Raw genomic sequence first — 57,671 nt, forward strand, 5'->3', positions numbered from 1 at the left:
GCCCGGTGGTGGGCTACGTCGTGCTGGCGATCGCGTTCGCGCTGGAGTCGGTGTCGTGGACGCAGGCCGTGCGGCAGGTGCGGCGCGGCGCCCGCGAGGAGGACCGGTCCGTGCCGGAGTTCCTGCGCGTGTCGGACGACCCGACGGTCAAGACGGTGTTCATGGAGGACTCCGCCGCGCTGGTCGGGCTGCTGCTGGCGTTCGGCGGCCTCGGGCTGCACCACCTGACCGGGTCGTCGGTGTGGGACGGGGTCGCGTCCATCCTCATCGGCGCCCTGCTCGCGGTCGCCGCGTACACGCTCGCGTCGACCAACCGGGGGCTGCTGATCGGGCGGCAGGCCGACCCGCAGCTGGTGCGCGCGGTGTGGGCGGAGCTGCGCGACGTGCCCGAGGTGGAGCAGGTGGTCGACCTGCTGACCATGGCGGTGGGCACGGACCGGGTCCTGCTGTGCGCGCGGCTCGACTTCGACGACTCGCTGGGCGCGGCCGAGCTGGAGCGGGCGTGCGTGCGGATCGACGCGGCGCTGCGCGAGGCCCACCCCGAACTGGACGAGGTGTTCCTGGAACCGGTGCCGCGCACCGACCCGGAGCTGCGGGCCAGGGTGCTGGCCAGGTACGGCGACCTGCGGCTCTAGCGCTTGGTGTCGGTGCGGTGGAAGTTCAGGTGGGCGCGCGACGGCGTGGGCCCGCGCTGGCCCTGGTAGCGGGAACCGGCCTGCCGGGAGCCGTAGGGGAACTCGGCGGAGCTGCTGAGCCGGAACAGGCACAGCTGGCCGATCTTCATGCCCGGGTGCAGGGTGATCGGCAGGTTGGCCACGTTGGACAGCTCCAGCGTGATGTGGCCGGAGAAGCCGGGGTCGATGAAGCCCGCGGTGGAGTGGGTGAGCAGCCCCAGGCGGCCGAGCGAGGACTTGCCCTCCAACCGGCCGGCCAGGTCGTCGGGCAGGGTGACCAGCTCGAAGGTGGAGCCGAGCACGAACTCGCCGGGGTGCAGCACGAACGGCTCGTCGTCGACGGTCTCCACGAGCGTGGTGAGGTCGTCCTGCTGCACGGCGGGGTCGATGTGGGTGTACCGGGTGTTGTTGAACACGCGGAAGAAGCGGTCCAGGCGGACGTCGATGCTGGACGGCTGCACCAGGGCGTCGTCGAAGGGCTCCAGGACCAGGCGGCCGGAGTCGACTTCCTTGCGCAGATCGCGGTCGCTCAACAACACGGGCCCAGCCTATGCGGGGTGGGGCGGTGGGCGGGTACGCGGGGTGGGCGGGCGTTGCCCGGCGGTGGACGGGTCTGTGTATGATCGGTGCTGCACGGCAGGCGGGTGTAGTTCATTGGTAGAACGACAGCTTCCCAAGCTGTAGAGGCGGGTTCGATTCCCGTCACCCGCTCATCGAGACGAAGGCCCGGGTCCGGCGACCCGGGCCTTCGTCGTGTTCGAGTGTCGTCGGTGCCCGACGCCGGGCAACCACCTCCCGCATCGGACGTCCCCAGCACGACACCACACCGGGGGACCGAATGAACAAGATCGCCAAGGCGGCCCTGACCGTCTTCCTCGTCCTGGCCGGCTTCGCGGGCCTGATCGCCGCCGGCCTGACCCTGCTCGTCTGCCTGAACAGCACCTGCGGCACCATCGAAGCCGACCCGACGTTCGTGGTCGTCGGCGTGGAGGACACCCGCTACCACATCAACGTGGTCAAAGGCCGCCCGGCCGACCTGAGGGCGGACAACTGGCACCAGTCGTACCTCGACAAGAAGGAGTTCGACACCGAGGTGCGGGAGGGCGACCACGTGATCTGCCACCTGACCGAGGACGACGACGTCGTGGTCACCGCCTGCCGCAAGACGGTCGCGCCCACCACCTAGCACCGCGCCTGCCGGACACCGCTTCGTAAGACGACCCGCTCGAACACCCCGCGGTCCGCGCCCAGCCCGCTGAAGTGCACGGCCGCGCGCGTCAGCTCCCGCTCCGCGTACTCCGTCCCAGTCCAGCAGCACCGGGCTGGTGGCGGTCACCAGCCACACGGCCCCGGCACCCAGTCCAGCCACGTCACCCACTTGTCCACCGGGTGCGGCCGCACCTCGGGCGTCCCGCCGGCGGGAAGGGCGCGCACGGCCGCCGGCCAGGCTGGCTCAACCGGTTAAGCACCCGGATTGCGCCAGACCCGCTCGTAACGCTCCTGGTCCTTCTTCTTCCGCTCGTCCCGCACCGCGGCCGCCGCCCCGCGCCGGTACCCGTACTTGGTCATCCGGTGGTCGGTGCTCTCGATCGCGTACGACAGGCCGAAGTACACGCCGACCACCAGCCCCAGCGAGCCGCACGCCAGCGCCAGCGGCAGGGGCGCGCCCAGACCGAGCACGAGCGCCAGCGCGATCACCACCGTCAGCGGCAGGACCTGCAGGAACATCCGCACGCCGAACCACAGCAGCCACGTCGGCCTGGTCGCCTGGTGGAACACCCACTCGCGGTACCGCTGCGGCAGCCGGCCACCGAGCAGGTACCAGGCGCGCAACGCGAACGGGGGCTTCACGAGCGCCCCGCCGCCGCGATGACGCGGGTCAGCACCGCGTGCAGCCCTTGGAGCTCTTCCAGTGACATGCCCAGCCTCTCCACGATCGCGGGCGGGATGGCCAGCGCCCGCTCGCGCAGCGCCCGCCCCTCGTCGGTCAGTGCCACGGCCAGTTGCCGCTCGTCGGAGGCGGCGCGCGACCGCGTCACGTACCCGCTCGCCTCCAGTCGCTTGAGCAGCGGCGACAGGGTCGCGGGGTCCAGGGCGAGCTTGCGGCTCAACTCCTTGACCGACAGCGGCGTGCCGCCCCACAGCGCGAGCATCACCAGGTACTGCGGGTGGGTGAGCCCCATGGGCTCCAGCAGCGGCCGGTAGAGCGCGATGACGTCCCGGGCGGCGACGGCCAGTGCGAAGCAGACCTGGCGCTCCAGGTCGAGCGGGTCCTCAACACTTTGTGCACTAATCATTAGTACACACACTACTCCGCCGGCCTGCGCCCCAGCGCCGGCAAGTGAGCCGAAGCACCCGGGGCGGACTCCTCCCGCTCCACCTCGCGCAACGCCCACATCAGGTACTCGAAGTGCGCGAGATCGGCGTAGATCGCCTCCAGGTCGGCGTTGGGCAGCATCCACGCGGTGCTGTCCAGCGCGAACGTCCCCACCGCCTCGAACCCCGCCTCGGCCGCCTCCCCGGCGACCTCGTCGGGCCGGTGGAAGTAGGCCGTGGTGAACCACGGCGCGTCGGCGGGTGCTCGCCGGTGGCCAGGGACTGCCCGATCACCGCGCCGGCCACCGCGGACACCCCGGGCAGCGCCGCCCACGTCCAGCACCCGGCCCGCAGCCGGTCCGCCCGATCGCGCGGACGCGGCGCCGGTCGCCGCGCCCGCGCGAGAGCTTCAGGCGCGCGCCGGCACCCGCTCCTCCTCCTCGTCGGAACGCAGCGAGTCCACCAGCGCCGACCGGTCCGCCGACGGCTCCGGCTTGAGCAGCAGGCCGATCACCAGGTACAGCACCAGCGACACCAGCAGCGGCCAGGACACGATCACCGCCTGGGTGACGAACGCGACCTTGTTCTGCTGCAGCACGTAGAGCACCGCCCAGGTGAGCAGGCCGCCGACGGTCGAGCTGATCGCGGCGGTGGGGCCGACCCGGCGGAACCACGGCAGCAGGCCCAGCATCAGCGGGATCGCGATCGGGCCCATCGTGGCCGCCACCAGGGCGATCACCACCTTGAGCACGAAGCCCTTGGTGTCGGCGGTCAGCGCGATCGTCATGCTCAGCCCGATGAACGCGAACGTGGTGATCCGCGCCAGCCGCAGCTGCGCGGCCTCGCCGAGCCGGTTCACGCCCTTCCACAGCCTGGGCAGCATGTCCCGGGTGATCACCGCGGAGATCACGTTGGCGTCCGACGACACCATCGCCATGGTGTGCGAGAAGAATCCCGCCAGCACCAGGCCCACCATGCCGGCGGGCAGCATGGCCTTGCCCATCTCGACGTACGCCTGCTCGGCGTTGCCCTCCATGCCCGGCACGATCAGCGGCGCGGCCCACATCGGGAAGAACAGCACCAGCGGCCAGAGCAGCCACAGCGCGCTGGACAGCAGCGCGGACCGCTTGGCCGCGGCACCCGACGGCGCGGCCATGTAGCGCTGCGCCAGGTTCCACATGCCGCCGTTGTACTCCAGCGTCTTGATCAGGAACAGCGCCATGAAGAAGATCAGCGTGTACTGGCCGGACAGCGGGTCGGAGTGCGACTCGGGCAGCTGGTCCCAGATCGTCCACATGAAGTCGATGCCGCCGAAGTGCGCGGCGACCGCGATGAACATGACGATGCCCGCGAGGCCCTGGATGACGAACTGGCCGAAGTCGGTCAGCGCGTCGGCCCACAGGCCGCCGAGCACCGAGTAGACCATGGTCACCACACCGGTGAGCGCGATGCCGATCCACACCGGCACGCCCGCGAAGCCCTGGAGCAGCAGCGCCACCGCGACCCACTTGGCGGCGATGTCCACGACCTTCAGCGCGGCGCCCGACCAGGCCATGATCTGCTGCGTCGGCACGTTGTAGCGGCGCGCCAGGTACTCCAGCGGCGACTTCACGCCGTGCCGCGAGCGCAGCCGGTTCCACGCGCCCGCCCACAGGAACGCGCCGATCCCGACGCCCACGCCGATGGTCAGCGCCCACCAGATGTAGACGGTCAGGCCCAACCGGTACGCCTCGGCGGCGAACGCGACGAACATGACGGCGCTGTAGCCGGACATGTGGTGCGAGATTCCGGACAGCCACCACGGCATCCGGCCGCCCGCGGTGAAGAAGTCGGCGATGTTCCTGACCCGGCCCCGCGACCAGTAGCCGATCGCCACCATCACGAAGAAGTACCCACCGACGACGACCCAGTCGAGGGTGTCCATGCGGCCTCCACTAGTGCTCGGCCCAGGGGGGCTGCGCGGAACTACGGGCGGCGGTGCGCGGCGTCCCACATGGGTGTGTGACGTAGGTCTTACGGACGTGTTGCGCCGTGCGGAAGGTCACAGGCGGCCATTGAGTCACACTTGTGATTCTTGTTCATATATGTGACCGCCGAGAACCGGTCCCCCAACCGCCCGGGAAGTTTTTTCGGAAACCCACGTCATGGCCGGTCGGCAGCGGGGTCGCAACGTCATGCGAACCGGTGCCAACCCGCGCCCCCCGACGCTCGGCGGGGATCGACACGTCCAGGTGCCCGGCGTGGCACTCGTCGACCCGGTGCCACTGGTCCGGGAGGGGCTGGCGGCGGTGGTGCGGCGGACGGCGGGGCTGCGGTGGCTGGGTTCGACCGGGAACCCGAACGCGGCGCCCCGGCTGCACGAGCACCTGCGGCCGGACGTGCTGCTGATCGACTCGGTGCTGGACCCGCAGGGCCAACTGGCCACCCTGCTGACCGGCGGCGACCCCGCGCTGGTCGTGGTCTCGCTGGTGCGCGAGCCGCACCGGACGGCGAAGTACGTGCGCACGGCGCTGGCCGCGGGCGTGCGCGGGCTCGTGCCGCGGGCGGGGGAGTCCGGCGAGGTGGTGCAGGCGATCGTGCGGTCGTACGCGGACCGGGTGTACCTGGACCCGACCCTGGCGCCGCTGGCGGCCGGGTTCACGCCCGCCGCGGAGGCCGGTTCGCGGCGCTCGCTGTCGCGGCGCGAGTACGAGGTGCTGCGGCTGATCGCCAACGGGCTGGAGAACCAGGCGGTGGCCAGCGAGCTGTACGTGTCGGTGGAGACGGTGCGCACGCACGTGAAGAACATCCTGCGCAAGCTGCGGGCCCGGGACCGCACGCACGCCGTCTCGCTGGCCTACCAGGCCGGGCTGCTCACCGGCGGGCCGCAGGCGCTGGGCTGAGGACCCGTCTCGTTCACCACAACGCGCGCATCGGCCTTGCCGAGGTTACTGACAGGTAATACCCTGTTGTTACCGGTCAGTAGGGGACCGCCCCGACCAGCATGGAGTGAGCGACGAGATGGGTCACTACAAGAGCAACGTCCGGGACCTCGAGTTCAACCTGTTCGAGGTCTTCAACGTGCAGGACCACCTCGGCACGGGGCCGTTCGAGCAGTCCGACGAGGACACCGCGCGCGGCGTGCTTGCCGAGCTCAACAACCTGGCGGTCGGCCCGCTGGCGGAGTCCTTCGCCGACGCCGACCGCAACCCGCCCGTCTTCGACCCGAAGACCCACTCGGCCACGCTGCCGGACTCGTTCAAGAAGTCCTACAAGGCGGTCTGGGACGGCGAGTGGTACCGCCTGTCGCTGCCCAACGAGCTGGGCGGCTTCGGCGTCCCGCCGTCGGTGCAGTGGGCCGCGGCCGAGCTGATCCTCGGCTCGAACCCCGCCATCTTCATGTACCTGGCCGGCCCGAACTTCGCCTCCGTGGTGCACCGCAACGGCACCGAGCAGCAGAAGCGCTGGGCCGAGCTGATGATCGAGCGCGGCTGGGGCGCCACCATGGTGCTCACCGAGCCGGACGCCGGTTCCGACGTGGGCGCGGGCCGCACCAAGGCCGTGCTCCAGGAGGACGGCTCCTGGCACCTCGACGGCGTGAAGAGGTTCATCACCTCCGCCGACCAGGACATGACCGAGAACATCATGCACCTGGTGCTGGCCCGCCCCGAGGGCCCCGGCATCGAGCCGCGGCCGGGCACCAAGGGCCTGTCGCTGTTCCTGGTCCCGAAGTGGCACTTCGACCCCGAGACCGGCGAGCCGACCGGCGAGCGCAACGGCGCCTTCGTCACCAACGTCGAGCACAAGATGGGCCTGAAGGTCTCCACCACCTGCGAGCTGACCTTCGGCCAGCACGGCGTCCCGGCCAAGGGCTGGCTGCTGGGCGAGGTGCACGACGGCATCGCGCAGATGTTCCAGGTCATCGAGTACGCCCGCATGATGGTCGGCACCAAGGCCATCGGCACCCTGTCCACCGGCTACCTCAACGCCCTGGCCTACGCCAAGGAGCGCGTGCAGAGCGCCGACCTGACCCGCATGACCGACAAGACCGCGCCGCGCGTCACCATCACCCACCACCCGGACGTGCGCCGCAGCCTGATGCTGCAGAAGGCATACGCCGAGGGCCTGCGCGCGGTGTACCTGTACACCGCGACGTTCCAGGACAGGATCGCCCTGGGCGGCCCGGAGAAGGAACTCGCGGAGAAGGTCAACGACCTCCTGCTGCCGATCGTCAAGGGCGTCGGCTCCGAGCGGGCCTACGAGCAGCTGGCCCAGTCGCTCCAGACCCTCGGCGGCTCCGGCTTCCTGCAGGAGTACCCGATCGAGCAGTACATCCGGGACTCCAAGATCGACTCGCTGTACGAGGGCACCACCGCCATCCAGTCGCTGGACTTCTTCTTCCGCAAGATCATCCGCGACAAGGGCCAGGCCCTCGGCTTCCTCAACGGCGAGATCCAGAAGTTCCTGGACAACGAGGGCGGCAACGGCCGCCTCAAGGAGGAGCGCGCCCTGCTCAAGCAGGCCCTGGAGGACCTGCAGGGCATGCTCGGCGCGATGGTCGGCTTCCTGACCACCTCGCAGGAGGACGTGCGCAACCTCTACAAGGTCGGCCAGAACACCGTCCGCCTGCTCATGACCGCCGGCGACGTGCTCGTGGGCTGGCTGCTGCTGCGCCAGGCCGAGGTGGCGCTGGCCAAGCTGGCCGGCACCCCGTCGGCCAAGGACAAGGCTTTCTACGAGGGCAAGGTCGCGGTGGCGTCGTTCTTCGCCAAGAGCGTGCTGCCGGAGCTGACCGCCCGCCGCAAGATCGCCGAGGCCACCGACAACTCGCTGATGGACGTGGACGAAGCCTCCTTCTGAGCCGGAATTGTCAGACCCTCAGGGCAGAATAAAAGCAGGGGTCCCCTTGGCGGGGACCCCTGCTTTTGCATTCGGGCACACCACCCGCAGTCGGTCGAGCACTGCCCAAACTCCGCCCACCGGCACGGTAACCCCACGGCCGGCGCCGACGCGGTCGGCAGTCCAGCCAGACGCCCCCGGCAACCGAGCAGCCGGCAGGCCCACGCAGCCGGCGCCGAATGCAGAACTCGGGGATCGCGAACGTTCGACACGACGGGCCTGAACGTTCGACTCGCGCGCCTTGAACGCATGACACACCGGTCCCGAACGCATGACACGCCGTGTCGGACTGGAGGACACGCGGTGTCCGAGTGGAGGACACGCCGGTGCTGAACGTAGAACTCGGGGGCCCGGAACGTTCGACACGACGGACCTGAAGGTTCGACTCGCGCGATTTGAACGCATGACACGCCCGACCTGAGCGCATGACACGCCAGTGCCCAACGCATGACACGTCGGGAGGACGCTGGGGTCGGTGGGGCCGGCGGGCCCCGATTTGACATGGGTTCGAGTGCCATAGGCTGGTCGGAGCCGGCAGGCTCGGCGGGACGCTTTTCCCCGCCGTGCCTGCCGGCTGCGGCCTGCCTCCGGTGCTCGTAAGGGCCCCATGTCAAATCGAGGCCCTACGCAACCCGCCGGGTAAGCAAGAACGAAGAGCGGGTCAGCCCTTGTGGGCCTTGGCGGCGGCGAAGCAGTAGACGCCGAAGCCCAGGAAGCCCAAAGCGATGAGGGCCAGCACGAACACGCCGTAGGGTTGCGCGGCCAGCGTGTGCAACGCTTTGTCCAGGCCACCCGACTGCGACGGATCCGCGTTGATGGCGGCCAGGCCGACCAGGACCCCGATCAGCGCGTAGGCCAACCCCTTGCCGATCCAGCCGATGCGCCCCAGGCGCTCGACCCACTTCCGGCTGCCCGCGGGCAACCGCGACATGTCCAGGTCCTTCTCGAAAGACCGCTTCACGCCCTTGCGCACGACCACCGCACCCAACCCGATGATCACCAGCGCCACCACACCCACCAGGACCTGCCCGAACGGCACGGACAGCAACCGCGCGGTCCACTCCTGCGACTGCTGGGTCGAGCTGCTCTGCGACGAGCCGGTGGCGTAGTTGACCGCCGCCACCCCGATGGCCACCGCCGTGATCGCCCGCCCCACCGACCCCACCCGGTGGTAGATCCGCTTCCGCTTCTCGGTGTCCCACGTGTAACCGGAGATCGCCATGGTCACCTGCCACAGCGCGAACGCGAACAGGCCGATCGCCAGCACCCACAGCAGCACCGGCCCGAACGAGCTCTTGGCGACCTCGGCCACCGCACCCTTCTGGTCGGTCCGCTCACCGCTGTCACCCAGCACGACCTGCGCCGTCAACGCCGCCAAGATGACGTGGACGACCCCGTAGCACACCATCCCGGCACGCCCGAGGAACTGCACGGCGGGATGTCTTCGCACCTCACGCACGTTGGTAGCCACGACCGGGTGATACCCAATCGTGGCTACCGCGAACCGCTACCCCGAACCGCCACCGAAGCCGACCCACCCGGGCCCAACCCGGGCTCGACCCGAACCCGAACCCGAACCCGAACCCGAACCCGAACCCGACCCGAACCCGACCGTCAACCCTCGCAGATGATCTTGTGCGAGGGGTCGTACCGAACCGTGCGGGACTCGCTGCGGCTCTGGCCGGTGCGGCGGTCGGTGATGGTCCGCGTGTCGGTCACCGAGAACCCCTGAGCGCCGTTGCTGGGCGAGCACGGCTTGGTCGTCACCTTGCGCTCCTGCGGCTCGGTGAAGTTGAACCGCTCGCTGGTCGACCCGGTCACGTCGTAGTTCTTGGTCCCCCACAGCACGATCTTGATCGACGACGGCGTCCAGATCGTCTGGATCGCCACGCCGGTCTCGTCGGGGTTGGTGAACTTGATGTCGATCAGGCTGTTGCCCGCCGAGTCCATGAACACCGTGGCCTCGCGCCCGGCCGGGTACCGCGAGATCCAGTAGCTGTGCTCCTTGTGCCCCGCGTCCTTCATGCCCGCGTAGTAGGAGGCGTTGTAGAGCGTGGTGGCGAACTGCGAGATGCCGCCGCCGACCGCGCGGCCGGGGACGCCGTTCTCGATGATGCCCGCCTCGACGTAGCCCTGCGCCGTGCCGCGCGGCCCGGTGTAGCCGTTGAGGCTGAAGGTCTCGCCCGGCTTCACGATCGCGCCGTTGACCTTCTCGGCCACCACCTGGATGTTCCGGCCCGAGTCGGCCGCGAAGCCACCGGTCTGGAACTCGCCGATGACCTCCTTGATGCCCATCTTGTTCGCCTGCTCGGTGGTCACCTTCGCGGGCGTGTGCTTGTACTCGGCCTTGAGCGTGCGGTCGTTGTCGCGCTTGAGCACGTCCAGCAGCGGGGGCAGGGACTTCTCCCAGTCGACGCCGAGGCCGTCCACCGACTCCTTGACCACGGGCCGGCCGCCCTCGAACACGATCTGGGCGTCCTTGCCCTCCTTCTCGGTCTCCTTCAGCTGCGGACCGGCGTGCTCGATCACCTTGTTGTTGTCGACCTTGGCGGTCAGCCCGCCGTCCTCGGCGGGCTCGAACACCAGCACGGTGGCCAGCTGCTCGGGCGTGAGCGTGGCGTCCTTGCCCTCGCCCTTGATGATCACCGGCGCGGACGTGGCGGGCTTGGCGACCTCGTTCAGGGTCCGCTCCACGCCCTCCTTGGTCGTCTTGACCGGCGTGGTGGCCACCGGCAGCTCGACCGTGCCGCCGTCCGCCCAGTCGGCGAGCAGCGCGTCCGTGGCGCCCGGCGCGTCGAGCTTCTGGCCCTGCTTCGGCTCGACGGCCACCGGCGTGGCGCCCTCGAAGCGGATGGAGCCCTCGGCCGGTTCGCGGTCGGTCGTGCCGCGCAGGCCCTCGACCGCGGCGGCCAGCTTCGCCTCGTCGGCGCGGGTGGCGATGCCGACCTCCTGGGAGGTGAAGAACGAGGTGACGCGCGTGATCGGCGACAGCGGCTGGCTGCCGGCGCGGTCCAGGGTCGCGGCCCAGTCCAGCTCCAGGCCGGCGGCCTTCGGGTCCAGCTCGGCCTCGACGTCGCCGGCGCGCGTCTTGACCGGCGCGGCCAGGCGGGGCTCGATCTCGGTGCGCAGCTTCTCCTCGGCCTCGGCGTGGCTCAGGCCGCCGACGTCGACGCCCGCGACCGTCACGCCGCGCGGCACGTTGCCGCCGGAGAGGAAGACGTCCAGGCCGTAGAGGACGACCAGCAGGCCGAGCACGGAGGCGGCGACCAGGCCGATCTTGCGGCGGCGCTTGCGCTTGGCGTCGGCCTCGTCCGCCTCGGCGGCCTCGTCGACCATCACCGGGCCCAGGACGGTGGCCTCGGGCTCCGGCGCCGACACCGGGGTGCTGAACACCGTGGTCGCCTCGGAACCGGCGGGCTGCCGGGCGAAGCCGCCGGGCGGGGTCGGCGCGGGCCGGGGCCACCCGCCGGGCGGGGTCGGCGCGGGACCGCTCGCCGCGGGCACGGTCTCGGTGGGGATGGCCCGGGTGGCGTCCGCCGGAATGGCCCGGGTGGCGTCGGCCGGGATGGCCCGGGTCGCGTCCGCCGGGATCGCCCGGGTCGCGTCCGCCGGGACCACGCGGGTCTGCTCACCGGACAGGGCACGCGTCACGTCCCCGGCACCGCCGACGGGCCGCATCGTCTGCGTGGCCTCGGAGGCGGTGTCACGCGCCCCGTTCGCCGGCGGCGTCACGTTGCGCACGGTCGCCGAGGCGTCGGACTCCGCGTCCGGCTCGTCCTGGGGCCAGGCGGCCTCCTGCACCGACTGCACCGGCTGTGCGGACTGCACCGACTGCCCCGGCTGCGCGGACTGCGCCGACGCCACGTGCGTCGTGCGCTCCGAAGCGGTGCCCGACGGGCGGACCGGCTCCATCGCCCTGGTCCGCTCAGCGTCGTACTCCGGTCGCTGGTTCTCCGGCACCGCTCCCCCTCTTGCCTCTCCGCAAGGTCCTGGGACTGAATACCCGACCGCCGTCACGTGGTGATCACGGTCGGGGGGGTTCACAGGTAAAGCCCGGTCCCGTGCTCGGTCCGCTCGGTGGCGGTGGCGTGGACGTCGCGCTCCCGCATCACCAGGAGGGTCTGCCCCTGCACCTCGACCTCGAACTGGTCCTCCGGGTTGAACAGCACCCGGTCGCCGACCTTGACGTGCCGCACGTTCGTCCCGACCCCCAGCACGTCGCCCCAGGCCAGGCGCTTGGCCATCTGGGCGGTCGCCGGGATCACGATGCCGCCGCTGCTGCGGCGTTCGCCGTCCTCCGGCGAGATCCGCACCATCACGCGGTCGTGCAGCATCTGGATCTCGAGCTTGACATCGGCCACCCGCAGAGTCTAGATGCCCTCGTCGAGACCACCCATCATCAGGGGTAGGCGGTCCGATCCGTCCTTTTCGAGCCGGATCGGCACGCCCCAGTCCTGCCGGGCGAGCTTGCACACCGGGTGCTCGACCGCGGGGTCGTCGGTGCAGCTCGCGGCCTGCGCGACGACGTGCAGCACGCCCTCGGTGAAGCCCTCGGCGAAGCGCAGCGCGCGCACCAGGTCGGTGCCGACGCCCGCGCCCTCGGCCAGCAGCTCCGGCGGGGAGCTGGTGACCTCCAGCCGGGTGGACGGGCCGTACCGGTCGTCCAGCTTCTGGCCGGTGGGCGGGGTGAACACCACGGCCAGCTCGACCCCGCCGGCACCCAGCACCGACGGCGGGCGGCGGACCTCGTGCGCGTCGCCGCTGACCAGGCGGGCGCCGGGGGCGACCGGGCGCTCCAGGCGGTGGGCGGCGGAGGCCACCACGACCAGCTCGCCGTCGACCAGGACCGCGTCGGAGGGCTCGGCGACGTCCGTGGCCAGGGTGGACACCTCGCCGGTGGCGGGGTCGTAGCGGCGGATGGCGCCGTTGTAGGTGTCGGAGACGACGACCGAGCCGTCCGGCAGGGCGGTCACGCCCAGCGGGTGCTGGAGCAGCGCCTGGTCGGCGGCGCCGTCGCGGTGGCCGAAGGCGAACAGGCCCTTGCCCACGACGGTGTGCACGGTGCGGTCGGCGTCCAGCCTGCGCAGCGCCGAGGTCTCCGAGTCGACCAGCCAGAGCCGGTCGCCGTCGGCGGCCAGGCCCGAGGTCTGCGCGAAGAACGCCTCCGCCGCGGGACCGTCGTGCAGGCCCTCGACGGTGGTGCCCGCCAGGCGCTCGAAGCGGTTCTCCAGCGGCTTGAACAACCCGAGCGTGTGATTCCCGGCCAGCGCCACGGCGACGCCGCCGGCGGGCTCCCACCAGGCCACGTCCCACGGGCTGGTCAGCAGGACCTCGTCGGCCGGGCCGTCGGTCGCGCCGTCGCGCCACTGCTCGCCCGTGCCGGCGACCGTGGTGACCTCGCCGGTGTCGAGGTTCAGGCCGCGCAGCAGGTGGTTGACCGTGTCGGCGACGACCGCGTGGTAGCCGACGCGGGCGGCGACGTCGGCCGGGAGCAGCGCGATGCCGGCGGGCTCGGAGAAGGTCGGCTCCAGCCCGTCGCGGCGGCCGCGCTCGCCGGTGCCGATGCGGCGCAGCACGGTCTCGCCGTCGGCGGCCAGCTCGACCAGGCCGTGGTGGGCGGAGTCGCTGACCAGCAGCGTGCCGGCGGGGGTCAGCACGGCCTTGGCCGGGAACCGCAGCTCGGTCGCGGCGGGCGGCGGTGCCACGTACGGGCCGTCGCCGCGGTGCAGGGTGCCCTTGGCCTCGTGCTCGGCGACGACCTCGGAGACGACCTGGCGCAGCGCGTCGAGGTGGCCCTCGCCCGCGGCGACGTGGACGACGTAGCCCTCGGGGTCGACCAGGACCAGGGTGGGCCACGCCTTGACCGCGTAGTTCTGCCAGGTGGTCAGGTCGGGGTCGTTGAGCACGGGGTGCTCGACCTCGTACCGCTCGACGGCCGCGGCGACGGCGGCGCGCTCGGCCTCGTGGGCGAACTTGGGCGAGTGCACGCCGATGGTGACCAGGACGTCGGCGAACTCGGCCTCCAGGGGGCGCAGCTCGTCCAGGACGTGGAGGCAGTTGATGCAGCAGAAGGTCCAGAAGTCGAGCAGGACGATCTTGCCGCGCAGGTCGGCGAGCCTGATCCCCTGCCCGCCGGTGTTGAGCCAGTCGCGCCCGACGAGTTCGGGGGCGCGGACACGGGCGCGGCGGCGTTGAGCGGTCGTCACGACCGGAGTCAACACGACGTCCACGTTCCGCTGTTCCACCGTCCACCATGTGGGCGGCGCTTCATGCGCCCAACAGCTTCTGCCGGCGGTCTTCGACGCGAAGGTAGGAGGTCTTCAGGTACGCGCGGAGAGGTCTTCCCGGGTGGTTCAGCAGCGAGGTGAGGTCGGAGGTGTCGCCTTGCTCCCACCGCGTGAACACAGCTTCGCAGCCGGCCACGTGGGCGCAGAAGTCGAGCAGGACGATCTTGCCGCGCAGGTCGGCGAGCCTGATCCCCTGCCCGCCGGTGTTGAGCCAGTCGCGCCCGACGAGTTCGGGGGCGCGGACACGGGCGCGGCGGCGTTGAGCGGTCGTCACGCCGGGAGTCGACACCGTGGGACGGGCGACCTGTTCCGGGTTCCGGCACGTGGACCTCCCGTCGGTGTCCGGGCGCTCGACGGCGGCGGGCGGGTCGGACGCGCCGCGGGCGGGAGCGGTCGGCGTCGCTGCTCGGCGGGCGCGGACCGACTCGGCTCACTTCAGCCCCCGGTGGACCTCGGCGCCTGCTCACCGGACCGTTCGCGGCCCCAGCACCTCGGCGCCCAGGGCCTCCACGCGGTGGCGCAGGGCGCGGTCCGCGGTGACCACGGCGCAGCGGCGGCCGGGGGACTCGGCGCGGACCACCTCGACGATCTCGTCGTCCCCCGAGCCCGGGGCGGCGACGACGCGGACCTCCGGGGTCGACGTCACGCCGCGCGCCCTGCCCTCGACCACGAGGATGACCTCCAGCGGGCCGGGCAGGGTGGGGAGTCCGCGTTCAGCTACACCCGAAAGGCTGTCCCTCAATCGGGTGGTGGCGGCGGCGCGGTCGTGCCACCAGCCGTCGGGGACCGAACCCACGACGTTGGCCGCGTCGACGACCAGGAGCGGGGACGTCACCGGGTCATGCTCTCAGCAAACTCGCGGGAAACTGTCGTACCCCGGTGGCACGATGGTCTTGTCCATGGGGGACAAGCGGAAACACAGGGGGATGAAGTGATGATCAGGCGCGCCCGCAGAACGGACGACACCTGGAACGGCTCGGCCACGGCCAAGTAGCCGGACACGGGAAACCCCGCGGTGCTGCCAGGTCGGGGGTCCGACAGCACCGCGGGGTCACCAGGAACATCGAGACACGCTCGGTGTCCGTTACACCCTCTAATGAGTGTGACACAGATCACATTTTTAAGCGACAAAGCCCTGCCGCGCGGGAGGTGCGGCAGGGCTTCGTCTTCCCCTGCGCCGGCGGGCGGGACGACGGGGCGTGCACCCGGTGTCGATCGGGTGGCCGCTCCGCGCACCGGCGGAAGAGTGCTCAGCGGAGGCTGGAGACCTGGGCCTGGGCGATGGCCATCAGCTCGTGGCGCATCGCGGGCGTGGGCGCCATGTCGATCGCGCGGGCGACGGCCTTGCGGTTGCGAGCCTCGACACGACGAGCGCGGAGCTTCGCAGTGAAGTTCATCAGGGGGTCATCCCTCTCAGAGATCTCTCGGTGGTGTGCTTCAAGTATGCACCCTCCACGCCCTCGGCGCACCCGAATTTCCGGTGAGGTACCGCACACGCCGACGAATCGTCGGTCATAACCGGACTCGCCCCGACGATTCGCTTGAGCGACACCCGGTCGACCGGATGAGGGCTGAGCAACTCCCCGGCGTGCGCGCCAGACCACCCGATGCGGCCGCGGCGACCACGGAACCGCAGGTCACCCCTCCTTCCCAACAGGAACCGGGCGACCACGGCCCGCGCCCCGGACGCCGTCCAGCGGTGTGGGGCCGCGTCGGCGGTAGCGTGGCGGCGTGGCCGAAGTGGTGACCAGGGGCGTCGGCAGGGCCGAGCGGACCGCCGACCGCGCAGAGGTGCAGGTGGGGTTCGAGACGACGGGCTCGACGCGCAACGAGGCGGTGGACGCGCTGGGCACGCGGGTCGCCGACGTGGAGGCCGCGCTGCGGGCGCCGGGCGTCGAGGTCCGCTCGCGGCAGCTCACCGTGCACGACAACTGGGACGGCAGGCGCCGGTCCGGCAGCCGGGCCGCGCAGAACTACGTGGTGCGCGTCGACGACGTCGACCGCCTCGACGAGCTGCTGGCCGCGCTGGTCGCGGCCGAGCCGAGCTGGTTGAGCGGGCCGAACTGGCAGCTCAAGGACGACTCGGACGCGGTCCGCGAGGCGCAGCGCGGGGCGGTGGCGGACGCGCGCCGCCGCGCCGAGGGGTACGTCGAGGCCCTCGGCGCGCGGCTGGGCCCGCTGCACCGGCTCACCGACGGCGACGCCGAGGTGTGGGCGGCCGACAACGCGCGCACCATGGCCGCGTACGGCGGCGGCGCGCCCGGCGCGGCACCGGAGATGGGGCGGCTGAACCTGGACGCGCAGCGGATCACCGTGACGGTCCGCTGCACCGCCGCCTGGTCGCTGCTGGACTGACCGCGGGCAGGGGCGCGACCGGCGGGGACACCCACCGGCGGACACCCGGCCGACCGACGGGTGCCCGGCCACCACGCGATCACCGCGGGCCGGCCGCCGAACAGCGCCGGCCGCCCCGCCTACCCGTCGATGCGCGGCTGCACCAGCTCCACCACCACGGACCGGTTGCGCGCGGCCGCGGCGGGGATCAGGTCGCCCATCGCGTCGAGGTCCACGGCCAGCGGCGCGCCGAAGCCCGCCCCGACCACGTCGGTGAACGCCGCCCGGCTCACCCCCAGCCCCACCAGCTCGGCCACCACCCGCTCACCGCGCCGCCTGGTCAGCTCCAGCGCCGCCTCGGACGAGGCCGCGCTGGCGGTGCGGGCGGTGACCCGCGCGGTGGTGCGGCCGTCGAACTTGTCGGCGACCTCGCGCAGCACCTCGCGCGCGCTGGGTGCCAGCTCCGCGCTGCCCGCCTGGAACAGCACCGAGCTGGGCAGGTGCACCAGCGCGTCCTGGTGCAGCACCTCCCCGATGTCCACGGTCGGCACCTCGGTCCGCGAGAGCGGCGCGCCGGCGGGCACCCGTTCCGGGTCGTTCGTGCAGCTCTTCGCCCCGAACCGCGCGCAGATCCCCAGCCACAGCCTCACCAGCGCGTCCTGCGCGGCCGGCGGCAGCGGCCGCTGGGCGCCGGCGACCTGGCCGAGGCCCGCGAACACCACGTCCTTGCCCGTCAGGTCCGGCAGCGCGTCGTCCGGCACGGACGCCACCACCTCGGGCACGTCGAGGTCCAGGCCGAGCCGGGTGAGGTCGAGCGGGTCGGTGGTCTGCAACCCGCTGCTGTGCAGCACCAGCAGCGCCGGCCCCTCGGCCGAGGCCATGTCGGACAGCACGGACAGCGGGTCCAGCCGGTCGCTCGTGCCGCCGATCCGCGCGAGCTGGCCGTTGACCCGGGACACCAGGTCGGCCGCCGCGTCGCCGTCGGCGGGGTAGACCTCGTCGGAGTAGGCGGTGCCCGCCTCCGCGCCCTCCAGGTAGACGACGACGCGGGTGTCGCCGTTCTCGAAGGCGGTGGCCAGGCGGTCCGCCGCGGTCCCGGTCAGCTCGACCCGCGGCTCGTTGGCCGACGCGGTCACGCCGATGCGCACGGTGGTGGTGTCACGGGACTCGCTCCCGCAGGCAGCACAGGACGCTGCCAGGACCACGACTGCGGCGAAGAGTCGTGAGTGGTTCATGCATGTGCAACGGCATTGAACACGTTTGTGTTACATATCTCACCCGTTCGGCCCAGAACGACCACTCAGCGTTCCACGATCGCCGTCACGCCCTGGCCGCCGGCCGCGCAGATGGAGATGAGCCCGCGCCCGCTGCCGCGCTCGGCCAGGAGCTTGGCCAGCGTGGCCACGATCCGCGCCCCGGTGGCCGCGAACGGGTGCCCGGCGGCCAGCGACGAGCCGTTGACGTTGAGCCTGCCCCGGTCGATCGGGCCCAGGGGTTCGTCCAGCCCCAGCCTCGCCTTGCAGAAGTCCGCGTCCTCCCACGCCTTGAGCGTGGCCAGCACCTGGGACGCGAACGCCTCGTGGACCTCGTAGAAGTCGAAGTCCTGGAGGGCCAGGCCGGCGCGCGCGAGCATCCGCGGCACGGCGTAGGCGGGCGCCATGAGCAGGCCCTCGCCGCCGTGCACGTAGTCGACCGCCGCGGTCTCGGTGAAGGTCAGGTACGCCAGCACCGGCAGCCGCCGCGCCGCGGCCCACTCCTCGGAGGCCAGCAGCACCACCGACGCGCCGTCGGTGAGCGGCGTGGAGTTGCCCGCGGTCATGGTGGCGCCCTCGCCGCGCCCGAACACCGGCTTGAGCCGCGCCAGCTTCTCCGCGCTGGAGTCCGGCCGCAGGTTCTGGTCGCGCGTCAGGCCCAGGAAGGGGGTGACCAGGTCGTCGAAGAAGCCGCGGTCGTAGGCGGCGGCGAGGTTGCGGTGGCTGGCGGCGGCCAGCTCGTCCTGGTCCTCCCGGGTGATGCCCCACTCGCGCGCGGTGATGGCGGCGTGCTCGCCCATGGACAGCCCGGTGCGCGGCTCGCCGTTGCGCGGGACGTCGGGCACGAGGTGCTTGGGGCGCAGCAGCTTGAGCGCCGCCCGCAGCTTCGCGCCGTTGGTGCGCGCCCGGTTGAACTCCAGCAGCACGGCGCGCAGGTCCTCGTTCACGCCGATCGGCGCGTCGCTGGTGGTGTCCACGCCGCCCGCCACGCCGACCTCGATCTGGCCGAGCGCGATCTTGTTGGCCACCGAGATCACCGCCTGCAACCCGGTGCCGCAAGCCTGCTGCACGTCGTAGGCGGGGGTCTCGGCGGACAGCCGGCTGCCGAGCACGGACTCCCGGACCAGGTTGAAGTCGCGGCTGTGCTTGAGCACCGCGCCCGCGACCACCTCGCCCAGCCGCTCGCCCTGGAGGCCGAACCTGCTGACCAGGCCGTCGAGCGCGGCGGTGAGCATGTCCTGGTTGGAGGCCGCGGCGTACGGGCCGTTGGAGCGGGCGAAGGGGATGCGGTTGCCGCCGAGGATCGCAACGCGCGCCATGTCGTCCTCCGGGGGTTGGGGGCCGGGTCGGGACCGAATTCTACCTACTGACCAGTAGACTTACTAGCGAGTAAGGAGTGTGATGTCCGCATGGATCGCTACCAGTCGTTCGCCAACACCGGGGTCGGGCGGTTCGTCGTGGGCAGGCTCGGCCTGCCCGACCCGCGCCCGCTGCGCCGCCACTCCCCGGGCAGCCCCCCGCTCGACGGTCCCGTGCTGCTCGGCGGTGGCGGGCGGCTCGTCGACCCCGTCCGGACCGTGCTGAAGTCCGCCGGGCTGGACGTCGTGGCGGAGGCCGGGCCGCCGGGGACCGACCGGTACGGGGCGCTGGTGTTCGACGCGTCCGGCATCGACTCGGTCGAGCGGCTGCGCGAGCTGTTCGAGTTCTTCCAGCCGGTCATCCGCTCGCTCGGGCCGTGCGGGCGCGTGGTCGTGCTCGGCACCACCCCCGGGCACGCCGGGTCGCGCGTCGCCCAGCGCGCGCTGGAGGGGTTCACCCGTTCGGTCGGCAAGGAGCTCAGGCGCGGCGCCACCGCCCAGCTCGTGTACGTGGCGCCCGGCGCCGAGGACGCGCTGGAGTCGACGCTGCGGTTCCTGCTCTCGGGCCGGTCGGCGTACGTGTCCGGGCAGGTCATCCGGGTCGACCCGGCCGAGGTGGAGGTGCCCGGGGACTGGGAGCGGCCGCTGGCGGGCAAGGTCGCGCTGGTCACCGGCGCGGCGCGCGGCATCGGCGCGGCGATCGCCGAGGTGCTGGCGCGCGACGGGGCGCACGTGGTGTGCCTGGACGTGCCCGCGCAGGGCGACGAGCTGTCCGCCGTGGCCAACCGGGTCGGCGGGTCGGCGCTCCAGCTGGACGTCACCGCGGCGGACGCGCCCCGCCGGATCGTCGAGCACCTGGTGCAGCGGCACGGCGGCGTGGACGTGGTGGTGCACAACGCGGGCATCACCCGCGACCGGACCCTCGGCAAGATGGACGCGGGCCGCTGGGACGCGGTGGTCGAGGTCAACCTCGCCTCCCAGGAGCGGGTGAACCGGGAGCTGCTGGCCGCGGACGCCCTGCGGCCCAACGGCCGGGTCGTCGGCGTGTCCTCGATCGCCGGCATCGCGGGCAACGTCGGCCAGACCAACTACGCCACCACCAAGGCGGGCGTGATCGGCATGGTCGACTCCCTGTCCGCCGAGGTCGCCGGCCGGGCCACGGTCAACGCGGTCGCGCCCGGGTTCATCGAGACGAAGATGACCGCCGCGGTCCCGCTGCTCATCCGGCAGGCCGGGCGGTTCATGAACAGCATGTCGCAGGGCGGGCTGCCGGTCGACGTGGCCGAGGCGATCGCGTGGTTCGCGCACCCGGCGTCGGCCGGCGTCAACGGCAACGTCGTCCGGGTGTGCGGGCAGAGCCTGCTGGGGGCGTGATGGCGAACCTGACCCTGCTCTACGCCAAGGCGGCCCTGACCTCGTTCACCCGGCGCGGCGGCGCGCTGCCCGCCGCGTCGCTGGACGCCGAGGTGTCGGTGGACCCGGAGCACCTCGCCCGCTACAACCGCGTGTGCGGGTTCGGCGTGCGCGACGAGCTGCCGCTGACCTACCCGCACGTGCTCGGCTTCCCGCTGCAGGTGCGGCTGATGACCGGGCCCGGGTTCCCGTTCCCGCTGCCCGGGCTGGTGCACGTGGCCAACCGGATCTCGCGGTCCCGGCCGCTGCGGCTGGGCGAGCCGCTGTCGCTGCACGTGGAGCTGGCCGACCTGCGGCCGCACGAGCGCGGGCAGCAGTTCGACGTGGTGACCACGGTGGCCGTGGACGGTGAGGAGGTGTGGGTCGACGTGTCGACTTATCTCCGGCGGGGTGGGGGTTCCGGGTCGGGCTCGCCGGCGGGCGCAGCGGCGGTGCCGGAAGGCGAGCGGGCGGCGGGAGGGTCGGCGCCGGGTGGGCGGGCGTCGGCGCCGGAGCCCGCGGCGGTGTGGCGGGTGCCGGCCGACATCGGGCGGCGGTACGCGGACGCGTCCGGCGACCGCAACCCCATCCACCTGCACGCGTTCACCGCGAAGGCGTTCGGCTTCCCCCGCGCCATCGCGCACGGGATGTGGTCGAAGGCCCGGTGCCTGGCGGCGTTCGAGGGGCGGCTGCCCGACGCGGTCGACGTCGACGTGCGGTTCCGGGCGCCGGTCCCGCTGCCCTCCCGGGTCGAGTTCTCGACCTCGCCCACCGCCGACGGCCGGCGGTTCGCGCTGTGGTCGCGCAAGCCGCACCTGGAGGGCGTGATCAGCGGTTGACGCCGGTCGGGGCGCCCCGGCCCTAGCTCACCGGGGCGCCGTCCGCCACGCTCTCCGGCCGCCGCGACGGCGGGTGCCACACGTCGCCGGCCACGAGGTCGCCGAAGCCCATCCACACCAGGTTCATGAGCCGGGCGGCGACCACGCCCGCCGGTTCCTCGGGGTTGTCGAGCCACCAGTCGGCCAGCGACTCGCCCGCGCCGACCAGCGCCGCGGCCAGCGACTCGGCCTCCTTGTCACCCGCCCGCGGCACGTTGCCGAAGTCGGCGGAGTGCACCAGCAGCGCGGCCACCAGGCTGATCGCCCGGCCGCGCATGTCGGCCAGCTCCTCGGCGAACGGCCCGCCCTGCGAGGACGCCTGCCGGTGCAGGACCTGCCAGCTGGCGCGGTTCTCGCCGACGAAGCCGAAGAAGGCGCGCAGCCCGCTCCACAGCTGGACGTCCGGCGGCGCCTCGGCCTCGACACCGCCCGCGATGGCCTCCATCATGCGGGTGGCCTCGCGGCGGATGCACGTGGCGAACAGCTCTTCCTTGGAGCCCAGGTACGCGTACAGCATGGGCTTGGAGATGCCCGCGACGTCGGAGATCTCGTCCATGGACGCGGCGTGGAACCCCAGGCGCGAGAAGACGTCCACGGCGGCGTCCATGATCTGCCGTTCGCGCACCGCGCGCGGCAGCCTCTTCGCCCGGCCGGTGCGTACCGGTTGCTCAGCGTGCATCACACCCCCTTGAAGACCGGACAAGGTTACTCCGAAGCCCTTGCCCCCTTACCTACTCGCCAGTAGGATTACCGCTCAGTAGGTAGCGGAGGAGCCACTCATGACCATCGACCTCTCCACCGAGGCGATCGCGAAGCTCAGCCCTCAGGAGCTGATCTCAACGCTCAAGCGGGTCGACCCGGCCGACCCGGCGCTCAAGGACGTCGACATCGACGTCATCGCGCGCGGCATCGACCCGAAGAAGCTCGCCGAGGACGAGTTCGCCGACCTGCTGGCCGCGCTCGGCGCGCTGGCCGACGGCGGGGCCGACCTCGACCTGGCGAAGATGGACCCCCAGAACTTCGCCCGCATCATCTCGCGCGCGTCCAAGGGCCAGGTGGAGGCGGTCACCTCGCGCCCCGGCCTGCGCGAGCGCGTGCTCGACGAGGTCTTCCGGCGCATGGAGGCGCACTTCCGCGGCGATCGCGCGGGCGCCACGCGCGCGGTGGTCCACTTCCACCTCACCGGCAAGTCCCCCGAGGACCTGTACGAGGTGGTCATCGAGGACGCCACGTGCCGCATCGGCAAGTCGCCCACCCGTGACCCCAGGGCCTCGGTGACGTTGGGACCGGTGGAGTTCCTGAAGCTGGCGACCGGCAACGCGTCGGCGCCGGTGCTGTTCATGACCGGCAAGCTGAAGGTCAAGGGCGACCTGGGCTTCGCGGCCGGGTTCATGAGCCTGTTCAACATCCCGAAGGCGTGAGGGGACCATGGGTGGTTTTTCGCTGGAGCTGAACGAGGACCAGGTCGACCTGCGCGACTGGGTCCACGGCTTCGCCAAGGACGTGATCCGGCCGGCGGCCGCCGAGTGGGACGAGCGCGAGGAGACGCCGTGGCCGGTGATCCAGGAGGCGGCGAAGATCGGCCTGTACGGGTTCGAGGCGCTGGCCACGTGGTTCGCCGACCCCATCGGGCTGTCGCTGCCGATCGCCACGGAGGAGCTGTTCTGGGGTGACGCGGGGATCGCGCTGGCCCTGATGGGCACCGGCCTGGCCGCGGCGGGCATCTTCGCCTCCGGCGAGCCCGAGCAGCTGGCCGAGTGGGTGCCCGAGTGCTTCGGCACGGAGGACGACCCGAAGCTGGCCGCGTTCTGCGCGTCGGAGCCGCAGGCCGGTTCCGACGTGGCCGGGTACCGGACGCGCGCGGTGTACGACGAGGCCACCGACGAGTGGGTGATCAACGGCCAGAAGGCGTGGGCCACCAACGGCGGCATCGCCAACGTGCACGTGGTGACCGCGGTGGTGGACCCGGCGCTGGGCGCGCGGGGCCAGGCCGGTTTCGTGGTGCCGCCGGGAACCCCCGGCCTGTCGTCCCCGGGCAAGATCAAGAAGCACGGGATGCGCGCGTCGCACACGGCGGACGTGTTCCTCGACGACGTCCGCGTCCCGGGCCGCTGCCTGCTCGGCGGCAAGGAGCGGCTGGACGCGCGGCTGGCGCGGGCGCGCGAGGGCCAGAGGGCCGGCGGGCAGGCGGCGATGGCGACGTTCGAGACCACCCGGCCGACCGTCGGCGCGATGGCGGTCGGCGTCGCGCGGGCGGCCTACGAGTACGCGCTGGAGTACGCCAAGGACCGCGAGGCGTTCGGCCGGAAGATCATCGAGAACCAGTCGATCGCGTTCGACCTGGCGAACATGAAGATGGAGATCGACGCCGCCCGGCTGCTCGTGTGGCGGGCCGCGTGGATGGGCCGCAACAACGTCCCCTTCACGGCGGGCGAGGGGTCGATGTCCAAGCTGAAGGCCGGCGAGGTGTCGGTGTGGGCGACCGAGCGGGCGATCCACATCCTGGGCGGGGCCGGGTACACGCGGGAGCACCCGGTGGAGCGCATGCACCGGGACGCGAAGATCTTCACCATCTTCGAGGGGACGTCGGAGATCCAGCGGTTGGTCGTGGCCAGGGCCATTTCCGGCATGTACATCAAGTGAGCTGATCTCCCCGGGCCGTCGTCGGGCGGGCCGGGAGGCAGGTGGGGTCTCCAGGACGCGGGAGGCCCCACCTTTGCCGAGTGAACCGGGGATGACTCCGCTGGGCCACGACCTACTACCGTGACCGCGCAGCAGTTCGACGTCGATCGAACGTACCCAGGATTCGGGCTGGCCAAGCAGGTCGATCAAGTGCAAACATGTCGGCCATGTGCCGCACAGCTCCACCCGGTGCAGCGGTTGCTGCACACGACAGAGCCGTGGAGACTGGACTGGCGAACATTGCCCATCCTTTACCGGATAGGCCAGATGTCTCATCGATATGCATCTACAGGAGCGGTGAAGCAGTTTTTCAGGCGAACCAAGGAAAGACCAGCGGCTTCCCACCCGTCGAACGCCGACCGGAAAGTCGCAGTCCAAATCCACCTCGGACGTCGACATGAACGCGACAGATCAAGGTTTATCCACCACCGAAGTGGAAGCAATAAGGCGGAATATCAGAAATCTGACTCCGGAGGAGTTTACCAACCACCACATCGTTGATCGGGTTCCGTACATATTTTCGGACCGGAAGCAGTACGTCGAATGGAAGAGCCTCCTTGCTGCAGACCTGGATGTCGACCCATACACGATAGTGATCGTCGGCAGTTCGTGCCTCGGCTACAGCATCTCCCCAACCAAGCTCTTCAACCCTTTTCACCAGAGATCGGACATCGATGTCGCGGTCATCAGCTCCGCACACTTCGAACAAGCGTGGACCTGGCTCCGACGCCCAGGGGTGCGCGACATGTTCGAGAGCAAACGGTGGCAACACTCGTTCGACGACCACCGTAGTCGCCTCGTATTCGACGGCGCAATAGCTACGGACAAGATCCTGAACCGACTGCCGTACGGTCCCCAATGGGCTCGCGCACTACATCGAGCGGCGAACAGGGAGCCGACGACGAGAAGGACCATCAAGGCACGTATATACAAAGACTTCGAAGCGCTGCGCACCTACCAGATCAGCAACGTTCGAACGATCAAACAGAAGTTGCTGTCAGAAGATTAACAGCACCAGCACATGGAGCACCAGATGGCCGCAAGCGGTGACGCTTCGAACAACCAGCGATTCCTCGACTCGGGACCGCAGACATTGGCATGGTTCAACAACCGCCTGCGCGCTGGCGAACTCGACATGAAACCCCCCTTCCAGCGCAACCCGGTCTGGCAGGAGAGACAGAAGACCTATCTGATCGACAGCATAATCCGCGGATATCCGGTTCCGGAACTCTACCTGCAGACGATCGTGAACAACCTCGGCGAAGAGAAGCACGTGGTTGTGGACGGCCAACAGAGAATCCGTGCGTGCTTGGAGTTCGTCGCCGGAGAATTTGCCCTGGACGACCAGACCGACTACGAGGGACACCGGTTCGACGAGCTGCCCGAAGCCGTTCAGCAGAGGATATTCAAGTACAAGTTCGTCGTGCGCACATTGCCGGTACTCGAAGACAACGAGATTCGGGAGATCTTCGGTAGACTCAATCGAAACAATGTCGTACTAAATAAGCAGGAACTCAGATTCGCCACATACTGGGGCGAATTCATCGGCACAATGAAGGAACTCAGTCAACACCCGTTTTGGGTCTCCTCGGGACTTTTCACCGCTAATGATATCAGGCGCATGCTCGACACCGAGTACATCAGCGAGCTCGCCGTTGCCACGGTGTTCGGACCACAGAACAAGAAAACGAACTTGGACAGTTTCTACGCGGACTTCGAGGCCGAGTTCCCCGACAAAGAGCATGTGATCAGGATCTTCACCCTTGTGCTCGACGAACTCCTGCAACTGCTCGACTGGCCGACAAAGCTGCGCTGGTCCAGGAAGGTTGACTTCTACAGCCTGTTCCTGGTCCTCGTCGGCCGCGTGGGCGAACTCCCCTTTGACCGCAGCGAGCGCGAGGTCATACGGCAACGTCTCACTACCTTCTCCCAGAGCGTTACCCGAATCCTGAAGTTCACCGAGGGTCTCGATGCCGATGACGAACCCAAGGCAGCCCGCGCCTACTCACGAGGAGTCCGCAACTCAAGCGACTTGAACAGTCGCCGCATGCGGATTTCTTCACTCGACGCCTATCTTCGGGGTGATGATTTCGACCTACCGGTCTCGCCGAAGCTCGACAACGATCCGCTTCGGTCGTTGCCTTCACTGCAGGACTTGCTCGCACAGTACCCTGAAGACGAAGAGCCCGATAACGAAGAATAGTTTCCGGCCGTCGGGACTACAGGAACCGAACTCCGATGCGTGAATGGTTCACTCCGAGACCGGTGACGAGGACCTCGGCTCGGCCAAGGCCGAGGTCCTCGTCATGGGCGTGACACCACTGGATGCCAATAAGGCGCGACGGGTGTTCACGGATTCGGCGGAGACATCCGTGCCGCCTCGTGCGGGAACGGCCTACCTCATCGCCTCGACGAGCCAGGCCCGCTCCGCGGTCGTGTCCGGCACCGCGGGCCAGCCGTTGATCTTCGCGATCAGCGCCCAGTAGCGCTCGGCCCTCGGGTCGCCGAACTCCTCCAGCCGCCGGGCCAGTTGCGGGCCCACCGGGACGTCCAGGGCGGTCGACCACGTCTCCGCGATCCGCCGCACGATCGCCGCGGCCTCCTCCGACCCCGGGTCGACGCCCGAGTCCAGGGCCTCGCGCGCCAGGGCGATCGCCTGCCCGAACGCCTCCCGCTGCTCCGGCGCCGGACCCGACATGTCGGCGCCCTCGGCGCGCAGCTCCTGGTGCCGCTCGGACATCCGCCTGATCGAGGCCCGGAAGTCCGGGTCCTGGACCAGGTTCGCCAGCTCGATCCACGCCTCCAGCTGCTCGGACGTCGGGTCGTCGGGCAGCTCGACGCGGACCGACCGCATCCCCTGCTCGAAGCCCGGCTCCAGCTCCAGCCCTCCGAAGACCTCGTCGAAGAAGTCGTCCAGGATCGCCTGCCGCTCCTGCTCGGACAGCCTGGCCAGTTCGTGCACCATCTCCACCTCCCCGTTCCGCGCCACCACGCGCAGCACGGCCCGGCGCAGCCGGAGCGTGCGCATCTGCGCGTCGATGGCCTCCGCGTGCGTCCGGGCCACCTCGGCCACGGACACCTCGCGCGCCAGCACCCGCTGCGCCGTGGGCAGGTCCACGCCCAGGTCGCGCAGGGTGCGCACGAGCTTGAGCCGCGCCAGCCCGTCGACGTCGTAGGTGCGGAAGCCGCCCGCGGTCCGCCCCGCCACCGGGACGAGGCCGGAGTCGGAGTAGAAGCGGACCGTCCTGGTGGACAGGCCGGTCATCCGCGCCAGGTCGCCGATCGAGTAGTGCGCCACGGGGACCACCTTGGAATCTCCAGTCGCTGGAACTTCAACCCGATTAACCGCATGATCCGGCACGATCGCGGTTCGTGCGCGAAGCCCTCGACGTCCTCCGCCCCTACTGGCCCGCGCTCCTCGCGCTGCTGGCGCTGATCGCGGTGCGGCGGGCACTGCGCGCCGCGTACCTGCGGTGGACGGGCGGCAGGCCGCCGACGAGGCGCGCGACCCGCGAGGAGAGGCTGCTGACCGGCGCGCGCGGGCGGATGGCGTGGTCGGTGGCCCGGTGGCTGGCCGCGGCCGTGGTGCTGGCGGGCGCCACCGGGTTCGGGCTGTTCGTGCTGCTCGGCACGCCGCGGCTGCCGTCGAGCGACAGCTTCACCACCGCCGAGCTGCTGGAGCTGCTCAAGATCGGCCTGGCCGTGGTGGGCGGGCTGGGCGCGGTCGTGGCGCTGGCCGTCGCCTACCGCAGGCAGCAGGTGTCGGAGGCGGCGCACCACATCGCGACCCGGCAGGAGGAGCGCGAGCGGACGAAGTTCCACAACGAGCGCTACGGGGCCGCCGCCGAGCAGCTGGGGCACGAGCGGTTCGCGGTGCGCCTGGCCGGGGTGCACGCCATGATCAGCCTCGCGGACGACTGGCCCGCGCAGCGGCAGATCTGCGTGGACGTGCTGTGCGCCTACCTGCGCACCCCCGTGCCCGAGGACGACCCCAACGAGGCCGAGGTGCGCCAGGTCGTCCTCACCGCCCTGCTGGAGCACGAGTGGCCGAACGGCGGCGCCCCGACGGTGGACCTGCGCAACGCGCGGCTGGTCGACCTGGACATGGCCAACCGCGTCTTCAAGGGCACCTTCATCTTCGACAACGCCCGGTTCGGCGGTGCGCGGACCAGTTTCGAGGGCGCCGAGTTCCTGGGCCGGACGAGCTTCCGGGGCGCCGAGTTCACCGCCCACCGGACCGTCTTCAGCGCCGCGTCGGCGGTGCGGGCCGACCTGGACTTCACCGGGGCGACCTTCGCCGGCGGCTCGGTCGACTTCACCCACGCCCGGCTCTCCGAAGCCTCGGTGCACTTCGAGCGGGTCCGGGTGGACGGCACCGCGTTCGACTTCCGGGGGACGGAGCTGTCGGGAAGCACCCTGTCGTTCCGGCGGGCGCACCTGCGCGACACCGCGCTGTCCCTCGCCCACGTGATCCTGGGCAGGCGGCTCGGCCGGGTGGGCGTCTTGCGGCTGAGCGAGGTCGACGCGGAGCGCACGGCGATCGACTTCGAGTCGTGCCGGCTGGTCAACGCGGTCGTGGAGGTGCGGGAGGCGCGATTCGCCGACTGCCGCCTGGAGCACTTCCCGACCGGCGAGCAGGTGGTCGTCCTGCGCGACGAGGGGGCCGAGCCCGCGGAGTTCGCGGCGGAGCTGCGGGCGGTGCTCGGTGCCGGGGACCGCGAGGCCCCCGGCACCGGGCGCGCCTAGTACGTCATCGCCACGCCGGGGTCGGCCAGCAGCGCGCCGACGTCGGCGAGGAACCGCGAGCCCTGCTGGCCGTCGACCACGCGGTGGTCGAAGCTCAGCGCCAACTGGCACACCTTGCGCGGCACGACCTGGCCGCCCACCACCCACGGCATGTCGCGGATCGCGCCCAGGGCGAGGATGGCCACCTCGCCCGGGTTGATGATCGGCGTGCCGGTGTCGACGCCGAAGACGCCGACGTTGGTGATGGTGATCGTGCCGCCCACCATGTCGGCGGGCGGGGTCTTGCCGTCGCGGGCGGTCGTGGCCAGCTCGTCCAGGGCCACGGCCAGCTCGCGCAGCGACATCCGGTCGGCGTCGCGGACCTTGGGCACCACCAGGCCGCGCGGGGTGGCGGCGGCGATGCCCAGGTGGACGTAGTCCTTGTAGACGATCTCCTGCGCCGCCTCGTCCCACGTCGCGTTGACGTCGGGGGTGCGGCGGGCGGCCAGGAGGACGGCCTTCGCGGCGAACGCCAGCGGCGTGAGCTTGACGTCGCGGAACTCCGGCGCGTTCTTCAGGCGCGCGCGCAGCTCCATCATCGGCGTCACGTCGACGGTCAGGAACTCCGTGACGTGCGGCGCGGTGAACGCGCTGTCCACCATCGCCTGGGCCGTCGCCCTGCGGACGCCCTTGATCGGCACCCGGCGCTCCCGCGCGCCCGCCGGGACCGCGGCCGGGGCGGCCGGGGCGGGCGTGACGGCCTGCTCCACGTCCTCCCGGGTGATCACGCCGCCCGGGCCCGAGCCCGCCAGCGCGTACAGGTCCACGCCCAGGTCCTTGGCCAGCTTGCGCACCGGGGGCTTGGCCAGCGGCACGTAACCGCCGCGCGGTGCGGCCACCGGAGCGGGCGCCGGGGTGGGTGCGGGTGCCGGGGGCGGGACGACCGGGGCCTGCGCCACCGGGGCGACCGGGGCCTGGCCGGCGGCCTTGCGCGGGCGGCGCTTGGCAGCGCCCGACTTGGGTCCGTAGCCGACCAGCGTGGCGATCCGGCCGTCGGCGGTCTCCTCGCCGATCTTGCCGTTCGACTCGGCGGAGGCGGGCGCGGGCGCGGCCGCCGGGGCGGCCGCGCCGGACGGGTCCAGGTCGATGGTGATGATCGGCGAGCCGACCTCGACCGTCTGGCCGACCTCGGCCAGCAGCTCGGTCACCACGCCGTCCCACGGGCACGGCAGCTCGACGGCCGCCTTGGCGGTCTCGATCTCGCAGATGACCTGGTTGACCTTGACCGCGTCACCCGGCCTGACGTGCCAGGTGAGGATCTCGGCCTCGGTCAGCCCCTCGGCCGTGTCGGGCAGGGGGAACTGCTTGAACTGCGGCACAGCTGTTCCCCCTACCAGGCCAGTGAGCGGTCGACGGCGTGGAGCACCCGGTCGAGGTCCGGGAGGAACTCCTCCTCCAGCTTCGACGGCGGGTAGGGGGTGTCGAACCCGGTCACCCGCAGCACGGGCGCCTGCAGCGAGTAGAAGCACTCCTGCTGCACCTTGGCCGCGATCTCCGAGGAGATGGACGACTCGCCGGGCGCCTCGGTCACCACGACCAGCCGGCCGGTGCGGCGCACCGACTCGTACACCGGCGCCAGGTCCAGCGGGGACAGCGAGCGCAGGTCGACGACCTCCAGCGACCTGCCCTCCTCCTCGGCCGCCGCGGCGGCGTCGAGGGAGGTGCGCACCATCGGGCCGTAGGTCACCAGGGTGACGTCGGTGCCGGTGCGCAGCACCCGGGAGCCGAACAGCGGTCCGGGCGCGGCGGTCGTGTCGACCTGGCCCTTCTCGTAGTAGCGGCGCTTGGGCTCGAAGAACAGCACCGGGTCGTCGCAGTCGATGGCCTGCTGGATCATCCAGTAGGCGTCGGCCGGGTTCGAGCACGCCACGACCTTGAGGCCGGCGGTGTGCGCGAAGTACGACTCGGGCGACTCGGAGTGGTGCTCGACCGCGCCGATGCCGCCGCCGAACGGGATGCGGATCACCATGGGCAGCTTGATGCGGCCCTGGGTGCGGTAGTGCAGCTTGGCGACCTGGCTGACGATCTGGTCGAAGCCGGGGAAGACGAAGCCGTCGAACTGGATCTCGCACACCGGCCGGTAGCCGCGGATGGCGAGGCCCACGGCGGTGCCGATGATGCCGGACTCGGCCAGCGGGGTGTCCAGCACGCGCTGCTCGCCGAAGTCCTTCTGCAGGCCGTCGGTGATGCGGAAGACGCCGCCGAGCTTGCCGACGTCCTCGCCCATGACGACGACCTTCGGGTCGGCCTCCATCGCCGCGCGCAGGCCGTTGTTCAGGGCCTTGGCGATGGTCAGCGTCTGCACCGCGGCGGGTGCGCCGGCCGCGGTGCGGTCCATGGTCGGAGCGGCCATCAGTGGTCACCTCCCGCGAACCCGGCGTGGTAGGCCAGGAACTCGTCGCGCTGCGCCTCCAGGACGGGGTTGCCCTCGGCGTAGACCTCGCTGAAGATGCGCCCGGCCGGTGGGTCGGGCAGGTTGACGCAGTAGTCGCGCAGCTCGACGGCCACGCGCTCGGCCTCCTCCTCGATCGAGTCGAAGAAGCCCTGGTCCGCCCACTGCTGCTTGACCAGGTGCACCTTGACCCGCTCGATCGGGTCCTTGAGCTTCCACAGCTCCAGCTCGTCGGACAGCCGGTAGCGCGACGGGTCGTCGGAGGTGGTGTGGGCGTCCATGCGGTAGGTGAACGCCTCGATCAGCACGGGGCCGTTGCCCTGGCGGCACTCCTCCAGCGCCCAGCGGGTGACCGCGAGGGTGGCCAGCACGTCGTTGCCGTCGACCCGGATGCCGGGGAAGCCGTAGCCGCGGGCCCGCTGGTAGAGCGGGAGGCGGGACTGGCGCTCGGTCGGCTCGGAGATGGCCCACTGGTTGTTCTGGCAGAAGAACACCAGCGGCGCGTCGTAGACCGCGGCCCACACGAAGCCCTCGTGCACGTCGCCCTGGCTGGTGGCGCCGTCGCCGAAGTAGCAGATGGTGGCCTCGCCGTCGGCGTCGCCGACCGCGCCGTCGAACTTCTGGCCCATGGCGTAGCCGGCGGCGTTGAGGACCTGGTTGCCGATCACGATCGTGTAGGGGTGGAACCGGTGCTCGACCGGGTCCCACGTGCCGTGGTCGGTGCCCCGGAAGATGCCGAGCAGGTCGGTCGGCTTGATGCCCCGGCACCAGGCCACGCCGTGCTCGCGGTAGCTGGGGAACGCCATGTCGGTGGGGCGCAGGGCGCGGCCGGAGCCGATCTGCGCGGCCTCCTGGCCCAGCAGCGGGACCCAGATGCCCAGCTGGCCCTTGCGCTGCAGCGCGTTGGCCTCGCGGTCGACGCGGCGCACCAGCACCATGTCGCGGTACAGGCCGCGCAGCTCCTCGGCGGTGACGTCGATGTCGAAGTCGGGGTGCTGAACGCGCTCGCCCTCGGGGGTGAGCAGCTGCACCAGGTCGGCGCCGCCCTCGTCTGTCGCTCGCAAGCCGGCGATCACCTGTTCCGCGGTCGGTGCCGCACCGGTGGCCGGCGGGGCCCCCGGCCCGGGGTGCGTCCATTCTTCGGGGGACGACATGCGCCTTGTCTCCTCGTCTACGAGGCCGCCCGGTCGCTTGTGGCGAGCCTGCGCGGCGGCACCGCCGGTTGTCGTCGGCCCCTGGGTGCAGGGGACTGGGCAGCCGTCGGCACTGACGGTTCTCTCATCCACATCCTGACATGGCGTCACCCGGGATGGTGAGCCCCGTCCCACTTCGTTACCCGCCGCGCAGGCTCCTGACGTGCGGTGATCGTTGGAAGACCAATCTTCGGCCCTCCTAGGAGAGCGTCCGGGGAGCGGACGGCACTGTCCTGGTTACCGTTCGTTAACTACACTGGGTTCTCCGGCCGACACGCGTCGTGGGGCCCAACCACCCACGTCGCGACCACCCGGACCGGTGGACTACCGACCATCGGGGCCACTGCCCGTTTCCACCAACCGAAACGGCGGGCGGACGTGACAGGATCGGGCGGTGGACCGTTCAGTGCTGACCCGTACCGTTCGCGGACTCTGGGACGACGACATCCTCCCGAGCCTGTCCGACCTCGTCGCGGTGCCCGCGATCTCCCCCGTCTTCGACCCCGCGTGGGCCGAAAACGGCCACCTGGCCGCCGCGGTCGAGCACGTGCGCGCCTGGTTGGCCGACCGCGACCTGCCCGGCGCGACCGTCGAGGTGGTGCGGCTGGCCGGGCGCACCCCCGTGCTGCTGGTCGACGTGCCCGGCACGGCCGACCTCGACGACACCGTGCTGCTCTACGGGCACCTGGACAAGCAGCCCCCGGTGGGCGGCTGGGGCGAGGGCCTGGGGCCGTGGACGCCGGTGGTGCGCGAGGGCCGCCTCTACGGGCGCGGCGCCGCCGACGACGGCTACGCCGGGTACGCCGCCGTCGCCGCGATCGAGGGCGTGCGGCGGGCCGGTGGCGCGCACGCGCGGTGCGTGGTGCTGCTGGAGACCGGCGAGGAGTCCGGCAGCCCGGACCTGCCCGCCTACCTGGAGCACCTGCGGCCCCGGCTGGGCGAGGTGTCGCTGGTGGTGTGCCTGGACTCGGGCGGCAACGACTACGACCGCATGTGGCTGACCACGTCGCTGCGCGGGTTGCTGCAGCTCACCGTGACCGTGCGGGTGCTGGAGAACGGCCTGCACTCGGGCATGGCCAGCGGCATCGTGCCGTCGTCGTTCCGGGTGGCCCGGCAGCTGCTGGACCGGCTGGAGGACCCCGCCACCGGCGAGGTGCTGGTGCGCGAGATGCACGTGGAGGTCCCGGAGCACCGGGTGGCCGAGGTGCGCGACGCCGTGGCCGCGGCGCCCGGGTCGCTGGTCGGGCCGGTGCCGTGGGCCGGCGGGACGCGCCCGGTGACCGACGACGAGGTGGAGCTCGCGCTGAACGCCGGGTGGCGGCCGACGCTGTCGGTGACCGGCGCGGCCGGCCTGCCCCGGCCCGAGGAGGCGGGCAACGTGCTGCGCCCGTTCACCACGCTGGTGCTGAGCTTCCGCCTGCCGCCCACGGCCGACTCCGCCGCCGCGCTGGCCGCGGTCGAGCGGGCGCTGACCACCGACGTGCCGTACGGGGCGACGGTGGAGCTGTCGCGCGTGGAGCACGCGGGCGGCTGGGACGCGCCGGCCCTGGCGCCGTGGCTGCGGGAGACGCTGGACCTGGTGGGCAAGGAGGTGTTCGGCGCGCCCTGGCGGACCGTGTCGCTGGGCGGGTCGATCCCGTTCATGGGGCTGCTGCACGCGGCCTACCCGCGGGCGCAGTTCCTGGTCACCGGCGCGGTGGGGCCGGACTCGAACTGCCACGTGCCCGACGAGTGGCTGCACCTGGCGCACGCGGCGCGGGTCACCGAGGCCGTGTCGGTGGTGCTGGACGCGCACGCGCGGCGTTAGGGGGTTGGGGTCCCCGCGGCGGGTTCGCCGCGGGGACCGTCCCACCTCCGGGTGAGGTCGGCGAGGAGGACGAGGCCGGCCGCGGGGTTGGTGCCGCAGTAGCGGCGGGCCCTGGTCGGCTCGGCGCACGCCGGGGTCGGCACTCCGCACGCCCCCCACGATTTCGACCAGTGGCAACGCCGGGCCCACCCCCGGCGACGGGGAGAGCAGTCGACCCGCGCGACCAGCGGTGATCGGGCCTCGGCGGGCAGCCCGAAGGCACCGGACACCTGCCGGGCCGGCGAACCGAACATGATCACCGGGAAGAGCGCCGGCACCGACACGATCGTGGGATGTGTCGTCGACCACGGGCGCGACCCGGCCAACTCGCCGCGGAACGCCTGCGCGGCGGGCGGCGGGCGGCGGGCGGCGGGCGGCGGGCGGCGGAGAAGATCGTCGCCTCGGCTTCGTACGCGACGTTGACCGGGTCCTGCCGGGAGACGTCGCCGGTGCCCGCCGGACCTCCGGGTGCCGGAGCGCGCCGTTCAGGGCACGCCGCAGCACGGCGGAACGGCTCGTCCCGCCCCGGCGCGCGGGTTGTCAGGTTGCCGACACGGAGAGTGACGACGACACCTCCCGCGACACCTTCCCCAACTGCGACCTAACCCGCGGGTAACCGGTTTACTGAACCGATGCCGCACACTGGCCCAGTGAACGAGCACAGCCGGCAGGCCGAGAGGGCGCGACTGGCGGGGTCCGACTCGCCGACCGCGCCCTGGCGCTTCTGGGGCCCCTACCTGGCAGGACGCCAGTGGGGGACGGTCCGGGAGGACTACTCGGCGGGTGGCGACGCGTGGACGTCCTTCCCGTTCGACCACGCCCGCTCCCGCGCCTACCGCTGGGGCGAGGACGGCATCGCGGGCATCTGCGACGTGCACGGCTTCCTCAACCTGGCGGTCGCGCTGTGGAACGGCCGGGACCCGATCCTCAAGGAGCGGTACTTCGGCCTGACCAACAACGAGGGCAACCACGGCGAGGACGTCAAGGAGCACTGGTGGGTGACCGACGGGACGCCCACCCACTCGTGGATGCGGGTGGTCTACCGCTACCCGCAGCGCGAGTTCCCCTACGCCGAGCTGCGCGAGAGCGCCCGGCTGGCCGGCCGCAACGAGCGCGAGCCCGAGCTGGCCGACACCGGCGCGCTGGACGAGAACCGGTTCTTCGACGTCACCGTCACCTACGCCAAGGCGAGCCCGACCGACGTCTGCGTCGAGCTGACCGCCACCAACCACGGTCCCGACCCGGCGCCGCTGCACCTGCTGCCCCAGCTGTGGTTCCGCAACACCTGGGCGTGGGGCCGCGACGACCGCAGGCCGTCCCTGGTGGCGCGCACCACCGACGGCTGGCGCCGGGTCACCGCCGAGCACGCCGCGCTGGGCCGCTACACCCTGCACGTCGAGGGCACCCCGACGCTGCTGGTCACCGACAACGAGACCAACGAGGTGGAGCTGTTCGGCAAGCAGGCCAACCCCACCCGCCACACCAAGGACGGCATCGACCGGTACGTCGTGCGGCGCGACAGCCGGGCGTGCCAGGTCATCGGCCCGGACGACGAGGGCGAGCCCGGCACCAAGGTGGCCGCCTGGTACTCGTTCGACCCGGTGGAGCCCGGCGAGTCGGTGTCGGTGCGGCTGCGGCTGGTGGAGGGCGACGGGCACCTCGACGCCTTCGGCCCGAGCTTCCGCGACACCGTGGACCAGCGCAGGCTGGAGGCCGACGAGTTCCACCACACCGACCTGGACCCCAAGCGGGCCGCGGTGGTGCGCCGCGCCGTGGCGGGCCTGCTGTGGACCAAGCAGCACTACCGCTTCCGCGCCGCGGAGTGGCTCGACGGCGACCCGGCGCAGCCGGCCGCGCCCACCTCGCGCCGCAGCCCGCACGCCCGCAACGCGCACTGGCGCCACTTCGACGCGGCCGACGTGATCTCCATGCCGGACGAGTGGGAGTACCCCTGGTTCGCCGCGTGGGACCTCGCGTTCCACACCGTGCCGCTGGCCCGGGTCGACCCGGCGTTCGCCAAGGAGCAGCTGCTCCTGCTGTGCCGCGAGTGGCTGATGCACCCCAACGGCCAGCTGCCCGCCTACGAGTGGGAGTTCGGCGACGTCAACCCGCCCGTGCACGCGTGGGCCGCGCTGCAGGTCTACCGGAGCGAGGAGCACAAGGACCGCGGGTTCCTGGCCCGGATCTTCCACAAGCTGCTGCTCAACTTCTCCTGGTGGGTCAACCGCAAGGACGCCGACGGCAGCTACCTGTTCGAGGGCGGCTTCCTCGGCATGGACAACATCGGCCCGGTGAACCGGTCGGAGCCGATGCTGGGCCAGTGGCGGCTGGAGCAGTCCGACGCCACCTCCTGGATGGCCGCCTACAGCCTGCACCTGATGCAGATCGCGCTGGAGCTGGCGCGGCACGACGAGTCGTACGAGGACGTGGCCACGAAGTTCGTGGAGCACTTCCTGAGCATCGCCGAGGCGTCCACCCAGTTCGGCACCGGCGGCCGCGGCATCTGGGACGAGACCGACGGCTTCTGCTACGACGTGGTGTCGCGGCGGCTGCCCGACGGGACCGTGGAGTCCAAGCCGGTGCGGGTGCGGTCGATGGTGGGGCTGATCCCGGTGCTGGCGTGCGCGGTGCTGGAGCCGTGGGTGTTCGAGGAGCTGCCGGGGTTCGTGCGCCGGCTGGAGCACTGCCTGGCGCGCCGGCCGGAGCTGCGGCGGTTCCTGACCCGCCAGGACGGCCGGGCGCTGCTCAGCCTGCTCGACGAGCGCAAGCTGCGGCTGGTGCTGACCCGGATGTTCGACGAGGGCGAGTTCCTGTCGCCGCACGGCATCCGCAGCCTGTCCGCGGCGCACCGCGAGGGCCTGGAGGTGCAGGTCGCCGACCAGGAGCACCGGATCGGGTACGAACCGGGCGAGTCGCGCACGCCGATGTTCGGCGGCAACTCCAACTGGCGCGGCCCGGTGTGGTTCCCGACCAACGCGCTGCTGGTGGAGGCCCTGCGCACGATCGAGGAGTTCCACGGCGGTCGGTTCCACGTGGAACTTCCCACCCGCTCGACCCGCTCCGTCACCGCCGGGCAGGCGGCGGACGAGCTGGTCAGACGGCTGGTGTCGCTGTTCCTGCCCGACCACGACGGCCGCCGCCCGGCCGACGGCAAGCGGGTGGAGTCCACCGACTCGCCGCTGTGGCGGGACCACGTCACCTTCAGCGAGTACTTCGACGGCGACACCGGCGAGGGGCTGGGCGCGACCCACCAGACGGGGTGGACCGCGCTGGTCGCGTCGCTGCTGACGGATCGTCGCCACACCGGCGCTCTGGGTAAATGAATTGTGTGACGTAACCCAAACGGCCGAATGATTTACGGCTCTGCGTCACGTGTGACAGAGGAATGCCGGAAACCGAAGGTCTGTAACACGGGCGTGCTGTCCTGGGTGTCACCCAAGTGGCAGTATGCCGAACACTCGACCGACACAGTTACGAGGAGTGACGCCGTGGCCCGTCGTACCAGGCACGCTGCGCTCGCCCTGTTCCCCGTGCTCGCCCTGGCGGCCACGATGACGGCGTGCGCGACCAAGGTCAACACCGGCTCGACCGACACCGGGTCGGGCATCACCCTGGTCCAGAGCGGGAAGCTGGTCACCTGCACCCACCTGTCCTACAAGCCCTTCCAGTACTCGGAGGGCGACAAGACCGTCGGCTTCGACGTCGACCTGGTCGACCTGGTGGCCAAGGAGCTGGGCGTCACGCAGGAGATCTTCGACACGCCGTTCGAGACGATCACCTCCGGCGAGGCGTTCAACACCAACAAGTGCGACCTCGCCGCCGCCGGCATGACCATCAACGACAAGCGCAAGGAGGCGATCGACTTCTCCGACCCGTACTTCGACGCCTCGCAGGCGCTGCTGGTCAAGGGCGACTCGGGCATCAAGGGCCTGGAGGACCTCAACGGCAAGAAGATCGGCGTGCAGCTGGAGACCACCGGCGAGCAGTACGCCAACGAGAACGCCGCCAAGTTCGGCTACACGGTCGTGCAGTTCGAGGACCTGCCGCTGATGGAGACCGCCGTGCGCACCGGCGCGGTCGACGCGGCCATCAACGACAACGGCGTGCTCTACGACTACGTCAAGGAGTTCCCCGACACCGCCGTGACGAAGGAGTTCGACACCGGCGAGCAGTACGGCATCGGTCTGAAGAAGGGCAACTCCGCGCTCCAGACCAAGGTCAACGACGTGCTGAAGAAGGCCAAGGACAACGGCGAGTACGACAAGATCTACGAGAAGTGGTTCGGCAAGAAGCCGGAGTCGAAGTAACGGCTCGAACGGCGGGGTCGGTGCTCACGAAGCACCGGCCCCGCGCCTTGTCCACCCCACCCACGAGGTAAAAACCCCATGGCACTCTCCAAGCGGCAGCGCGCCAAGGCGTTCCGCGGCGCGCAATACGCGCTGCTGGTCGTCATCCTGCTCGCGCTGGCCTTCCTCGCCGACTGGGGCGAGATCCGGCGCGCCTTCTTCAACCTCGACATCGCCGCCTCGATGTTCCCCGGCGTCATCACCACCGCGCTGTGGAACACCATCTCCTACACCGCCCTGGGTTTCGTCTTCGGCCTGGCCCTCGGCCTGGTGCTGGCGCTGATGAAGCTGTCGTCCGTCGCGCCGTACCGGTGGATCGCCACCGTCTACATCGAGTTCTTCCGCGGCGTGCCCGCCCTGCTGGTGTTCATCGCGCTGAGCTTCGGCGTGCCGCTGGCGTTCGGGCTCCAGTTCGACATCTACTCCACGGTGATGCTGGCGCTGGGCATCGTCGGCGCCGCGTACATGGCCGAGACGATCCGCGCGGGCATCCAGGCCGTGCCGAAGGGCCAGCTGGAGGCCGCCCGGTCGCTGGGCATGTCGCAGGGCCGCACCCTGCGCACGGTGGTCATCCCCCAGGCGTTCCGGATCATCCTGCCGCCGCTGACCAACGAGCTGATCCTGCTCACCAAGGACTCCTCGCTGATCTACATCATCGGCCTGGCCCGCGACCAGTACGAGCTGACCAAGTTCGGCCGCGAGACGCTGAGCCGGTCGCCGTCGCTGACCCCGATCCTGGTGGTCGGCCTGTGCTACCTGCTGATCACGCTGCCGCTGGGCTACCTGTCCCGCTACCTGGAGCGCCGCACCGGCGGCAAGAAGGTCCGCACGCCGGACTCGACGGAGGTGTGAGCGTGAGCGACGTGGTGGTGGAGATCACCGGCCTGAAGAAGTCGTTCGGCTCGCTGGAGGTGCTCAAGGGCATCGACGTGCGGGTCGAGCGCGGCGACGTGGTGTGCGTCATCGGGCCGTCCGGCTCGGGCAAGTCCACGCTGCTGCGCTGCGTGAACCTGCTGGAGGAGCCCACCGCGGGCAGGATCGTCGTCGACGGCACCGAGCTGACCGACCCGGACGTCGACATCGACGCCGCCCGCACCCGCATCGGCATGGTGTTCCAGGGCTTCAACCTGTTCTCGCACCTCAACGTGCTGAACAACCTCACTGTGGCGCAGCGCAAGGTGCTCAAGCGCGACGCCGCGCAGGCCGAGGAGATCGCCCGGCGCAACCTGGCGCGCGTCGGCCTGTCCGAGAAGATCGACGCCATGCCCGCGCAGCTCTCCGGCGGGCAGCAGCAGCGGGTCGCGATCGCGCGGGCGCTGTCGATGGACCCGGACGTGATGCTGTTCGACGAGCCGACCTCGGCGCTGGACCCCGAGCTGGTCGGCGACGTGCTCGGCGTGATGCGGCAGCTCGCCGACGAGGGCATGACCATGCTCGTGGTGACCCACGAGATGCAGTTCGCCCGCGAGGTGGCCGACCGGGTGCTGTTCATGGACGGCGGGCACGTCGTCGAGGAAGGGCCCGCCGAACAGGTCATCGGCGCACCGCGGCACGAGCGGACCAGGTCGTTCCTGTCCCGCGTGCTCGACCCGACCCACCAGGGGCCGGCCGCGCCCTGACCCCGGCCTTGCGCGGGTCGCCCGGTTCGCGCATTGTCGATCACATGGGCGAGGAGGGACCGCGGCGGTTCGACGTGTTCGACCCCGACCCGCCGCGCTCCCACCGCCTGGCCGCGGCCGAGGTGCTGCGCGGCGTTGGCGAGCAGGAGGCCGCGTGGCGCCTGCCGCGCAGGCGGGCGGGCATGCCACCGGTGGTGCGCGTCGCGGACCGGTTCCTGACCGGGCAGCTGGACCTGCGGGCGGTGGAGTTCCCGTACCTGCTGGAGTTCGTGCGCTGCCGGTTCGAGGAACCACCGGACCTGCGGCAGGGCAAGCTCGCCGGGATCGAGTTCGCCGGGTGCCGGCTCCCCGGGCTGCTCGGCCGCAACCTCTCCAGCGCCAACGAGGTCTCCCTGGAGGGCAGCACCGTCGAGGGCCTGGTCGACCTCGTCGATGCGGACGTCGCCGGGTCGCTGACGCTGCGCGACGCCGCCCTGCGCGCACCCGGCGCGATCGCGTTCTACGCGGACCGGCTGACGTTGGCCGGCGGGCTGATCGCGCAGCGCGTGCGGGTCGAGGGCGAGCTGCGGATGGCCGGCGCGCGGATCGGCGGGTACTGCAACCTCGGCGGCGGGCTGCTGGACAACCCGTCCGCGTACGCGGTCAACGGCACCGGCCTGCACGTCGGCGGGAACGTGCTGATGAACGGGTGCGCGCTGCGCGGCACCGTGCTGTTCGCCGGCGCCCGGTTCTCCTCGGCGCTGACGCTGCGCGGCGCCACCGCCGCCGACGGGCGCGAAGACGACGACGCGCTCGACCCGCACTCCGACCCCAACGCCACCCTGGTGTTCGACCGCCTCACCGTGGACGGCGACGTGCAGCTCGACCGGGGGTTCAGCAGCGCGGGCGCGGTGCGGATGGTCAACGCCGCGCTCGGCGGCACGCTCTCGCTGTCCGGCGGGGTGTTCGACGCGGGCGGACCGGTCGTGGAGGAACCCACCGGCTACGGGCGGGCGCTCCAGACCGAGACGGCCGAGCCCACCGGGTTCGGCCGGGCCCTGCACCTGGACGGCGCGCAGGTCGGCGGGGACGTCATCGCCCGGCAGGCGCGGGTGCGCGGCCAGGTGCGGATGGTCGACCTGCAGGCCAGGGGCAGCCTCATCCTGGACGGGTCCGTGCTCGACAACCCCCGGGCCGACGCCGTGCTGGGCAACCGGTCCCGGATCGGCAGCAACCTCACCGCCCGCGAGGTCGAGGTGACCGGCGGCCTGGAGCTGCGCGGCGTGCACGTCGGCGCCAACCTCGACCTGCGCGGCAGCCGCGTCACCCGCCCCGGCCGGTACCGCCACCAGGCCGCGGGCAAGCCGTCGCTGGACGTCGGCGGCGCGGTCATCGGGCGCGACCTGATCTGCGCGGGCGGCGCGAAGGAGTTCGTCGCGCACGGCGGCGTGCGGGCGCGGCGGGCGCAGGTCGGGCGGATGGCGACGTTCGCCGGCGCGGTGCTCGGGGACAAGCTCAACGCCCACGCCCTCAACCTGCTGGGGATGCAGGTGCAGGAGCTGGTGCTCACCCCCGTCACCCCGCCGCGCGGCGACGTGACGCTGCGGCAGGTGCGCTGCACGTCGTTGGACGACAACGAGAACTTCTGGGGCGCGACCGGGCGGATCGACCTGGAGGAGTTCCGCTACGACTCGCTGCGGCACCCCATCGACCTGCGCGACGACGAGGAGGTCGACCGGAGGCTGCGGTGGCTGCGCCAGGCCATGCGGCGGACGTACCGGCCGAGCCCGTACGACCAGTTCGCCGAGATGCTGCGGGCCAGCGGCAACGACGAGCACGCCGCCATGGTGCTGGTCGAGAAGCAGCGGCTGAGGTACCGGGCGATGGCCGAGGGCCGCGGCTGGCTCCGGCCGCTGGTGCTGGTGTGGAGCTGGTTGCAGCGGGCGATGGTGGGGTACGGCTACCGGCCGGCGCGGGCGGTGGCGTGGCTGGTGGTGACGTGGCTGCTGGGAAGCCTGTGGTTCGCGTCCGGGCCGGCGCTGCGGGAGATCAACGAGCAGGACCACCTGCCGTGGAACCCGTGGTTGTTCACGATCGACCTGGTGGTGCCGATCGTGGACTTCGGGAACAAGAACCGGTGGCAGACGCCGGGGGTGTCGCAGTGGATCGCGTCGGGGTTGATCGTGCTGGGGTGGGTGCTGGCCACTACGGTGGCGGCGGGGTTGACGCGGGCTTTGAAGCGCTGAGCTGGGTGGATGCGGATTTCGATCACCCGATGTGGTGATTGGTGTACGGGATCGGGGGGTTCGGGACTCGGTTGAATATGAAGGAAACCCGCCGCGACCACCACACCTCCCCAAGCCCCCTCGCCCGCTTCCAGCCCACCCTGGCCTGGCCGCTCCGCCCTGGCCGCTCCGCCGCCTTCGCCTCCTCCGCCGCCCCGGCACCTCGCCCCTGCTGCCGGACACCTCGCCCCGCCTGACCCGCCTCGGCACGCCGCCTGCCCCGCACCACGACGCCTGCTCCGCGCCCACGCCGCATGCCGCCCGCCCGTGCTCTTGCCGCCGTGAGCCTGCCGCCGCCGTGAGCGTGGCCCCGTCCGGGAACGATTCGCCGCGCGTCACTTAGGGTTGCCGGCATGACGGACCTGGTGCTGGCCCTGGACGTCGGCGGCACCAAGATCGCTGGTGCCCTGGTGGACCGGAGTGGTGCGGTGCAGCGCGCGGTGCGCGTGGGTACGCCGCGGGCGACCACCGAGCAGACGTGGGCCGCCGTGGTGGGGGTGGTCGAGCAGGTGCTGCGCGGTGAGGGCGTGGCCGGGGTGGGGATTGCTTGTGCGGGGCCCGTGGACGCGCCCGCGGGGACGGTGAGCCCGATCAACGTCCCGGCCTGGCGGGATTTCCCGCTGCGCGATCGCGTTGCCGACCTGGTGCCGGGGGTGCCGGTGGAGCTGGCGGGTGACGGGCCGTGCATGGCGCTTGGCGAGCACTGGTTGGGGGCCGGTCGGGGGAGCCGGTTCATGGTCGGGCTGGTGGTGAGCACCGGGGTCGGCGGTGGGCTGGTGCTGGGTGGTCGGCCGTTCGGTGGGCGCACGGGGAATGCCGGGCACATCGGGCACGTGGTGGTCGAGCCGGACGGTGAGCCGTGTGCTTGTGGTGGGCGCGGGTGTGCGGAGACGGTCGCGGGTGGGCCGCGGATGGTGGACTGGGCGCGGCGGCAGGGGTGGTTGGCGCCTGACGACGCTGATGCGGCGGTGCTCGCGGCGGCGGCTCTGGCCGGGGAAGAGGTGCCTCGGGCCGCGTTCGAGCGGGCTGGGCGGGCGGTGGGGATGGCTGTCGCGGCCACGGCCGCGGTGGTGGACCTTGATCTCGCGGTGATCGGGGGTGGGGTGGCCCAGGCCGGGGAGTTGTTGTTCGGGCCGGTTCGCCGCACCCTGGCCGACCACTGTGGACTGTCCTACTTGGACGGATTGAGGGTTGAGGCCGCTCGGTTGGGTGGGCAGGCCGGGCTGGTGGGAGCCGCCGCGCTGGTGCTGGGCGGGTAAGCCGGGACAGCCGCGGGTAAGCCGGGACAGCCGCGAGCAGTGCCGGGGGCGATGGCCGCGGGTAGTGCCGGAGGGCGATAACCGCAGGTAGTGGCCGCGCAGGTGGTAGCCGCAAGGTGGGGCGTGGGAGTCGGCGGGTGCTGGGGCCGGGACCGGCCCGGCCCCAGCTGGGCCGTCAGACGTCGTCAGGCGCGATCAGGCGCCGAACGTGATCGGGGCGATCAGGCGTCGACAGCACCGAACCGCGCCGCGAACGAACGCCGAACACCGCACGTGCTCAGTGCGCCGCCACGGGCTTCACGCGGTTGCTGTCCTCGTCCACGTGGTAGTCGTCGGCGTCGGTCTCGTCCGTGCCGTTGAAGACGCGGGCCTTCCGGGCGATCAGCGTGACCACCACCGCCACCAGCAGGTTGGCCAGGACGGCCACCGCGCCGACGTACACCTGCACCGTCGACCCGGCGAACGGGTGCCAGCCGAACAGCGAGAGGTTGCCCAGCGGCAGCGCGGAACCGGCGAAGTGGGCCTTGCCGATCGCCGGGTTGCCGATGTTGTAGAGCAGCCACATGCCGTAGCCCATGCCGGCGACCCAGCCGGCGATGAGGCCCCACACGTGGAACCACCGCGTGTACAGCGCGATCGCCACGGCGGGCAGCGTCTGCAGGATCATCACGCCGCCGATGAGCTGGAGGTCGATGGAGAACTGCGGGTCGACGAACACGATGAACGCGACCGCGCCGAACTTGACCACCAGCGACGCGAGCTTGGCCTGCTTGGCCTCCTGGGCGGGGCTGGCGTCCTTCTTCAGGTACTCCTTGTAGACGTTGCGGGTCCACAGGTTCGCCGCGGCGATGGACATGATCGCGGCCGGGACCAGGGCGCCGATGCCGATGGCCGCGAACGCGATGCCGGCGAACCAGGAGGGGAACTCCTGGCCGAACAGCGACGGGATGATCGTGTTGGTGTCGGGGCGGCCGGTGGCCTGGTTGGTGATGGGCTTGACGCCGGCGCTGATGGCGACGAAGCCGAGCATCGCCAGCAGGCCCAGGAGCAGCGAGTACGCCGGCAGGGCGACCATGTTCCGCTTGATCACGTTGCGGCCGCGCGAGGCGAGGATGCCGGTCAGCGAGTGCGGGTACAGGAACAGCGCCAGGGCGGAGCCCAGGGCGAGGGTGGCGTACTGGAGCTGGTTGTTGGCGGTGAGCAGGATGCCGTCGGCCTTGGACTCGGTCGCGGCGTACTTGGCCTGCGCGCCGTCGAAGATGGCGCCCCAGCCGCCGAACTTGGTGGGCAGGTAGACGACGGCGACGAGGATGACCAGGTAGATCAGGGTGTCCTTGACGAACGCGATCAGCGCGGGGGCGCGCAGGCCCGACTGGTAGGTGTAGAGCGCGAGGATCACGAACGCGATGAACAGCGGCAGGTGGCCGAGGATGCCGCCGCCGTTGAGGCCCATGGTGCGCAGGACGGCTTCGAGGCCGACGAGCTGGAGCGCGATGTAGGGCATGGTGGCGACGATGCCGGTGATGGCGACGAGCAGCGCCAGCCAGTGGGAGCCGTAGCGGCCGCGGACGAAGTCGGCCGGGGTCACGTAGCCGTGGACCCGGGACACCGACCACATGCGCACCAGCGGGAGGAACACGATCGGGTAGAGCACGACCGTGTAGGGCAGGGCGTAGAAGCCCAGCGCGCCGGAGCCGAAGACCAGGGCGGGCACCGCCACGAACGTGTAGGCGGTGTAGAGGTCGCCGCCGACGAGGAACCAGGTGATCCAGGAGCCGAACTTGCGGCCGCCCAGGCCCCATTCGTCGAGGTGGTCGAGGGTGTTGCCGGCCTTCCACCGCGCGGCCATGAAGCCGAGCGCGGTGACGAGCAGGAACAGCGCGCTGAAGACCACCAGTTCGGTCCACTGCATCTACTTCGCCCCCTCGTCGAGGTCGTCCACACCGAGCAGGTCGGGCTTGCCGTGGACCGCGGGTTCGTCCTTGGTCTTGAGGTAGACCAGGCCGACGCAGGCGACGCCGACCGGGACCCAGGCGAACTGGTACCAGTAGAAGTACGGCAGCCCGAGCAGTCTCGGCTCATCGGAGTTGAACCACGGCGTGACCAGCATGAGCAGCGGGACCAGCAGCAGCAGGTTCCAGTTGCTCCAGCGCAGGCTGGATTTTCGAGCAGACGGCATGCGCGCCCCTCCGAACGACCCTTGTTACACGGTGTCGCGCGATGCTAGGCCCGGGAGCGGGTCCAGTCACCATGTCGGGCGGGTTGCCTGCGGATGACGTAGCTGGATCGTGACCGTTTTTTCACTCTCCGCGCAGGCCGGTCACGAGGTGCTGCTCCGCGCGGTCGAGGTAGGCGAGCAGGGCTTGTTCGGCCTGCCGAACCCGGCCGGCCTCCAGGTGTTCGAGGATCTCCTCGTTGAGGGCGAGGTAGTCCTCGTAGAACATCCGCGAGTCGCCCATGATCACGAACGCCAGGCGCAGCTCGGCGAGCAGGCGCCGCACCTCCTCGTCGAGGCGGGCGCTGCCCGCGAGGGCGGTGATGGCCTGGTGGAAGCGGACGTTCGCGGTGCCGACGCCGGACCAGTCGTCCCGCTCGCGCTGCCCGACGCCGAGGGCGACGGCGTCGCGGACGGCCTGCCGGGCGGCCTCGGGGGCGCGTTCCCAGCGGCGCAGCGCGCCGCACTCGATGACGCGGCGGGCGGCGTAGAGGTCGACGATGTCGGGGACCTCGGGCACGCGGACGAACACGCCCCTGCTGTACTCGTGCACGAGCAGGCGTTCGTGGGTGAGCAGGCGGAACGCCTCGCGCAGGGTGTTGCGGGAGACGCGGAGCGCTTCGCCGAGCGCCTTCTCGTTGAGCTGTTGGCCGGGTTTGATGTCGCCGTTGAGGACGCTGTCGCGCAGCTTCTCCGCGACCCGCTCGGCGGTGGTGGAGCGGTCGAGGTCCGCGCGGTCCCTGGCCAGGTTGTTCAGCCAGTCGTCCGCCTCGACGGTCGTCATGGTGAACAAGCCTACTACCGGACGAGTTCAAATGGAGTATTGAAGGATTGTTGAACAATCCCCACACTGGTGGACAGGGGAGGAACCTGGGCGCGACGAGAACTCGGGCAAGGCAACTAGGGCGAGGCGGCCCGGGCGAGGCGGCCCGGGCGAGGCGGCCTGGGGCGAAGGCGGTGTCCCGACAGGGGCGCCGTGGGCGGGAGGGAGGGCACCGTGGACCTCAACGCGGACGTGGGAGAGGGCTTCGGCCCCTGGTCGCTCGGCGACGACCGGGCCCTGCTCGACATCGTGACCAGCGCGAACGTCGCGTGCGGCTTCCACGCGGGCGACCCGGACACGATGCGGCGCACCTGCGAGCGGGCCGCGGCTCGGGGCGTGGCCGTCGGCGCGCACGTGGGCTACCGCGACCTCAACGGCTTCGGCAGGCGGTTCGTCGACGTGGCACCGGGCACGCTGACCGCCGAGGTCCTGTACCAGCTGGGCGGCCTGGACGCGTGCGCCCGCGCGGCCGGGACCCGCGTCGCCTACGTCAAGCCGCACGGTGCGCTCTACCGCGCGCTGGTCGCGCACGAGGCGCAGGCGGACGCGGTGGTGGACGCGGTGCGGGCGTACGACCCGGCCCTGCCGGTGCTGGGGGCGCCGGGCGCGGTGTGGTTGAAGCGGGCCGAGGTGGCGGGGTTGCCGGTGCGCTACGAGGCGTTCGCCGACCGGGTGTACTCCGCGCTGGGCACGCCGGCCGACCGGGAGCGGCCGGGCGCGGTGCCGCACGACCCGCGGGAGGTCGCGGCGCGGTGCGTCGCGCTGGCCGCGGACGGCCGGGTCCGCACGGTCGACGGGCGGCTGCTGCGGATGCGGGTGGACTCGATCCGGGTGCACGGCGGGACGCCGGGCGCGGTGGCGGTCGCGCGGGACGTGCGCGAGGCCCTGATCGGCGCCGGGGTGCCGCTGGGGCCGTTCGCGGGTGGGCTGGACCGGGTGAGGGCGTGAACCCCCGCGCGTGCCCCCCGCGGTCGAGCCCCGGGGGCCGTTCGCGCGGCGAGGCGGGCCGAACGGCGGGTTCCACCTCCCGCACCCGGTTCGGCAGCATCGAGGCGTGATCAAACGACTCCGCGCGGTGATCCTGTCGACCGTCCCCCTGGCCCTCGCCCTCACCCTCGTCCCCGCCGTCGCCCACGCCCGACCGGCGCCCTGCCTCGACCCGAACGCGCCCACCACCGTGGAGGAGCAGCGCCTGGACGACCGGCTCACCCCCGCGGGCCCCGAGGTCGGCCCGGAGCTGGCCCGGCTCGCCGGCTTCGACGACGACGTCGCCGGCTTCACCGCCCGGCTGTGCGCGACCACCACCCGGACCGCGGCCCGGCAGCTCGCCTCCGCCGGGGGCACCGACCTGTGGCGGGCGGCCGTGCGGCGGGCCCAGTCCGGGCCGCAGTCCTGGGACGCCTACGACGACCGGCCGCTCTACTGGGCACGCCTCCAGGTCACCAGGGCGCTGCGGCAGTGGCAGGCCCCGTTCTCCCTGCCCGCCGCCGAGCGCGCCGAGCTGGTCGAGCGGTTCGACCGGGCGTCGCGGGGCGTGACCGACGTCCGGTTCGGCGCCGGGGTGCGGCGCGTCGCGGTGACCGGGTTCGACCCGTTCCAGCTGTTCGGCACGTCCGTGCGGCGCAGCAACCCGTCCGGTGCGGCGGCGTTGCGGCTGGACGGGCGGGTGGTGGACACGCCGCGGGGCCCGGTCGTGTTCGAGGCGGCGGTGCTGCCGGTGCTGTGGGGCTCGTTCGACCGGGGCGTGGTGGAGCGGTTCTACGGCTCGGCGTCCTCGGCCCACGCGTTCGTCACGATCAGCCAGGGGCGGCCCGGGCAGTTCGACGTCGAGCGCTGGGCCGGCCGGTGGCGCGGCGGGTTCGGGGACAACAACGACGTCTCCGCGGTCGGGCCGGTGCCGGACGCGGCGGGCTGGCCGCAGCCGGCGCACGAGTTCATCGAGACCACGCTGCCGCACGACCGGCTGGTCAACGCGGGCACCGGGCCGTTCCCGGTGCTCTACAACCGGGTGTTCTGCGAGTGGCCGGTCGGCACCACCCCCGGCACGGGCACGCCGAGCTGCCGCACCGACGAACCGACGCCGGGCGCGGCCGCGGCGCAGGGCAGCGGCGGCGACTACCTGTCCAACGAGTCGATGTACCGGGCCAACCGGCTGCGGCTGGGCCTGGGCGCCACCGGGGTCGCGGGCGGCCACCTGCACACGCCCGTGCTGCGCCAGCCGGTCGACCCGGCCGCGCTGACCGACGCGGAGTTCGAGCTGGAGCGCCGCGACATCGCCGACCAGGTGCTGGCGCTGGTGTCGCTAGTCTGACCGGCGTGAGGGGCTGGCGGGCGGCGGTCGTGGCGGTGGCCGCGCTGTCGCTCGCCGCCTGCACCGCCCACGTCCCGGGCACGCCGGACGCCGAGGTCGTCCGCCCCTCCCTCACCCCGTCACCCGACCAACTGCCCGAACCCGGCCAGTGCACGGACGGCGGTGTCGAGGTGCTGGACTGCGCGGGACCGCACCAGGCCGAGGTCACCGAGGTGGGGCGGCTGCCCGACCTCGGCCCGGACTACCCGGACGACCGCGACCTGCGCCGCGCCGCCGTGCCGCCGTGCCGGACCGCCCTGACCGCCTACCTGGGCAGCGCCGACCACGACGCCACCCGGTTGCAGGCGCGGGCGTTCTGGCCCAGCCGCGACGGGTGGGCCCGCGGCGACCGGTGGCTGCTGTGCGCGGCGGTCGAGGTCCGGCCCGACGGCGCGCCCGCGCCCCGCACCGGCACGGTCCGCGACCTGCTCAAGGCCGCGGGCTTCAGCACCGTTCAGCTGTGCTCGGCCGGGTCGCCGGGCGTGGACGCCGACGCCGGGCTCGTCGGCTGCGACCAGCCGCACCGCGCCGAGGCCGTGCCCGGCGTGCTGGCCCTCGGCGGACCGAAGGACCCCGCGCCATCACCGGAACAGGTGACGCAGCGGGCGGCCGAGCACTGCGCGCGAGCGGTCAACGGCTACGTGGGCGCGCCCCGCGACGACGTGTTCGCCTCGTGGCGCGCCTTCGGCAGCCTCGCCTGGTCCGAGGGCTACACCTCGGTGATCTGCTTCGCCGAGGCGACCCGCCCGTTCACCGGGCGCCTGTGGGGCCTCGGCCGCAACCCGCTGCCCGCCTGAACCGGGTTGTGCACACGACCCACAGGCTGTGCACAGGTCTGTCCACAACCTGTGGACAACTCACCGCCGGCGGAGCCCTGACACGATCAGCAAAACCCCGACCAAGATCGGTGACCCGCTGTCGAACACCGGCCTGAGCACGGGCAGGAGGGTGATGAGACCCAGTTCGTGTACCACCGAAAAGGTGATGGCCAGGACGCCGGCCGTCAGCGGCGCGGCTGGGGACAACCTCCCCAGGCACACCACTCCCACCAGCAGTCCCGCGAGTCCCAGCGCCACCAGGCCGCGCACCCGGACCTCGTCGAACTGGTCGACGCCGTAGCCCCACGCGAACGCCGCGACCACCGCCGCCAGCGCCCCCGGCGGCACCGCCCCGAGGTGCCACCACACCGTTACCCGCTTCTCCGCCGGTTGAACCCGGTGGTAGCGGAAGACACCCGTCCGGGTGTCCACGCGCTCCTCGCGCGGGCTGTCGTAGTGCAGTCCACCGAGGAAGTCGTCCGGCCGGCTCACCACTCCTTGGTACGCCCGGTCGGGCCGGAAATCACCCCCCGTGACGAACCCGCCGGCGAACCCGAGCACGAAAAAGGGACCCGGTGGGCGCCGTTGGCCACCGGGTCCCGGTCCGCGGGAGCACCGCACCGCGGGAGTTCCGGGGGATCAGCCGAGCCGGAGCTTCAGCGCCTCCAGCTCGTCGCGCAGCGAGGTCGGCACCTTCTCGCCGATCCTGGCGAACCACTCCTCGATCATCGGGACCTCGGCGCGCCACTCGTCGGCGTCGAACCGCAGCGCCGCCTCGATGTCCTCGCGGGAGGCATCCAGGCCGTCCAGGTCGAGCGCGTCGGCGGTCGGCACGTGCCCGATCGGCGTCTCGACCGCGGCGGCCCGGCCCTCCAGCCGCTCGACGGCCCACTTCAGCACGCGCGAGTTCTCGCCGAAGCCCGGCCACAGGAAGCGCTTGTCCTCGCCGCGGCGGAACCAGTTGACGTAGAAGATCCTCGGCAGCTTGTCCGCGTCGGCCGACTTGCCGGTGTCGATCCAGTGCTGGAAGTAGTCACCAGCGTGGTAGCCGATGAACGGCAGCATCGCCATCGGGTCGCGGCGCACCACGCCCACCTTGCCGGTGGCCGCGGCGGTCGTCTCGCTGGACAGCGTGGCGCCCATGAACACGCCGTGCTGCCAGTCGCGCGACTCGGTGACCAGCGGGATCGTGGTGGCGCGCCGGCCGCCGAAGAAGATCGCCGAGATCGGCACGCCCTTCGGGTCGTCCCACTCGGGCGCCTTGATGTCGCACTGCTCGATCGGCGTGCAGTAGCGCGAGTTCGGGTGCGAGGACAGCTCCTCCGAGCCCGGCGTCCAGTCCTGCTTCTTCCACGACGTCAGGTGCGCGGGCGGCTCGCCCATGCCCTCCCACCACACGTCGCCGTCGTCGGTCAGCGCGACGTTGGTGAACAGCGAGTTCCCCTTCTCGATGGTGCGCATCGCGTTGGGGTTGGTGTGGTAGTCGGTGCCGGGTGCGACGCCGAAGAAGCCGTTCTCCGGGTTCACCGCGTACAGCCGGCCGTCCTCGCCGAACCGCATCCAGGCGATGTCGTCGCCCAGGGTCTCGACCTTCCAGCCCGGGATGGTCGGCTCCAGCATCGCCAGGTTGGTCTTGCCGCACGCGCTGGGGAACGCGGCCGCGATGTAGTGGACCTTCCGCTCCGGCGAGGTGAGCTTGAGGATCAGCATGTGCTCGGCCAGCCAGCCCTCGTCACGGGCCATCACCGAGGCGATGCGCAGCGAGTAGCACTTCTTGCCCAGCAGCGCGTTGCCGCCGTACCCCGAGCCGTAGGACCAGATCATCCGCTCCTCGGGGAACTGGGTGATGTACTTGGTCTCGTTGCACGGCCACGGCACGTCCTCCTGGCCCGGCTCCAGCGGCGCGCCCAGCGAGTGCAGCGCCTGGACGAACTCGGCGTCGTCGCCAAATCGGTTCAGCGCCTTCGTGCCCATGCGGGTCATGATGTGCATGGAGACGACGACGTACTCGGAGTCGGTGATCTCCACGCCCAGCATGGGCTTCTCCGCGTCGAGCGGGCCCATGCAGAACGGGATGACGTACATCGTGCGACCGCGCATCGAGCCCCGGTACAGCTCGGTCATGGTCGCCTTCATCTCGGCGGGGTCCATCCAGTTGTTCGTGGGGCCCGCGTCCTCCGGGTCCACCGAACAGATGAAGGTGCGCTCCTCGACCCGCGCCACGTCGCTGGGATCCGAGGCGGCCCAGAAGGAGTTGGGTTTGCGCTTCAGCGGCACGAAGGTGCCCGCCTCCACCAGACGGGCGGTGAGCCGGTCCCACTCCTCCCGCGAACCGTCTGCCCAGACGACCTGGTCGGGGCAGGTGAGCTCGGCGACCTCGCGCACCCAGGAGAGCAGGCGCGCGTGGTCGGTGGGTGCCTGGTCGAGACCGGGAATTGCCACTGCCGTCATCTCGTCTCCTAGCTGAGCGCCAGCCCACGGTGGACGCCGGTGTCCGGGTGGGACGTCCTCGGGAATGGCTCCGCCCGCCCCGGTGGGGGGCGTGCCGTTTAAGGGATAGACGGAGGTTAGCCGGGTTAATGGCGGGTAACGCTCATCCGGCCTGTCGGCTGCCTCACAAAACCGATCCTGGAATCGATTCAGCACCCGATCACCTTAAAACCGGGGTGTGACCTGGGCTTTAGTCGGCGGAATGCAAGGGCGGGCCGGTGCGTCGGCCGCCACACCGGGGAGGTTACTGTTTCGGTACAGGGTGAGAGCGCTCTCACATGAGACCAGAAAAATTGTCGCGAAAAATGCCCGGATTTCTCGACCGTTCCAGAAATGCGCGCGCGGACCTCAGCCGTCGAGCCGCCGGTAGTACCGGACCTGCGGGAACGGCGTGAAGCCCGCCTTCTCGTAGGTGCGGCGGGCGGGCGCGTGGCCGGGGTCGCCACCGGTGCCGACGACGGCCAGGGTGACGCCCGCGTCGCGCAGCCGCTCGACGGCGTACCCGGTGAGCGCGCCGCCGATGCCCTGCCGCTGGTGCTCCGGGTCGACGGCCAGCATGTGGATCTCGCCGTCACCCGGACGGACCGCGACGAACCCGACCGGGCGATGCCGCCGGTCGGCCACCCACACGGAGGTCGCCGCGTCCCGGCAGACCTCCTCCACGGCCTTCGCCTGGGTGGTCTCCCAGTCCGGGAACAGCGCCTCGTAGACCCCGGCGCCCAGGACGGCGCGGAACGAGTCGAAGACCGGGGCCCACGCGCGGAGCGAGAACTCCACGACGGTGGGGATGTCGTCGGCGGTCAGGGGGCGGATGACCATGCCGGACATCATCGCGGGGGCGCGGTGCCACCGCACACCGGTTTTCCGCCCGCCCGGGTCTCACCGCCCGCCTGAACCCGACCGCACTCGAACCCGGCCGCCCGCCTGAACCCGGCCACCCGCCCGGTCCCGGCAGCCCACCCCCGGCCCCCGGTGACAGCCGGGCGGCGACGGCGGCCGGCCCTCGCGGCCCGGCCGAACCCGGCCACCCACCCGAACCCCGGCGGCAGCCGGGCAGCAGCAGAACCTAGGCCCGGGTCAGTTCGGGCTGATCCACTGCCCGGTCACGGAGTCGATGCGCACCACGCCCGACACGGTGACCTTGTTCTCCCCGCCCCACGCCCCGTCGCTGTCGGGCGCGTACTTGCCGTCCTCGCCGATGCGGCCGTGCTCGACCTCGGTCCACTCGTCCTCGCCGGTGTGCCGCGAGACCGTGACCTCGCCGTCCCGGGTGATCTCGGTGGCCAGGTCCGCCTGCCCGTCGCCGTCGGCGTCGGTGAACAGCCAGGTGTCGCCGTCCTCGTCGCTCACCACGGCGGTGTCGGCGCGGCCGTCGCCGTCGGTGTCCTCGGTGGCCGGGCCGATGTTCTGGTCGGCGCCGTCGGCCACGTCCACCACGATCGACCGGCCGTCGTTGGTGTTGGTGCGGTGGTCCCGCTCGTCGTCGGGGTCCACCGCGACCCAGTTGCCCGAGTCCTCGTCGAACTTCGCCTGCGCGACCAGCTCGCCCTCGGCGTCGAAGCTGCTCATCAGGTCGGCGTCGCCGTCGCCGTCGGTGTCGCTGAACGCCAGGTGGCCGCCGTCGTCGGTCTCGACGACCGCGCTCTCCTCGACGCCGTCCTGGTCGAGGTCGTAGTTCGCCTCGGCGGTGTACTCCTCGTCGCCGACCGTGACCTTCAGCTCGCCGTCGGTCGTGCCCGTCTCGTCGATGTACACCGTGCCCCACCCTCCCGCTTTCGTGTACCGGTGAGACTCACGTTATGCCCGTTCGGTTCCACTCGGAAGCTCTCACGCGCGGTCGCGCAGCGCCCTGATCCGCCCCAGCAGCTCGTCGACCCGGGCGCGCCCGGCGGTCAGCTCGGCCAACCGCTTGGTCACCGCCTGCAACGCCCGCGCCCGCTCGCCCGCGCCCATGCGCAGCGCCTTGTCCACCTCGCGCAGCTCGGCCTCGATCGCGTCGACCCGCCTGCCCAGCGCGTCGTCGAGCGCCAGCGACAACTGCTGCTCCGCCTCGATCAGCTGCTCGGCGACCAACTGGTCCACCGCGGACCGCGCGTCGGCGATGGCGTCGGACAGCCACTGCTTGAGGTGCTGCTTGTCGGCCGAGTGCTTGCGGGTGCGCGCCATCCACCAGCCCGCGCCCAGGCCGAGCACCACGGTCACCGGCAGCACGATCGGGTTCAGCGCGGCCACGCCCAGCCCGGCCAGCGGCAGCGCCGCCAGCCGCCCGGCGCCCAGCCCGCCGGACACGCCCATGAACACCAGCAGCTTGTCCTCGGCGGTCGGCACGCGCCGCTCCGGCGGGCGCAGCACCACCGGCGGCGTGGCGCCGCGCGCGAACTGGCCGCGGATCACGGCCAGCTCCTCGGGCGAGAACAGGTCGGCCAGCGCCGCGTCGGCCACCCGCGCCAACCGCGTGCCCAGGCCCCCGCTGATCCGGCCCGACACCACTTGCAGCGCCGCGTCCACCTGCTGCGGCAGCAGGGCCAACTGCTCACGCGAGGCCGAGTCGATGGCCGTGCGGAACCAGGTCTGCACGTCCCGGATCTGCCTGCTCACCTCGTGCGCGCCCTCCACCCGGGCCCGCTGCACCTCGCCGCGCAGCCGCACCTGCCAGCTGCGCGTGGACGACCGGCGCTGCGAGTTCAGCTCGTCGCGCCGCGCGCGCAGCGCCTCGGCCTCCTCCTCGCCCGCCGACAGCGCCCGCTTGTCCGCCTCGCCGCGCGCGACCAGCTCGTCCAGCACGGTGGCCAGCGCGCGCAGGGCGTTGGCCTCGCCGAGCATCGCCGCCCGCCCGACCACCAGCTCCTGGAGCACCCCCTGCAACGCGCCGACGCCCGACCGCTCCCGCAGCATCGCCGCCGCGTCCGGGTTCGGCGCGCCCGCGGCCAGCTCGAACATCCGCGAGGACACCGGGTGGAACCGCGCGTCGGCGAACCTCGGCGCGTGCTCGGCCAGCAGCGCCCGGTCGGCGTCGAGCACCTGCTGCCAGCCCCGGTACTGGTCGACCTTGGTCAGCGCGAACACCACGGTCTCCACCCGCTCGCCGAGCGAGCGCAGGAAGTCCAGCTCGCCGCGCGTGAACGGGGCCGAGGCGTCGACCACGAACAGCAGCGCGGTCGCGTCGGCGGCGGCCTCGGCGGCCAGCTCGCCGTGCACCGCGTCCAGGCCGCCGACGCCGGGCGTGTCGACCAGCGACAGCCGCTCCAGCAGCGGGATCGGGGCCTCCACCTCCACGTACCGCGGCGGCAGCATCCCCTCGGGCAGGTCGTGCGCGGCCGACACCCAGCGCGGCAGCTCCGACCGGTCGAACGGCACCGGCGACATCGACCCGGCGTAGCAGGCGCGCGCCGCCCACTCCGGGCCGTGCCGGAACACCAGGTACGCCGCGGTGGCCACCTCGGCGTCCACCGGGGACAGGCCCGGGGTCGCCAGCAGGGCGTTGACCAGGGAGCTCTTGCCCCGGTTGGTCTCGCCGACGACCACCACCGACGCGGGCCCGCCGCGGCGGGTCTCCACGAACGACGCGGCCGACGGGTCCAGCGAGCGGACCAGGGCCGTCAGCTTCTCCCTGGTCTGCCGGACGGTCTGCGGCAGGCTCGTCATCGCGCCGTGTAGACGGTGACCACCGGCGCGCGCAGCGTGCGGCCGCGGTCGTCGAAGCCGACCACCTCGGTCTCGGCGACCACGCCGTCCAGCGACGCGTCGTCGGTGGGCACGGTGCCGCCCGCCTCGTGCCGGGCCGGGTCGAAGCGCTCGCCGTCGGGGCGCAGCGCGGTCACGCCGATGCCCGCCAGGCCCTCCTCGATCCGCTCGACGACGCCCGAGCTGCGCGCCCGGTCCAGGGCGTACAGGCACAGCTGCACCAGCGCGCGCCGCTCCGCCAACGCCTGGTCCAGCAGCTCATCGGCGATGGTGCTCTCCACACCGGCTTCGGACGCGGACGCGCCCGGTTCCGTTCCGTTACCCGCCGTCATCAGCGCCGCCCCCGGAGTTGTTGCCAGATCAGGAAGTACGCCCGGTGCACCACGTGCGCCACCCGGCTCTGCGCGGGCGTGGCGCCGAACGACGCGAAGGACCGCCACCAGCCGGCCCGCTCCAGCGCGTGCGCGACCAGCACGGGCACCGGTCTGCCGGGCAGGCCGAGCTGCTCGGCCGGGTCCGGTGAGCTGCCGAACCGCAGCACCTCTTCGAGCAGGTCGTCGGGCATGGCCACGGCACCGGAGGAGACCAGCGTCAACGCCTCCAGCAGCCGCAGCTGGTGCGCCTCGGGCTTGGCCAGCAGCACCTCGATGGCGTTGTGCACGCGCTGCCGCTCGTTCGGGTCGCCGGAGGCGGCGGCCAGCGCGGTCACCGACGCCAGCGCCGCGGCGGCCTTGATGCCGTCGGCGCGCGACCGGAACACCGCGTTGAGCTTGGCGCGCACCCCCTCCAGGCCGGACGCGTCGAGCAGCTTGCGGCGCAGCGCGCCCGCGGTGATGCCCGGCTCCGCGTCCAGGGCCTCCAGGGCCTTGCGCACCCCGTACAGGTCCAGCTTCTCCAGCAGGCGGGCGCGGACGCCCGCCGGGACGTCGCACTCCCAGGTGGTGAACAGGTCCGCCGAGATCAGCACGGTCTCCCGGGTGGCGGCGTCCAGCGCGGCCAGCCTGCGCAGCGCGTCCGCGTCGGCCGAGGTGAAGCCGCCGGTCTCGGTGGACTCCGCGACCAGGCCGATCACCGGCAGCACGTCGGCGACCCGGGGCTTGAGGGACAGCGCCTGGCGCTCGGCCAGCAGCACGGCCGCCCGCCACGTGTCGCCGCCCGAGCCGGCCACGGTCTCCGCGGCGATCGTGTCGGCCTTGTTGAGCACCGCGATCGCGTTCACCGGACCGGCCTCGCGGCTCGCGGTGGCGGCGGTGAACGCGGCCAGCGCCTGCTGGTCGTCGGCGCGCACGCCCTGCGTCACCACGTACAGCACGGCCTCCGCGCCCGCGACCGCGTTGCGCGACACCGGGTCCAGCCCACCGCCGAGCAGCGCCTCGGTGCGGGCCACCGACGCGGCGTCGAGCGAGCCCAGCCCGGGGGTGTCGATCACGGTCAGGTCCCGCAGCACCGCGTTGGTCAGGTACGCCTCCACGTGCGACACGCGCTCGACGTCCACGCCCAGGTCGCGCGGGATCTCGCCGTCCGGGCCGAACGGC

51 protein-coding genes and 1 tRNA gene (2 of these 52 running past the window's edge) are annotated in these 57,671 nt (G+C 71.8%); 23 read left to right on the forward strand and 29 right to left on the reverse strand.

The annotated features are described in order from the left end of the window. Nucleotides 1-635, forward strand: the 3' portion of a protein-coding gene (locus tag EKG83_RS45955) for a cation diffusion facilitator family transporter (protein ID WP_033428292.1). It extends 355 nt beyond the left edge of the window; the window shows 635 of its 990 coding nt (coding positions 356-990); its start codon lies off the left edge, out of view; its stop codon occupies nt 633-635. On the opposite strand, the gene dcd is transcribed toward EKG83_RS45955, so the two are convergent. Further along, complete coding sequence (gene dcd, locus EKG83_RS45960; protein WP_033428291.1) at nt 632-1,213, reverse strand: dCTP deaminase; 582 nt, start codon at nt 1,211-1,213, stop codon at nt 632-634. The two genes, EKG83_RS45955 and dcd, sit on opposite strands and share 4 nt — an antisense overlap. Before the next feature lie 101 nt (nt 1,214-1,314). On the opposite strand from dcd, the gene EKG83_RS45965 reads away from it, so the two are divergent. Further along, nucleotides 1,315-1,385, forward strand: a tRNA-Gly gene (locus EKG83_RS45965). A 127-nt stretch (nt 1,386-1,512) separates the two neighbouring features. Then, on the forward strand, nt 1,513-1,860 hold the full coding sequence (locus EKG83_RS45970) for a hypothetical protein (protein WP_033428290.1): 348 nt from the start codon (nt 1,513-1,515) through the stop codon (nt 1,858-1,860). A 275-nt stretch (nt 1,861-2,135) separates the two neighbouring features. Here EKG83_RS45970 and EKG83_RS45975 read toward each other — a convergent pair whose 3' ends face one another. The 4 genes from EKG83_RS45975 to EKG83_RS45990 all read right to left on the reverse strand — a co-directional run bounded on the left by EKG83_RS45975 (nt 2,136) and on the right by EKG83_RS45990 (nt 4,914). After that, the gene (locus EKG83_RS45975) at nt 2,136-2,525 is read right to left on the reverse strand and encodes a DUF5313 family protein (RefSeq protein ID WP_033428289.1); all 390 of its coding nucleotides are present in this window, start codon (nt 2,523-2,525) and stop codon (nt 2,136-2,138) included. Further along, nucleotides 2,522-2,971, reverse strand: coding sequence for a MarR family winged helix-turn-helix transcriptional regulator (locus EKG83_RS45980; protein WP_033428288.1), 450 nt, complete (start codon nt 2,969-2,971; stop codon nt 2,522-2,524). The genes EKG83_RS45975 and EKG83_RS45980 overlap by 4 nt, the downstream gene beginning before the upstream one ends. An 11-nt stretch (nt 2,972-2,982) precedes the next feature. Continuing rightward, on the reverse strand, nt 2,983-3,324 hold the full coding sequence (locus tag EKG83_RS45985) for a hypothetical protein (RefSeq protein ID WP_153278832.1): 342 nt from the start codon (nt 3,322-3,324) through the stop codon (nt 2,983-2,985). A gap of 75 nt (nt 3,325-3,399) precedes the next feature. Next, complete coding sequence (locus EKG83_RS45990) at nt 3,400-4,914, reverse strand: sodium:solute symporter family protein (protein WP_033428287.1); 1,515 nt, start codon at nt 4,912-4,914, stop codon at nt 3,400-3,402. A gap of 316 nt (nt 4,915-5,230) precedes the next feature. Here EKG83_RS45990 and EKG83_RS45995 point away from each other — a divergent pair, with 316 nt between their 5' ends. Together EKG83_RS45995 and EKG83_RS46000 are read left to right on the forward strand one after the other, a co-directional pair. Next, nucleotides 5,231-5,872 carry a response regulator transcription factor gene (locus tag EKG83_RS45995; RefSeq protein WP_228122449.1) on the forward strand — a complete coding sequence of 214 codons (642 nt, stop codon included), beginning with the start codon at nt 5,231-5,233 and terminating at the stop codon, nt 5,870-5,872. A gap of 118 nt (nt 5,873-5,990) precedes the next feature. Continuing rightward, complete coding sequence (locus EKG83_RS46000) at nt 5,991-7,829, forward strand: acyl-CoA dehydrogenase (protein ID WP_033428711.1); 1,839 nt, start codon at nt 5,991-5,993, stop codon at nt 7,827-7,829. Between the two features lie 700 nt (nt 7,830-8,529). On the opposite strand, the gene EKG83_RS46005 is transcribed toward EKG83_RS46000, so the two are convergent. The 7 genes from EKG83_RS46005 to EKG83_RS47335 form a co-directional block, all read right to left on the reverse strand. Beyond that, the gene (locus EKG83_RS46005; RefSeq protein ID WP_228122450.1) at nt 8,530-9,318 is read right to left on the reverse strand and encodes a DUF1206 domain-containing protein; all 789 of its coding nucleotides are present in this window, start codon (nt 9,316-9,318) and stop codon (nt 8,530-8,532) included. 164 nt (nt 9,319-9,482) lie between these two features. Beyond that, nucleotides 9,483-11,204, reverse strand: a complete 1,722-nt coding sequence (locus EKG83_RS46010; protein WP_407690809.1) for a VanW family protein — start codon at nt 11,202-11,204, stop codon at nt 9,483-9,485. Between the two features lie 704 nt (nt 11,205-11,908). Then, the gene (locus tag EKG83_RS46015) at nt 11,909-12,202 is read right to left on the reverse strand and encodes a GroES family chaperonin (protein WP_051764722.1); all 294 of its coding nucleotides are present in this window, start codon (nt 12,200-12,202) and stop codon (nt 11,909-11,911) included. Nucleotides 12,203-12,238: 36 nt separating this feature from the next. Continuing rightward, entirely contained in the window at nt 12,239-14,074 is a 1,836-nt protein-coding gene (locus EKG83_RS46020; protein WP_228122451.1) for an NHL domain-containing thioredoxin family protein, read from the reverse strand. 61 nt (nt 14,075-14,135) lie between these two features. After that, on the reverse strand, nt 14,136-14,429 hold the full coding sequence (locus tag EKG83_RS46025) for a thioredoxin domain-containing protein (RefSeq protein ID WP_153278834.1): 294 nt from the start codon (nt 14,427-14,429) through the stop codon (nt 14,136-14,138). 189 nt (nt 14,430-14,618) lie between these two features. Beyond that, nucleotides 14,619-14,990 (reverse strand): PIN domain-containing protein, encoded by a 372-nt coding sequence (locus tag EKG83_RS46030; RefSeq protein WP_033428283.1) that lies wholly within the window; start codon nt 14,988-14,990, stop codon nt 14,619-14,621. Nucleotides 14,991-15,405: 415 nt separating this feature from the next. Next, on the reverse strand, nt 15,406-15,552 hold the full coding sequence (locus EKG83_RS47335; protein WP_170191759.1) for a hypothetical protein: 147 nt from the start codon (nt 15,550-15,552) through the stop codon (nt 15,406-15,408). Nucleotides 15,553-15,886: 334 nt separating this feature from the next. Between EKG83_RS47335 and EKG83_RS46035 the strand changes: the two genes are divergently transcribed. Continuing rightward, nucleotides 15,887-16,510 (forward strand): SIMPL domain-containing protein, encoded by a 624-nt coding sequence (locus EKG83_RS46035; protein WP_033428281.1) that lies wholly within the window; start codon nt 15,887-15,889, stop codon nt 16,508-16,510. 119 nt (nt 16,511-16,629) lie between these two features. On the opposite strand, the gene EKG83_RS46040 is transcribed toward EKG83_RS46035, so the two are convergent. Beyond that, the gene (locus EKG83_RS46040) at nt 16,630-17,637 is read right to left on the reverse strand and encodes an OmpA family protein (protein ID WP_033428280.1); all 1,008 of its coding nucleotides are present in this window, start codon (nt 17,635-17,637) and stop codon (nt 16,630-16,632) included. A gap of 152 nt (nt 17,638-17,789) precedes the next feature. After that, nucleotides 17,790-19,061: an acetyl-CoA C-acetyltransferase gene (locus EKG83_RS46045; RefSeq protein WP_033428279.1), complete on the reverse strand. Its 1,272-nt coding sequence runs from the start codon at nt 19,059-19,061 to the stop codon at nt 17,790-17,792. A 90-nt stretch (nt 19,062-19,151) separates the two neighbouring features. Here EKG83_RS46045 and EKG83_RS46050 point away from each other — a divergent pair, with 90 nt between their 5' ends. Together EKG83_RS46050 and EKG83_RS46055 are read left to right on the forward strand one after the other, a co-directional pair. Next, entirely contained in the window at nt 19,152-20,474 is a 1,323-nt protein-coding gene (locus EKG83_RS46050; RefSeq protein ID WP_033428278.1) for a 3-oxoacyl-ACP reductase, read from the forward strand. Then, a complete protein-coding gene (locus EKG83_RS46055) occupies nt 20,474-21,331 on the forward strand; it encodes a MaoC/PaaZ C-terminal domain-containing protein (protein WP_033428277.1) in 858 nt (285 codons plus the stop codon). Before EKG83_RS46050 ends, EKG83_RS46055 begins: the two co-directional genes overlap by 1 nt. Nucleotides 21,332-21,353: 22 nt before the next feature. Here the strand turns inward: EKG83_RS46055 and EKG83_RS46060 are convergent, their stop codons facing one another. Next, nucleotides 21,354-22,049, reverse strand: coding sequence for a TetR/AcrR family transcriptional regulator (locus tag EKG83_RS46060; protein ID WP_033428276.1), 696 nt, complete (start codon nt 22,047-22,049; stop codon nt 21,354-21,356). 100 nt (nt 22,050-22,149) lie between these two features. Between EKG83_RS46060 and EKG83_RS46065 the strand changes: the two genes are divergently transcribed. The 4 genes from EKG83_RS46065 to EKG83_RS46080 all read left to right on the forward strand — a co-directional run bounded on the left by EKG83_RS46065 (nt 22,150) and on the right by EKG83_RS46080 (nt 26,255). Then, nucleotides 22,150-22,791 (forward strand): SCP2 sterol-binding domain-containing protein, encoded by a 642-nt coding sequence (locus EKG83_RS46065; RefSeq protein ID WP_033428275.1) that lies wholly within the window; start codon nt 22,150-22,152, stop codon nt 22,789-22,791. Nucleotides 22,792-22,798: 7 nt separating this feature from the next. Continuing rightward, nucleotides 22,799-24,013, forward strand: a complete 1,215-nt coding sequence (locus EKG83_RS46070; RefSeq protein WP_033428274.1) for an acyl-CoA dehydrogenase family protein — start codon at nt 22,799-22,801, stop codon at nt 24,011-24,013. 436 nt (nt 24,014-24,449) lie between these two features. Next, the gene (locus tag EKG83_RS46075) at nt 24,450-25,061 is read left to right on the forward strand and encodes a hypothetical protein (RefSeq protein WP_153278835.1); all 612 of its coding nucleotides are present in this window, start codon (nt 24,450-24,452) and stop codon (nt 25,059-25,061) included. Nucleotides 25,062-25,073: 12 nt separating this feature from the next. Then, the gene (locus tag EKG83_RS46080) at nt 25,074-26,255 is read left to right on the forward strand and encodes a DUF262 domain-containing protein (RefSeq protein WP_051764592.1); all 1,182 of its coding nucleotides are present in this window, start codon (nt 25,074-25,076) and stop codon (nt 26,253-26,255) included. Between the two features lie 192 nt (nt 26,256-26,447). On the opposite strand, the gene EKG83_RS46085 is transcribed toward EKG83_RS46080, so the two are convergent. Beyond that, the gene (locus EKG83_RS46085) at nt 26,448-27,350 is read right to left on the reverse strand and encodes a helix-turn-helix domain-containing protein (protein WP_033428273.1); all 903 of its coding nucleotides are present in this window, start codon (nt 27,348-27,350) and stop codon (nt 26,448-26,450) included. 74 nt (nt 27,351-27,424) lie between these two features. On the opposite strand from EKG83_RS46085, the gene EKG83_RS46090 reads away from it, so the two are divergent. Next, nucleotides 27,425-28,798 carry a pentapeptide repeat-containing protein gene (locus EKG83_RS46090; protein ID WP_033428272.1) on the forward strand — a complete coding sequence of 458 codons (1,374 nt, stop codon included), beginning with the start codon at nt 27,425-27,427 and terminating at the stop codon, nt 28,796-28,798. Here the strand turns inward: EKG83_RS46090 and EKG83_RS46095 are convergent. From EKG83_RS46095 to pdhA, 3 genes are read right to left on the reverse strand one after another with little or no spacing between them, the layout of a single operon-like run. Continuing rightward, complete coding sequence (locus tag EKG83_RS46095) at nt 28,795-30,156, reverse strand: dihydrolipoamide acetyltransferase family protein (RefSeq protein ID WP_033428271.1); 1,362 nt, start codon at nt 30,154-30,156, stop codon at nt 28,795-28,797. The genes EKG83_RS46090 and EKG83_RS46095 overlap by 4 nt on opposite strands. 11 nt (nt 30,157-30,167) lie before the next feature. Beyond that, nucleotides 30,168-31,190, reverse strand: a complete 1,023-nt coding sequence (locus EKG83_RS46100; RefSeq protein ID WP_033428270.1) for an alpha-ketoacid dehydrogenase subunit beta — start codon at nt 31,188-31,190, stop codon at nt 30,168-30,170. Continuing rightward, a complete protein-coding gene (gene pdhA, locus EKG83_RS46105; protein ID WP_051764589.1) occupies nt 31,190-32,383 on the reverse strand; it encodes a pyruvate dehydrogenase (acetyl-transferring) E1 component subunit alpha in 1,194 nt (397 codons plus the stop codon). Before pdhA ends, EKG83_RS46100 begins: the two co-directional genes overlap by 1 nt. Before the next feature lie 433 nt (nt 32,384-32,816). Here pdhA and EKG83_RS46110 point away from each other — a divergent pair, with 433 nt between their 5' ends. The 7 genes from EKG83_RS46110 to EKG83_RS46140 all read left to right on the forward strand — a co-directional run bounded on the left by EKG83_RS46110 (nt 32,817) and on the right by EKG83_RS46140 (nt 43,756). Continuing rightward, the gene (locus tag EKG83_RS46110; RefSeq protein ID WP_033428268.1) at nt 32,817-34,229 is read left to right on the forward strand and encodes a M20/M25/M40 family metallo-hydrolase; all 1,413 of its coding nucleotides are present in this window, start codon (nt 32,817-32,819) and stop codon (nt 34,227-34,229) included. Between the two features lie 689 nt (nt 34,230-34,918). Further along, complete coding sequence (locus EKG83_RS46115; protein WP_228122452.1) at nt 34,919-37,591, forward strand: MGH1-like glycoside hydrolase domain-containing protein; 2,673 nt, start codon at nt 34,919-34,921, stop codon at nt 37,589-37,591. Between the two features lie 165 nt (nt 37,592-37,756). Next, on the forward strand, nt 37,757-38,575 hold the full coding sequence (locus EKG83_RS46120; protein ID WP_033428267.1) for a transporter substrate-binding domain-containing protein: 819 nt from the start codon (nt 37,757-37,759) through the stop codon (nt 38,573-38,575). A gap of 78 nt (nt 38,576-38,653) precedes the next feature. Continuing rightward, nucleotides 38,654-39,466 carry an amino acid ABC transporter permease gene (locus EKG83_RS46125; RefSeq protein ID WP_033428266.1) on the forward strand — a complete coding sequence of 271 codons (813 nt, stop codon included), beginning with the start codon at nt 38,654-38,656 and terminating at the stop codon, nt 39,464-39,466. 2 nt (nt 39,467-39,468) lie between these two features. Beyond that, nucleotides 39,469-40,233 carry an amino acid ABC transporter ATP-binding protein gene (locus EKG83_RS46130; RefSeq protein WP_033428265.1) on the forward strand — a complete coding sequence of 255 codons (765 nt, stop codon included), beginning with the start codon at nt 39,469-39,471 and terminating at the stop codon, nt 40,231-40,233. A 44-nt stretch (nt 40,234-40,277) separates the two neighbouring features. Next, entirely contained in the window at nt 40,278-42,458 is a 2,181-nt protein-coding gene (locus EKG83_RS46135) for a bactofilin family protein (RefSeq protein WP_051764586.1), read from the forward strand. A gap of 392 nt (nt 42,459-42,850) precedes the next feature. Then, the gene (locus tag EKG83_RS46140) at nt 42,851-43,756 is read left to right on the forward strand and encodes an ROK family protein (RefSeq protein WP_033428264.1); all 906 of its coding nucleotides are present in this window, start codon (nt 42,851-42,853) and stop codon (nt 43,754-43,756) included. 277 nt (nt 43,757-44,033) lie between these two features. Here the strand turns inward: EKG83_RS46140 and mctP are convergent, their stop codons facing one another. From mctP to EKG83_RS46155, 3 genes are all read right to left on the reverse strand, one after another. Further along, a complete protein-coding gene (gene mctP, locus EKG83_RS46145; RefSeq protein ID WP_033428263.1) occupies nt 44,034-45,668 on the reverse strand; it encodes a monocarboxylate uptake permease MctP in 1,635 nt (544 codons plus the stop codon). After that, nucleotides 45,669-45,935, reverse strand: a complete 267-nt coding sequence (locus EKG83_RS46150) for a DUF3311 domain-containing protein (protein WP_033428262.1) — start codon at nt 45,933-45,935, stop codon at nt 45,669-45,671. 121 nt (nt 45,936-46,056) lie between these two features. Next, nucleotides 46,057-46,755, reverse strand: a complete 699-nt coding sequence (locus tag EKG83_RS46155) for a GntR family transcriptional regulator (protein WP_033428706.1) — start codon at nt 46,753-46,755, stop codon at nt 46,057-46,059. A 213-nt stretch (nt 46,756-46,968) separates the two neighbouring features. Between EKG83_RS46155 and EKG83_RS46160 the strand changes: the two genes are divergently transcribed. The 3 genes from EKG83_RS46160 to EKG83_RS46170 all read left to right on the forward strand — a co-directional run bounded on the left by EKG83_RS46160 (nt 46,969) and on the right by EKG83_RS46170 (nt 49,941). After that, nucleotides 46,969-47,742, forward strand: a complete 774-nt coding sequence (locus EKG83_RS46160) for a LamB/YcsF family protein (RefSeq protein ID WP_084716069.1) — start codon at nt 46,969-46,971, stop codon at nt 47,740-47,742. Nucleotides 47,743-47,848: 106 nt separating this feature from the next. After that, nucleotides 47,849-49,105, forward strand: coding sequence for a hypothetical protein (locus tag EKG83_RS46165; protein WP_228122453.1), 1,257 nt, complete (start codon nt 47,849-47,851; stop codon nt 49,103-49,105). Between the two features lie 5 nt (nt 49,106-49,110). Further along, nucleotides 49,111-49,941, forward strand: a complete 831-nt coding sequence (locus tag EKG83_RS46170; RefSeq protein WP_033428260.1) for a septum formation family protein — start codon at nt 49,111-49,113, stop codon at nt 49,939-49,941. A gap of 60 nt (nt 49,942-50,001) precedes the next feature. On the opposite strand, the gene EKG83_RS46175 is transcribed toward EKG83_RS46170, so the two are convergent. The 7 genes from EKG83_RS46175 to EKG83_RS46205 form a co-directional block, all read right to left on the reverse strand. Then, nucleotides 50,002-50,454, reverse strand: coding sequence for a hypothetical protein (locus tag EKG83_RS46175; protein WP_153278836.1), 453 nt, complete (start codon nt 50,452-50,454; stop codon nt 50,002-50,004). A gap of 147 nt (nt 50,455-50,601) precedes the next feature. Then, complete coding sequence (locus tag EKG83_RS46180) at nt 50,602-52,413, reverse strand: phosphoenolpyruvate carboxykinase (GTP) (protein WP_033428258.1); 1,812 nt, start codon at nt 52,411-52,413, stop codon at nt 50,602-50,604. Between the two features lie 387 nt (nt 52,414-52,800). Continuing rightward, nucleotides 52,801-53,271 carry a GNAT family N-acetyltransferase gene (locus EKG83_RS46185; RefSeq protein ID WP_033428704.1) on the reverse strand — a complete coding sequence of 157 codons (471 nt, stop codon included), beginning with the start codon at nt 53,269-53,271 and terminating at the stop codon, nt 52,801-52,803. Nucleotides 53,272-53,529: 258 nt separating this feature from the next. Continuing rightward, on the reverse strand, nt 53,530-54,207 hold the full coding sequence (locus tag EKG83_RS46190; RefSeq protein ID WP_033428257.1) for a hypothetical protein: 678 nt from the start codon (nt 54,205-54,207) through the stop codon (nt 53,530-53,532). 72 nt (nt 54,208-54,279) lie between these two features. Continuing rightward, entirely contained in the window at nt 54,280-56,097 is a 1,818-nt protein-coding gene (locus tag EKG83_RS46195; RefSeq protein WP_033428256.1) for a dynamin family protein, read from the reverse strand. Next, the gene (gene grpE, locus EKG83_RS46200) at nt 56,094-56,468 is read right to left on the reverse strand and encodes a nucleotide exchange factor GrpE (protein WP_033428255.1); all 375 of its coding nucleotides are present in this window, start codon (nt 56,466-56,468) and stop codon (nt 56,094-56,096) included. The genes EKG83_RS46195 and grpE overlap by 4 nt, the downstream gene beginning before the upstream one ends. After that, a protein-coding gene (locus tag EKG83_RS46205) for a dynamin family protein (RefSeq protein ID WP_033428254.1) crosses the window boundary here: on the reverse strand, nt 56,468-57,671 show its 3' portion. The gene runs 314 nt beyond the window's last position; only the last 1,204 of its 1,518 coding nucleotides appear in the window; its start codon lies off the right edge, out of view — the gene reads right to left on this strand; the stop codon is at nt 56,468-56,470. Before EKG83_RS46205 ends, grpE begins: the two co-directional genes overlap by 1 nt.

Source organism: Saccharothrix syringae (assembly GCF_009498035.1).
In the GTDB taxonomy this organism is placed as follows: Bacteria; Actinomycetota; Actinomycetes; order Mycobacteriales; family Pseudonocardiaceae; genus Actinosynnema; species Actinosynnema syringae.

Bases quoted from the DNA above. Each gene is read 5' to 3' on its own strand.
- EKG83_RS45970 (WP_033428290.1), top strand. From the start codon at position 1,513: ATGAACAAGATCGCCAAGGCGGCCCTGACCGTCTTCCTCGTCCTGGCC.
- EKG83_RS45980 (WP_033428288.1), bottom strand. From the start codon at position 2,971: ATGATTAGTGCACAAAGTGTTGAGGACCCGCTCGACCTGGAGCGCCAG.
- EKG83_RS45990 (WP_033428287.1), bottom strand. From the start codon at position 4,914: ATGGACACCCTCGACTGGGTCGTCGTCGGTGGGTACTTCTTCGTGATG.
- EKG83_RS46000 (WP_033428711.1), top strand. From the start codon at position 5,991: ATGGGTCACTACAAGAGCAACGTCCGGGACCTCGAGTTCAACCTGTTC.
- EKG83_RS46010 (WP_407690809.1), bottom strand. From the start codon at position 11,204: ATGGTCGACGAGGCCGCCGAGGCGGACGAGGCCGACGCCAAGCGCAAG.
- EKG83_RS46015 (WP_051764722.1), bottom strand. From the start codon at position 12,202: ATGCTGCACGACCGCGTGATGGTGCGGATCTCGCCGGAGGACGGCGAA.
- EKG83_RS47335 (WP_170191759.1), bottom strand. From the start codon at position 15,552: ATGAACTTCACTGCGAAGCTCCGCGCTCGTCGTGTCGAGGCTCGCAAC.
- EKG83_RS46045 (WP_033428279.1), bottom strand. From the start codon at position 19,061: ATGGCGCGCGTTGCGATCCTCGGCGGCAACCGCATCCCCTTCGCCCGC.
- EKG83_RS46050 (WP_033428278.1), top strand. From the start codon at position 19,152: ATGGATCGCTACCAGTCGTTCGCCAACACCGGGGTCGGGCGGTTCGTC.
- EKG83_RS46055 (WP_033428277.1), top strand. From the start codon at position 20,474: ATGGCGAACCTGACCCTGCTCTACGCCAAGGCGGCCCTGACCTCGTTC.
- EKG83_RS46060 (WP_033428276.1), bottom strand. From the start codon at position 22,049: ATGCACGCTGAGCAACCGGTACGCACCGGCCGGGCGAAGAGGCTGCCG.
- EKG83_RS46065 (WP_033428275.1), top strand. From the start codon at position 22,150: ATGACCATCGACCTCTCCACCGAGGCGATCGCGAAGCTCAGCCCTCAG.
- EKG83_RS46070 (WP_033428274.1), top strand. From the start codon at position 22,799: ATGGGTGGTTTTTCGCTGGAGCTGAACGAGGACCAGGTCGACCTGCGC.
- EKG83_RS46075 (WP_153278835.1), top strand. From the start codon at position 24,450: ATGAACGCGACAGATCAAGGTTTATCCACCACCGAAGTGGAAGCAATA.
- EKG83_RS46080 (WP_051764592.1), top strand. From the start codon at position 25,074: ATGGAGCACCAGATGGCCGCAAGCGGTGACGCTTCGAACAACCAGCGA.
- EKG83_RS46100 (WP_033428270.1), bottom strand. From the start codon at position 31,190: ATGGCCGCTCCGACCATGGACCGCACCGCGGCCGGCGCACCCGCCGCG.
- pdhA (WP_051764589.1), bottom strand. From the start codon at position 32,383: ATGTCGTCCCCCGAAGAATGGACGCACCCCGGGCCGGGGGCCCCGCCG.
- EKG83_RS46125 (WP_033428266.1), top strand. From the start codon at position 38,654: ATGGCACTCTCCAAGCGGCAGCGCGCCAAGGCGTTCCGCGGCGCGCAA.
- EKG83_RS46135 (WP_051764586.1), top strand. From the start codon at position 40,278: ATGGGCGAGGAGGGACCGCGGCGGTTCGACGTGTTCGACCCCGACCCG.
- EKG83_RS46140 (WP_033428264.1), top strand. From the start codon at position 42,851: ATGACGGACCTGGTGCTGGCCCTGGACGTCGGCGGCACCAAGATCGCT.
- mctP (WP_033428263.1), bottom strand. From the start codon at position 45,668: ATGCAGTGGACCGAACTGGTGGTCTTCAGCGCGCTGTTCCTGCTCGTC.
- EKG83_RS46150 (WP_033428262.1), bottom strand. From the start codon at position 45,935: ATGCCGTCTGCTCGAAAATCCAGCCTGCGCTGGAGCAACTGGAACCTG.
- EKG83_RS46155 (WP_033428706.1), bottom strand. From the start codon at position 46,755: ATGACGACCGTCGAGGCGGACGACTGGCTGAACAACCTGGCCAGGGAC.
- EKG83_RS46180 (WP_033428258.1), bottom strand. From the start codon at position 52,413: ATGACGGCAGTGGCAATTCCCGGTCTCGACCAGGCACCCACCGACCAC.
- EKG83_RS46185 (WP_033428704.1), bottom strand. From the start codon at position 53,271: ATGGTCATCCGCCCCCTGACCGCCGACGACATCCCCACCGTCGTGGAG.
- EKG83_RS46195 (WP_033428256.1), bottom strand. From the start codon at position 56,097: ATGACGAGCCTGCCGCAGACCGTCCGGCAGACCAGGGAGAAGCTGACG.
- grpE (WP_033428255.1), bottom strand. From the start codon at position 56,468: ATGACGGCGGGTAACGGAACGGAACCGGGCGCGTCCGCGTCCGAAGCC.